Genomic DNA, 51655 nt, shown 5'->3' on the forward strand with positions numbered 1-51655 from the left:
CGATGCTGCGCACCCAGTTTACCACCCCGTCTGGCCCCGTGCCCGTGGCTGCCGCGTCTGCTGCGGATGCTGTGCCGTCCGCCCCGTCCGGGGTGGGCAGTGTCGGCGGTGGCCGCCGCGGGCGATCGGCCAGGGACGTGGTCGACCTTGACGGGTTGTCGTGGTCGGCGACTGGCTGGTTCGGTTGCCCGGTTCCGGCGGATGGGGCAACGGCGATGGCGGTCAGCGAGCGGTTCCGCGCCGACGGTGCGTGCTGGCAGGCCTGCCTGGTCCCGCCGGACGGCGGGGTGGGCCGGCGGTGGACGCTGGTCCTGGTTGCCGACATCGTCGGCCTGGGCTGGCCCGACAACCGGTTCAGCACCGACAATGACGCCGACTGGGGCCTGTTCGACGAAATGTTCGGACCCTGGCAGTGGCGGCGGTTCGTCGCCGTGGACACCCCGGCGGCTTCCGCGGCCGCAGCATCGGTCGTGCTGCCGGGCCTGCTGCAGAGACCGGCTAGTGGGGCGAGGGGGACCGTGGCATGACCGGATCGTCCGAGCGGGGCCGGGTGGGCCGGTGGTTGGCCGAGCACAGCCGTGGTTGCGCTGCCGGTGTGCTGACCGTGGCGGTGGCCGGTGGTGGTGTCGCGGTGTGGTCCCAGGCCACCGACCGGCCGGCGGTGGCGACCGCCGAGGTCGCGGAGAACTCCCGGCGGATCGTGCACACCGATGTTGTGGATTTCTACCGGCAGGTCTGTCGCGCGGTTGCGCCGGTGGTCGATGGTCCTGACCGGGTCTCTCGGGTGGTGGAGGACACCATCGGCGAGCCGGTGGACTCCGCTTGGACGCGACGGGCCGGGGTGGTCGCCGAGATCGCCGGGACCACTCGTGCTGCGGTGGATGGTCTGCGCGGTATCGACGCCCCGTCTGGGGTGCCGAGCCCGGAGACTCCGCGGGGGGTTGATTTCGCCCCGGGAGTGGGTGTGGCTGCTGACCGGGTGGCGGACGCGGCCGGGACGCTGGATGCCGCCGCCGGTCCGGGGCCGGGTGATGCCGACCAGGCTCGCCTGTCCGAGACCACTGGCCGGTGGCAGAACCAGGTCGGCCACGTCGCCGGTGAGGCATCGGCAGCGCTGGCGGATCTGTTCGGTGCCGACCCGGTGCCCAACAGTCCAACGATGGACCGGATCCGCGCATCGGCCGAGTGTGCGAGCCTGCTGGATGACCACGGCGTTGCCGACGGGACGGTCTCTGACCCGGCGGTGGAGTTGTGGGGCCTGGTTGATGCTGCGGTCGATGGCCCGGGCAGTGTCACTGAGGCGTTGGATGGTTTCAGTGACCTGGATGGTCAGGGCCAGCAGGACGTGGGCCAGGCCGGGGCGGCGGTGGCCGACCGGTTCGAGCGTGTGGCCGATGCCGCGCGGCGACACGCCGGGGCGGTTGCCCGGTGGGACCGGTCTCGGCCGGGAACCCCGGTGGGGTATCCGGCGGCGGCCGACCGGTGGACCGCGGACCTGTCCGGGGTCGCTGGGCGGGCCGAGGAGGCTGGGCGCTCCTGGCGGCAGGTGGGGGCCTCCGGGGATGTGGCCGGATGGAACGGCCTGGTCGATGGCCTATCCGGGCAGGTCAGTGACCTTGGTGACGAGCTGTCCCGGGCCAGGGTCCGGTTTGGCCGGGACGCTTCCGTGCCGAATCAGGCGACGGCTGAGGCGATTGATGCGGCCCGCGGCAGCGACGGCGACGGGGCCGGGGGTGGGTGACACCGATGGGCTAGCCACCGACCGTGTCGGCGGTTCCGGCTGTGGATCGAGACACCAGCACACCAACCAGTACCAAGCATCAGTGATCGACAACGAAGAAGGACGTGGAACCATGAAGCGTTTGACCAGAATCTCCGCCGCCGTCGCAGTGGCGGTCACCTCGGCAGTCGGGGTGGCCGGGGTTGCCTCGGCGGCACCGGCCCAGCCGGGAACGACCGATGACACCGTGACCACGACGGGGAACACTCCGACGACTCAGCCGGGAACAACCAGCCCGGCCCCTGTTCCGGATACCGCGCCGGCGGCCACCGGTGGCGGGCCGGCCTCCCAGCCGGGTACGACCACCGCGCCGACTGACACGGAGCCGGCCCAGACGGAGCCGGCGACCGCCGAGCCTGCCTACACGGACACCACTGCTGTGACCGCCGAGCCGTCCCAGACCGCACCTGCGTATGTCGAGCCCGCCTACGTGGAGCCGGTATCCACCGATCAGGGTGAGACCGGGCCGGTGGGGGAGATGCCGGCGGAGATGCTGCCGGACTACGGCGTCACCGACGGTGGCGATACCGGTGCCGGTGATCCCGCCCCGGACCAGCCGGCTGAGCAGCCTTCCTCGCCTGTCGAGGCTGACGCCCCGCAGGCCCCGGCGGCACCTGTGTCTCCGGAAGTTCCGGAAGCTCCGTCTGCGTCGGTGCTGGGTTCGGGGTCCGGTCGGGTGACCACCCCGGCTGGTGGTGGGCAGGTGTCCTGGACCACGGTGCCGTACCGCACTCGGATCACGGCCGCGGCGACCGGACCGTCCGGGCGTCCTGCAGCCGCGACCGAGGTCGAGGTCGGTACCTGGCACGACGGCGGCGTCGACTACCGGGTTGACGGCACGGATGGCTTCCTCGCGGCACCGGCAGCGTGGCGGCCGGCCATCGATGCGGCCGTGCACACCGGTGAGACGGTCCGCGGTCTGGTCCCGCGGCGTGGTGACTGGCGTGTTGGCGACGACCGGACCGGTGCCGGGTTCGGTGCTGAGGCGCACTGGACCACCGACTGACCGACCAGCAGGCCCCACGGGGTCGGCTGGACAGGAGAAAGAAAGCGATCTGGAGAGGGACGCGATGGACTGGACGAACCTGTCGGGACAACCTCGACGCGACAACGAGTCTGATGGCAGTCAGCCGCAGCTTCGGCCTGTGTCTGGTCCGGTTCGGGATTGGACGACTGATGGCGCTGACCCGTTGCAGGGCGCTCCCGGCTCGACGACGACTGAGTGCCCGGACGGCGGCGTCGACTGGACCGTGGCATCCGATTCAGATGATGGCGATGAGTTCGTCGATGACCTTCGGGATCGAGATGCACGCCAGGCGGGACTGAGATCTGGCCGTGGCGGACGAGATTTCGCTCCAGGTCGCTTGTCAGGGATCGTCACGACGAAGAGAGTCGTGGCGGCCGTCGTGGTCGTCGGTGCTGCGGCGGCGGTCGCTGCCGGAGTGTGGGCCAGTGGCTTGACTAGGGACATCGACCCGGTTGCTGCGGCGCCGGATACGCCGGCGGTCTGGGCTCCGAAGCCGTCTCCAGCCCCGATGACGACCGCGAGGCCCCGGCCTGCGACGGATCCAGATTCCCGGAAGACCGTCGTGGCCGGCGGGTGCCACCGGTCGGAGGACCAGGGGGTCGCCGAGCCGGGGCAGAAAAACCTCCGGTCGGCGATCGTCTCGTTCGAGACCGAGTACTTCGCCAACAATCCGTCGGCGATTCCTGATCTTCTCGACGACTCGTCGTCGATGCTGCTGCCGAAGCCCGATCGTGCGGGCTTGGGCGACAAGGCGGGTGACCCCGAGGCGGTCAAGGCAGCGGCGGTGGACCACTGGCGCGACGTTTTGCGCCAGATCCCCGCCGGATCGACCTGGTGCCTGACGATGTCGCCGCAGTCTTTGAACCGCGTCGAGGCGAGCCTGGAAGTCACCGGCGCTGGCAAGACAACAACGTACCGGCAGGTCATCGACGGGGTTCGCGGCGGCGACGGCAAGTGGCGGATCAAGGAGATCACTGCCGCACCCGATGGCTAGAGCGCCGGCCGCGACGTCCATTTCGACACCTCACCTCACAGTGCACAAGGAGCGTTACCCTCGCCATGACTCATCTTCGACCCCCTGCCCGGACCGCCACCGCGGTCGCTGCTGCTGTCGTTGCCGCGTCGGTGATCGGAACCTGTGGTGTTCCGGTCGCTGCAGCTGATCCAGCATCGGCGGCGGCGACAGCCCGCCGGGATCCCTCGTCCCCCGACACCTCCAGCGGTGACCAGGCTGGAACGTGCCCGGCCCTGCACCTGGTGTTCGTCAACGGAACCCTCGACTCGAATCCGAATTCTGATCCGAATACCGACCAGGGGTTCTTCGCCCACGTCTTCGACAGAATCAACCACCAGGCCAATGAGGGTCTTATCCGGGACCGGTCCGGTGGCCTCGCCTCCGAGATCTCTTCTGCCAGTGCCTCTGAGAGTGCCGCGGCTGTGCCGGTGACGTCGTCGCCGGTCACGCAGACCTCCACTGCGGAGCCGACCGCTGATCCAACCTCGGATCCGACGTCAACTGAATCTTCTGCCTCGGCATCGTCCGGGCCGGGATCCGAGCTGGGATCCGGGCCGGGGGCTAGAACGCCTCGGGTGTCTAGGTCGTATGTGAACTATCCGGCGACGGCCGGGGGCGCGTTTTTCCCCGGCCTGCCACAGGCCAATCCCGGTGACACGACGTCGTACGTCGACTCGATGAACATCGGTGTCGACCGTGCTGTAGCCCAGATCCGCCAGGTGGCCCACCGGTGCCCTGACACCGCGATCGGGCTGATGGGGTATTCGCAGGGCGGCGAGGTGATCTCGAACGTGACGAAGATGATCGGCGCCGGCCGTGGCCCGATCCCGGCTGATCGCCTGGTCTTGTCGTCCCTGTTTGCGACTCCGACGAGGACCGCGGCAACCCCGACTCAGGTCGATGGGCACGACTCGGTCGGCTCGGGAGACGTCAAGGAGGCCACCGAGGGCCTTAGTGCGTACCCGACGCCGGATGGCGGCGGGATCAGCCAGGACAAGACAGGCATCGACGGCTACGGCGCGGTGTCTGACCGGGTCGTGTCCTGGTGCCTCAACGGTGACATGGTCTGCGGGCTACCTGTCGACTCCACCACCGCCCGAGCGCTGGTGGGCATGGCCGAGGCCACGGACCTGACTGATCCGGTGGGGACTCTGGGCCGCCTCGCCGACGGGCTGGGACAGGCCATGGCGGTCAGCGACGTCAACCGAGTGTCTGCGTCTGACGTGGATTTCGGACCGGGTGGATTCACCCTGGACGATTCTTCTTCGACCGCATCGCTGACGTCATCTGGATCGGCCCAGGAGGTGACGTCGACTCCGGCCTCGGCTTCGTCTTCAGCGTCCAGCTCCCATGCACCGTCGTCCGGCAGGCTTGGCTCTCGGACCGGGTCGGGTGGTTCGGCAGCCGGTGATCCGTTGGGGGACGCCGGTGCGATGATCGGCCGGTTCATCTCCTCGGCGAAGTCGACGAGCGCGCAGCTTGACCACCCGGGAGGCTCGGCGGGTTCGTCCGGCTCAGCGTCTGGAGGGCTTCCGGGTCTTTCTGGTCGGGGTGGGGCCGGTGATGCGATTGGCCTTGCCGGCGATGCGATCGGAGACACGATCTCTGGTGTTGAGAAGGGTGTTGGCGGGCAGGGCAACGTGGCCGCCGGCACGACCATCGAGGATCGTCTGGTACCGGCGATGGCGGACCTGGGAGGCATGGCGCTGGGCGCGGCGGTGACGACGGCGAAGAAGACGCTGTCTCCGGCCAACCTTGCGGCCATCGGTGCTGCCGGAGCTACCGGTGGCGTGTCAGCCGCCGGGGCGGTGGCGATGGCCAAGTTCTCTGAGGCGGGTCTCGACCTGATCAAGCCTGAGAATGCGTCGGTGTTCACCCGGAAGGCGATGAGTTCGCTTCAGCAGGCGGGTCTGGGCGCGGCGGACGTCGCCAAGCTGGCGGTGGAGCTGTCCCGGTGGAAGTCGATGAACGAGCACCTGGGCTACGATGCGCGGCCGGTCATGGCTGACGGTCGAACGGCAGTCGATGCCAGCGTCGACTGGGCCGTTGCCGCAGCCGAAGACGCCGGCGGGTTCACTGCTAAGGACCTCACCGCTGGTTCGAGACGGGATCGTCGATCCGGTGCGCTGGGCGAGTCCGCCGCCAGGAGCGACTTTGACACCGAAGCAGCCGGCCGGGCGCTGTCTGGAATCTCGGTCCACACCTCGGCGGCGTCGACGCTTACGTCGACCACGGCGTCGGCGACGAGCGCTTCTGCGGCTGGTGTGTCGGGGACGAGCTCGCACAGTGCCGCCGAGGCGACTGCGCAGACGGCGGAACCGTCCGAGCAGACCTCCACGATCGGAGGTGATCGCTGATGGCCGCAGCATCTTCTGCGGTGCCGGTGGCACCGGTGGGATCGGGGGATCGGCCAGCACCGACAAATGGCGGGCTCGTCCGGTCCGATGGACCGGGTTCCCTGGCCCCGGTGGTCAACCCACCGACGGGGTCAGGGCTGCTACCTGTCGCCGAGAATGCGCTGAGGCCAGCTGGCGGCGACCGGCATTTGGGGTGGTTTGTGGGCGTCCACGGAGGCGCAGGGGCGACGACCTGTGCGTCAATCATGGCTCCGTTCGCCGACGCCGGCCAGGTGATCCCGGCTGCCGACGATCCTGCGATCTGCATTCTGGTCGCCAACCCGCACCGGGCGGGACTGCGGGCGGCCCACAGGGCTGTCCTGCAGTTCGGCACGGGGGCGGCTGGGGCGGCCACGCTGGCTGGGGTGGTGCTGGTGTCGGATTGCCCTGGCAGGGTGCCGAAGGCGCTGGCCGGAGACATGGCAAGGCTGGTCGAGGCGGCTCCGGGAGGCAACGTGTGGACCATTCCGCACATCCCGGCGTGGCGGACGGTGGTCCCGGACGACCTTCCTGCGGCGTGGGAGCCATCGATGGGAGGGGACCTGACAGCCGGCGGTGCCAGGCGGCGGGGCCGCCGGTCGCGGGTCGATCCGTTGCGTGAGCTTCCCGACGAGGTCACGCACGTTGCCGAGGAGATCTTCACACGCTGCAAAAGCCTGTTCACCCGAATCAACCAGGCGGGGTGAGGTGGCCGTGGTGTGCAGCAGACGCGGCCGAGGGCCGCCGCCGGGATTGTGGGCCCTTGTTCATCATTCGTCCGGCACTCCGTTGACCCCTGACATTGACTTCCTGAAAGGACCTTTTGACCCATGGTCGACCAGCTCATCCTCGCCTCGTCGCAGGCCCCTGAGACCATCATTCATCTCGCCCAGGCCGTGCCCGGTTCCGGAGGGACCATGGAGGCCCCGCCCGGCCTGGGACCGGTGTTCGACCGCATCATCGGCGGGGCGAAGTACATCGGCATCTTCATCACCATCATCGCGGTCATCGCGGCGTTCGCCGGGGCGGCGATCTCGCGTCAGCGTGGCAACTCCGAGGAGGCCACCGAGCGGTTCCTGACGATCTCCCTGGCCATCGCCGGCATCGTTGGTGCAGTGACGTTGGTCAGCTGGATCCTCGACGCGGCGATGAGCGGTTAGGACGGATCCCATGGACGACACCGCCACCGCGACCGTCGCGGCAGGCCCGCCCCAGCACCCGTGGACGGGCACGCCGAGCGAGGTCACCGGATTCCTCGATCTGATGGTCAGCTGGGGGATGTACCTGGGGCTGTTCATCGCCGTGTGCGCCACGATCATCCTGTTTTCGATGATGGCCATCGACCGCAACCGCGGCGAGGCCGGCATCGCCACCTCCGAGCAGGCCCGGTGGACCAAGTGGGCCATCGGAATCGGGATGGTGTGCGCCGCCCCGAAGATCGTGACCTGGCTGGTGCAGTCGTTCCCCATCTGATCCGGTCGATTCCCCCTTTTTTTCTCGTGGAGTGGGCGACCGCCATGTTCTTGCAGAAACACCGACAGCGCATAAGGAGAGTTTTCGCCCGTGTCGATCACAGTTGATGTCACAGTCCCCGGCCGGCGTGCCGTGGCCGGGGTGGTCGCCGTCGTGACGGCCGCGGCGGCGGTGTCGTCGTGTTCATCCGATGATGCCGCCGGCGGCAGCCAGGTGGACCTGACAAGCCCACCGGCACCGGTGTCCTGGTCGTCGATGTCGGGGGTGAAGGTGCCCGGAGGCGACCAGGGTCCGCGACAGACCTCACCGGTGCGGCGGGGATACGAGCACTCTCCCCAGGGCGCGGTGCTGGCGGCCGTCAACGGCCAAGCCCTGATGTCGCTGGCACCGAACGAGGACACCCAGGAGGTGGCCGACTTCGTCCTGGCCCCGGGTCCGGGCCGGGATCAATGGGTCCAGGCCCGTGCGCTGGCGAACATCTCCGGGTCGGTCGACCAGGAGACCGCCCCGCGGTTCACCGGGTTCAAGGTAGCCGACTACGACGAGCAGTCGGCGCAGGTGATCGTTGCGGCCCAATACCGGCAGCCGGAGACCTGGACGGGGGTGTACCCGGTCCAGCTGAAATGGATTAATGATGATTGGCGGGTCGTCAATCCGACCCGCGAGGCCGGGGTACACGTCACCCCGGTGGACAACACCGACGGGTTCACCGACCTGTCTGCCGACAACCAAGGACATCACGGCTAAGTGCCGTGAGACCAACCTAGTTCAAGGAGCTTTGCGCATGAGTGATGCATACCCCCAGCCCCGCCGCCGGCGATCGCGGTGGTGGATTCCGGCGATCGCGGTCGTCGTCGTCATTGCCGTCGCCGCGGCCATGGTGTGGCTGTCGTCGCGCGGCCACAAAGACGGGGAGACGTCTGCACCGCAGGCGAGCCAGCAGACGTCGACGCCGGCAAGCCAGCCCGGCATGGCCACCACCGGCGGCGGTGGCAACGTGAACTCTGACTTCTGGGGTCGGCGCGTGGTGGTCCCGTCGAATCCCGACGGGGACGTGCTGGAGCAGCATCCGGTCGATCCGGCCAATGCGTGCGACAAGTCGAGCTATGCGCGCGTGCCCGGTGACCTCCAGGCGCAGCGGACGCACACCATGTCCACGCTGTGGAGCTCGACCGATGGACCAACCGGGATCACCGAGTCGATTCCCAGCGGGTACAGCCACACCCCGCAGGGTGCAGCTCTTGCAGGATGGAACTACTTCTCCCTGTTTAATGTTGGTGGGGAAATTGGGTATTCATCAGCTCGGAACTTCTTCGGGTTCTCTGAAGAAGAGAAGAGGGAGCTTGAATCAATTCCTGGAGGTCCAGATAAGGAAATCACACGCGACAGGACGAAGATGGTCGCTCCGGCTGCCGTGAAGTACCTCAGCTGCCACGACGACCAGGTTGTCGTCCAGTACTTCCTTCCTGTCCCGGACATGAATACCGGTGAGGCGGATCGACCGAGGTACGCCCTTCTCCAGCTGCCGGTGAAGTGGGTTGGCGGCCACTGGGAACTCAACATGGACAAGAACACGAACACAGGCGGAAACATGGTCGACTCCATCGATGGTGAGGCGGTCCAATGGGACTACTAAACAGGTTGTCTGTGCTGGTCGTCACTGTCGTTGTGCTGCTTGTGGGTTCGGGGACGGCCTCGGCGGAGCCGCAGCAGAACGACTTCCAGAAGGACTTCGCCCAGTGCAAGGAGGAGCACGGCGGACCCGCCATCTTATGGAAGGGTGCAGACGACTGGATATTCGACAAGCTCCCCGAACCAGTCAGGGGAGGATTGGACAACGTCAACTGCACCATCCAGGGCGCGAGTGATCATCCCGGGGATGCGTTATCGACGGCGGCGGGAAACGCGGCGTCGAAGTTCTGGGGTGACCCGGTCGGCAAGTTCGCCAAGTCCGTCATCGAGGGCAATGAGCAGGCCCTGCAGATGGTGATGACGTTCTGGATGGACTTCGACATGGGCAAGGCCATGGTCGAGTCTAATTCGACCGGCGTGGTGAACATCATGTGGGTGATCGTGCTGGGGGCGATGGTGGTCAACTTGATCATCGTCGGGTCCCGGATGGTGTGGCTGCGCCGCCAGGGTGTCGCCGACGGCCTCGAGGAAGTCGGCGGGATGTTCTGGAATGCTGCGCTGTACTCGATTGTTCTTCCTGCTGGAATCTTCTCTGCGGTGGGTGCGACGGATGTGCTCAGTCATGCGATTCTGGAGAACTTCGGCGCGTCGGACTCCAAGTCGTTCCTGGACGGGGTCAACCTCGGCGACGACCAGGCGGGCCCTGTGGTGATGCTGTTCATCGCCGGGTTGGCGTTCGCCGGATCGGCGGTGCAGTTTCTGGCGATGGTCGCCCGGGTGCTGATCCTTCCGGTGCTGATCGGCCTGATGCCGTTGTTCGCGGGGATCTCGGCGACCGACTGGGGCCGACAGGCGCTGGCGTCGGCGCGCAACTGGTTGATCGCACTGGTGCTGTACAAGCCTGTGGCGGCACTGTTCTACTGCGTGGCGTTCTGGGTCCACGACAACGTTGAGGGCGACGGCATCGTGTGGACTGCGGTGCGCGGCTTGGCGGTCGGTTTGGCGGGCTTTTCGATCCTGTCGCTGGTCAAGGTCATCATCCCTGGCATGGCGTCGATGGGGGGAGCGAACTCCGCGGCGATGGGTGGGGCTCTCGGTGGGGTGACCGGCGCTGTTGCGGCCGGGGCGATCAGCGGCATGGGTGGTGTTGCCGGCATGGCCGGCAAGGCAGCCACCGGTGCAGGAAAGTCGGCGACCGGGGGAGGGGCTGCCAGGACCGGATCCGCCGCGTCCCGTTCGGCGACCGGTGCCGGCCGATCCGGCGTCGGTGGAGGCGGCGGTGCGTCGTCGGCGTCGCCGGCGGGGATGCCGGCCGGGGCATCGGGGGCGTCCGCGACCACCGGTTCCGGTGGTGTTGGTGTCGCCGCCTCGCCAGCCGGTGCCGGTGCCTCGGGGGCCGGTCACGCTCATGCCGGGTCCACCGGAGGCAGTGCTGCTGTTGGCGGTGGGGGGCTGGGGGCCGGCTCCGGCGGTGGTGCGGGTGCGCCGGCGGGGTCCGGTGCGGTGGCGACGTCGGCCAATCATGCGGCAGGTGAGTCTGCGTCACCGGGGTCTGGATCGGCCGGAGGCGGTGGTGCCGCAGGACACGTGTCTGGTGGAACTGGTGGTGCTGGTCGGGTCCGTGGCGCGGCGGGAACGGCGATGGCCCGTGTCGGCCAGGGTGGGGCGACGGTCGCTCGGGGGGCTGCGGCCGCGTCGCGTATTGCCCGTGCTGCAGGGCGGACCGCGGGAGCGGTGTCGCAGCACACCGGGATGCTGTTCGACGACAGCATCGGTTCGTCCGGTCATCCGGGTCAGATCAGAAGGTAGGTGGGTTGGAGTGGAAGCAGCGGAAATCAGGACGTACACGCTGGGTCGGCCGCCGGCCACGACTGGTCTGGGCGGGATCTCGATGAAGACAACGGTCATGATCGCCGTGACGTTCGTGTCGGTGATCGGCACGTTCGTGTTGCTCGGACCGTTGGTGGCACTGGTGGTTGCGTTGTGTGGGGCGGGGTTGATCGCGGTGGTGGCGGTGCCTGTTCGAGGCCGGTCGATGGCGGCAGTGATGCAGTTGTCGTGGCAGGCGCGCAGACGAACCCGGCGGGGGGAGGGGTTGTACGTCTCGGGCCCGGACTCGAAGGTGCCGGGAGGTAGGTTTGCCGCGCCCGGTCCGCTGGCCAGGATTGAGCTGGTCGAGTCGGTTGATTCGGCGGGCAACGCCTATGCGATCGCTGTGGATCGGCCGAACAACCGGGCGACGGTGTTCTTCGACTGCCAGTTGACCGGTGATGTCGACCGCACGATCGCCGAGCGGGACCAGAACACCGCCGACTACGGACGGTTCATGGCGGGGTTGAGCTTGTCGGGCGATGTTGTCAGCGACGTGACGGTGATCTCGCACCGTCCGGCCACGGGACAGTTGGCCGAGCAGGAGGTTTCGGCCCAGCTTGACCCCAATTCTCCTGAGCTGGCCCGGAGGATCCAGGCGGAGGCTGCCGCCGAGTTGTCGACTGCCGGTGCGGAGCTGGAGTGCCACAAGGCGATCACGTTTGCGATCGATCGGACCGAGAAGCTCGACGACAGCTTCATCGACAACCTGAACTACCTGATCCCGAACATCTACCCCGAGCTGGCCTGGGCCGGGATCATCGCTGCCCCGATGGACTATGAGGCGGTGGTGTCGAGGGTGCACAGCTTCTACGATCCGTCGACCGAGCCGTTGTTCGAGTCGCTGCGGGTCGAAGGGCGCAGCCACGGCCTGTCCTGGCACGACGTTGGTCCTGGGTACGCGGATGCGTCGGATTCGGTGTACTGCCACGAGAACTGCCGGTCGATGACCTGGGAGATGGTCGAGGCCCCGGCGTCGACGTTCGAGGACCGGGTGCTGCGTCCGCTGGCGCAGCCGAACGTCAACATTCCGCGTGGCCGGTTGGCGTTGATCTACTTCCCGATCAGCTCCGAGCGGGGATCGAAGATCGTTGAGCGGGAGCACAAGGATGCCCTGGTTGGAATGAACAGTTCCAAGTCGATCACCAAGACATCTGCGACGATTCGCGCCGAGGAAACTGACCAGGCCCGCCGCGAGGTCGGCCGTGGGGCACAGATGGGGCTGTACTCGCTGATGTACACCGCCACGCTCGGGCCGGACGATGACGCTCGGCGTGTGTCCAGCGCGGTGCGGCAGGCGGCCAGCCAGGCGTCGATTCGGCTGGAACCGTACAAGGGCATGCACGATGCGGGATTCGCCATCACCGCCGGGATCGGTGTGACCTCCAGCGGGTTGAACACCGTGGCACGGACCCTGCGGTGAGCGGCAGGCACAGACGAGACAAAGACACGCGATAGAGACACGAAAGAGCAGGCATGGCACAGAAAACCGGTCAAGCAGCGGTGACAGGACGCGGCGGTGCTGGAGTACCGCGGGGTCGACGGAGTGGTTCGTGGCCGATGCGGCTGCTCGATTGGATCTCCGGATCCGGTTCAGGACGGTCGTCGCCCCGGCCGGAGCTGGGACAGACCAGGTTGGTCGAGGAGCGAGACGTCCGGGGGTTCGATACCGGCATGTTCCTGGATCATGGTCGCCGGCAGGGCACGGTGAACCTGTCGTTGCCCCAGTTCGACCCGGAGCAGGAGGCGGGTTCGCCGCTGGTCGACGAGTCCTCGTGGCGGGAGTGGGAGGACCAGATCAGCCGGGTCGAGCAGATGGTATGCACCGCCACGATCGACGAAGCCGGGGCCGGTGCAGCGGCCCCGAGGATTGCGACGACCTTCAGGGCGGTCGGCAAAGCCGAGCGTCGCGACATGGGCCGGTTGGCCACCGAGGTCTCACTGCGGATCCCCCAGCTCTACGACCATGCCGAAGCCCTGGGCCTGTCGGCCAGGCCGATGACGGCTGATGCGGCGGGGACAGCCGTGGCCCGGGCGTTGACGGGGGTGCAGATCCCGTTCGGCCGAATCAACGAGGTTGGCTGGGACGTGTTCAACGAGGAGGTCGTGCTCGACGTTCCCGCTGTCCGCGCGATCAGCGGGGCCGGGCCTGTCGATTCGGACGGTGACCACGACCGGGGCCGTGATCTGCGTCGGTGCGTGGCGTTCGTCGCCGACATCTCCGATGACCAGGTTGCCGGTGTGGTCGATCAGATCATGGCGGACTGGTCGAATCTGGGCCAGGCGGCCGGGTCGGGGTTGTTGCGTCGGACCAGGATGTTTCGCCCGTACGTGCTGCCCGACGGCGTCGGTGAGGGTCTGGCCACGGGTCAGGGGCGCCGGTGGGCGGTGCTGACGGTGGTGGGCAATGAGGCCGCGGATGTGGCGTTGCGGGCTGCGGTGGATCTGGCTCCGGAGGTCGGTCTGAAGGTCCGACGGTGCCGGGGGCGAATGGCCACCGGCGTGCTGTCGGGTCTGGGGGTCGGGGTGTGTGGATGGCAGCACATTGCCGCGGCCGACCGGATTACTGGTCCCACGGCAATTCGGCAGACGCCGGCGGACAATGGAAGGACGAAGGCATGGGAATGATTCCGAAGTGGCTCAAGGGCCGGTCGCGCGCCAGTGACGACGATCGGTTCCGGGTGCTCTACGCAGCGATTCTGGATGGAACGGCTGAGGCACCGCGGTGGCACGAGACCGACGGGATGGCCTTCGCGCGGTGGAAGTCGCGCAACCGGGATGTCACGGATCGGATGGATCGGATCAAGCGGGCCGAGGCCGGTATTGCCCCGGTGGCGTTCGAGGAAACGTTTTCGGCTGCCTCACGACGTGGCTATGCCGCCCCCGGCGGCGGATACGCCCGGGCGGTGGGAGAGGCGCGGCGGTACCAGACCGCAACGAGCCTGAACGCGGGATTCCAGCCCAACGTGGTCGGGGCTCCGGCCCCGATGATCGGCGCACCTTTGGGGCGTCACGTCGTCACCGGTGTCGATGTCGGATTCGATGCGCTGAGCTGGTTTGCCGAGGGGATCATCTCGAATCCGTCGGCTTTCGTGATGAGTCTTCCTGGTCTGGGGAAGTCGACGTTTATCCGGAAGATCCTGATGAACCATGTCGCCCAGGGGCACGTGCCGATCATCGCCGGGGATATTAAGCGCGAGTACGTCGGCTTCGCCGAGCAGGTCGGGGGCCAGGTGATCACCCTGGCTCCGGGGAAGGGGCGGATCAACCCGCTCGATGCCGGGGCGTTGGGCGGGATCGTGCCGATCCTGGAGGACAATCGGGATCGGCTGGCTGCCGAGGGGAAGCTCGGTGTCATTGACGAGGTCAAGGACAAGGTCCGCCACCGGCAGGTGACCATGGTTGCCTCGCTGCTGTCGCTGGGTCGGTCGGGCCCGGTCAAGGACTACGAGACGACGTTGATCTCGTGTGCGCTGCGTGAGATGTACGCCTCGGAAGATTCGGGGTTCGACTGGGCGAGTCCGCCGCTGGTGGCGGATCTGATTGATCACCTCGACCGCGGCACTCCGGAGTTGTGGCGCATCGCTCGGGCGAGGACCGAGGCCGAGTGGTTCGCCCGGGTCGATGAGCTGATCCTGTCGCTGAATTCCCTGCTCGACGGTGCGACCGGTCAGATCTTCAACGGGCACACCACTGATCCGATCAGCGTGGACTCGACGGCGGTGGTCATGGACGTCTCCAGCGTCGACCGGGGCGATGCTGCGATGAAGGCTGCCGTGATCCTGTCGGCCTGGTCGGCGGCATTCGGTGCGGTCGAGGCCGCGCACACGCTGGCCGATGTGGGGCTGCGTCGGCAGAAGTACTTCGCGTTGACGTTGGACGAGATGTGGCAGACCCTCGGTGCAGCCCCGGGGCTGGTGGCCCGTGTCGACGAGATCAGCCGACTCAACCGTACGGATGGCACGGCGCTGTACGAGATCACGCACACCAGCGAGGACCTGGAGGCGTTGCCGACCGAGGAGGACAGGAAGAAAGCCAAAGGCTTTATCGCCCGGGCCGGGGCGGTGGTCTGCGGTGGGTTGCCGATGGAGGAGATCCATCTTCTGCAGAACACGCTGCGGTTTACCTCTGCCGAGGCGGACAGGGTGGTGTCCTGGTCGCGGGGTGCGACACCGAAGCGATCAAGGGGTGGTGGCCGCAAGGCGCCACCGCCTGGTCGGGGCCGGTTCATGATCAAGCCGAGCAAGGACGGTGCACCGGGTATCCCGCTGCAGACGGTGCTGCACTTCACCGAGGTCGAGCTGGACCTGCACAACACCAACAAGCGGTTCGATGATCTGTACGCCGCCGCCGAACGATCCCCGGTGGGAGCGTGAACCATGGGTTTTGTCGCTGAGTACAGTCCCACGGTCCGTGCCGACGCGGTCGATCTGCTCCTCGATGGGCTCAGGAAGGGCCTGTCGATCGTCGACGCGGCCGCGGTGGTCCATGACGTCCACGGTGTATCCCGGCAGAGGTTGACCCAGTGGGCGCGTGCGGACGGTCACGTCCTGCGGCCGACCTACGCCGCCATGGAGGCGGCCCAGGCAGAGATCAGGAAGCTGCGCCGACAAATCGACGTGCTGTCGGGACGGGAGGACTAGCCGGTGAAGGCGCGCGTGGTGAGCATCGGGCTGGTGGTGTGCCTGGTGGTGGTTTTCATCATTGTCCTCATCGGTGCCGGTGACGAAGACAACCAGTGCACGGCCCCGGGTACAGGCGGGTCAGCGGTGGTTGACGGTGACTTCGCGTACCCGGCAGAAAAAGACAAGGTCACCATGTCCAGCCCGTTCGGGCCGCGCGACGGTGGGTTCCACAAGGGCCAGGACCTGGCCGGCCCGCTGGGCACGAAGATTTTCGCCTTCGCCGACGGTGAGGTCGTTGCCGCGGCCGACCAGGGGGTCAGTGGCTTCGGCGGGTGGGTGGTCATCGACCACACCATTGCTGGCCAGCCGCGGTCGACGGTGTACGGGCACATGAATCCCGGCGGGGTGCACGTGCATGTCGGCGATCACGTGACCCGCGGCCAGCACATCGCCGATATTGGCAATGCTGGTGAGTCGAGTGGCCCGCACCTGCACTTCGAGATCACTCGGGGTCTGCGCCTGGCTGGTGGCCAGCAGGAGGACCCGGGCCCGTGGCTGGCCAAAATCGGCAACGGCGGCGGTGGCGAGGCCCCGGCATCTGGTGGTGCGGCGACCGCACCGGGTGCGGATGTGCCGGTTGCCGCGTCCGGGCGATCGCTGGATGCCCGGCAGTTGGACAACGTCCGGGCGATCATCGCCGCAGGCAAGGGCCGGGGCGCGTCGCCGAATGTGATCAAGGCGGCGTTGATGGCCGCCTCGCAGGAGTCGAGCTACCGGATGCTGGCGTCTCGGGCGGTGCCGGAGTCGCTGAACTATCCCAACGACGGTGTCGCCCCGGGTGATGGGATGAGTGTGGGCCTGTTCCAGATTCAGGTGCCGATGAACATGCCGGTCGCCGACGGAATGAACAGGGATAAGCAGATCAGCTGGTTCTTTGATACCGCATCCGAGTTGTCGGACCCGGGCAAGGAGGCGTGGGAGATCGCGGCGGATACCGAACGACCCCGGGAGGACCTGCGCGGCGAGTACAAGCAGTGGGCCGCGGATGCTGACGCGCTGCTAGCCAGCGAGGGCAACATCGCACCGACCGGCGGCAACGATTGTCCACCCGGGGGTGGTTCTGGGGGCATCCCGGCCAGTGCCAGCGAGTTCGCGAAGAAGGCGATTGAGGCCGCCCGCCGGCAGAAAGGCCAGGACTACGTCTGGGGCGGCGGTGACGCCAATGGCCCGACCGGTGGTGGTTTCGACTGCTCCGGCCTGACCTTGTACGCCTACGCCCAGGCCTCGGGGGGTGCGGTGGTGATGCCGCACTTCACCGGCTCGGATTCCAATCCTGGCCAGCTGCATGATCCGCGGTTGGTTGATGTCCCCCTGGATGCGATTGAGCCAGGCGACCTGCTGTTTTTCGGATCACTATCGGATACCCACCACGTCGGCATTGCCATTGATAAGACCACGATGATTCATGCGCCGGATTTCGGCCAGCAGGTCAAGGAAGAACCACTGAGCCATTTCAGTGACCTGGTCGCGGCCAGGCGGATCAAGGAGGAGAAGTGAACATGAACACGGTGACGACCCCGGCACGGGGTGTGGGTGCCGGCCGGCGGATGGTCGCCGCGGGCCTGGCCGTGGCGCTGGGATGCGCGGGATGCTCGACCGGGGGCAACCAGGCTGAGCCGGCGGGGCCGGCTGAGCAGCATCCGGGGCAGGCGTCGACCAGTAAGGCTGCCGGGACCGGTCAGGACGGCCCAGACCCGGCAGACAGCGACAGCACAGCGGAGACGTCGGTGGTGCAGGTCGGCTCGGGCGACGGATTGGCTGACCGGTCGTATGTGCCGCTCGACCGGTCGGTTTTTTCTGACGGTATTGACGAGAAGGATCCGGCCAGTGTGCTGACCCAGGGGCTGGCCGCATCGTTTGCCTGGCGTCCTGTTGACGATGGCACGCAGTTTGAGGCGTTCCGCCGGGCGCATTCGGTGTGGAACAACACGTACTTGGCTGACAACGAGACCAGGTTGACGACACTGGTTCCCATGTCGTGGTCGGCGTGGATCGACTGGTCCGACCGGGGCGTGCGGTTTACCCCGCAGGTGACGATTCTGGGCGATCAGCACCCGCGGGATACCGACACGGATTTCTCCAGGGTGGTCAAGATCGATCAGGTTGCCGTCGGCGGGGGCCGGCCGGATACCCGTGAGTTGTCGCTGGTGGCCACGGTGCGGGTGCACAAAACGGATCTGGGGTGGCGGCTGGACAACCTCAACGTCATCGACAACCTGCCAGGAGATAGCTGATGGGCCGCCAGTCGAGACTGCGGGGTTTGTCGCCAGCGTTGGCCGTGGCGGTGGTGCTGGTGCTGTCCGGCTGCGGGTCCAACTCGTCGGACGTGCCTGCCGGCTCGGACGAGACCGCGGTGATCGATCCGGTCGCGTTCGACCCGGCACCTGCGGCGATGAGTGTGTTGACCACGCTGCTGAGCTGGACCCCGGCGGCCCAGTCCGGTCCGCTGGACATTCCGGTCGATGCAGCCGACCGCCTGCTGGCCGGCGGTTTGCGCGACCAGGCCACCCACCCCCGGACGGCGTCCGGGGTGCTGGCGAAGCCTGCCGGGTGGGACGGGTGGGCTGCCGCGGGTGCGCAGGTCCGGGCGATCGTGCCGACCGCGACGGTGCGCGATGATCCGGTCGACGATTCTGCTCGCTTGGTCGATGCGACCGTGGAGCAGACGCTGGCCTACCCGGACGGGTCCCGATCGGACCTGGCCCGGATGCGTGTGACGGTGCACCTGGTCAGCGTGGATGGGCGGTGGGCCGCCGACGGGATCACACCGGCGGGCCCGGCGGGGCCGTCCGTCTCCGGTGGGGTGCGGCCGTGACCTCCGGGGCGGCCGCCGCCGCGGCGGCGGTGGCTGTGGCAACCGTCCCGGCGGCCCACCAGGTGCCGGTGGTGCAGGCGTGCCCACCGCAATCGTCATCGCCTCTGCACCGGCCCGGGAGGTGCCGCCTATGAGCGCCACGCCCCGTGACGGGCCGGCCGGGTCACCGGCAGACCGGATAGCACGCCAGAACACAGCGAACAAAGGACAGACACATGAGCACGACGAGCACGACCAGAACGAAGACCAACGACGCGGACAGCGCCCGGTTCAATGAGATCGAGGGGCTGGTCACCGCGCCGGAGAACAAGGCACGCCTGCAGGCCGCCGCCACCTCAGCCGAGGTGCGGACGATTGCCGGTGAGCTGGGAATCGATGCCTCGGATGGCAGCCGGGACATGGGCAAGTTCATCTTCAAGCTGAAAGTGATCGGGGTAGACCTGCCCGCCATGGCCAAAGCCGAGGCCGCGGCTCGTCGTGCCGAGGCGGCACAAGCTGGTGAGGCGCTGGCCTGCCGGGCCGGTGGGTTGCCGGTGGTGCGGTTGTGGTCGGCGGCGGTGGAGTCCGGCGAGGAGGACGAGTCCACCGGCGCGTTCGCCATCGTCGACGCCGAGGGTGCGGCGGTGTGGTACGGGTCGTTCCACCCCCGCTTCGAGAAGATCCGCACCGCCGGTGACCTGGTGTCGGCCGAGCAGTCGGCGGCGGACAAGGCGGTCTACGCCACCTACCGGGCCAGGATGGCCGCCGGGGTCGACGAGGTCGCGCTGTGGCTGACAGTCACGTGCCCGGACCTGGATGTGGCTGCGCTACGGGCAGCCGGTGGCCGGCTGGGCGTGGCGGTGGATGTCACTGTCGATGAGGCGGACCTGTCGGCGGTGGAGATGGCCGAGATGCCGGGATGGCGGGCGATCAAGGACGTCTCGGACGCGGAGCTGGCCCGCCTGGTCGACACCGACAGGGATGCCGATGCTGGGGCCGGCGACGAGCATGCCGACGACGCCGGAACGGGGGAGTAGGCCGTGGCCGTTCGCGAGAGAGGACGTCACAGTGCAGCGGCGGATCCGAGGCTGTGGGTCCTCGGTGGCCTAGCATCGCTGTGGGGTATTGGTGTGCTGGTCTGCTCTACCCTGGGAGAGTCGGATGACCCGGCGTCCTGGCCGGTCGGGGTCTGGTCGGGGCAGGTGAGCGTGGCAGTTCCGATCATCACGGTCGTGCTGGTGGCCGCCATGGCAGCAGCAGGGGTGTGGTTGTGGCGGCGAATCTCCGGTGGGACGGCCGCGACGCTCAAGCCCTACCGCGTGGCCGCCGGTGAGATGGTCGACCCGCGGAGGCTGGAGCAGATCACCGAGAACAAGGCCACCTGCTCGCGCGACCACCTGGTGCCCGCTTTAAAGGGCACGTCCGGGCCGGTGGGTATCAAGTTGGGCACGACGCTGCGGCGGAACATGCCGGTCTACCTCGACTGGGAGTCGACGCTGCTGGTGGTGGCCGGCCCGAGGATGGGCAAGACCCAGGCGATCGCCCTTCCAGCGATCGCTACTGCCCCTGGGGCGGTGATCGCGACGTCGAACAAGCCAGACATCTACGCACTGTCCCACCAGTACCGTCGCACCCGGGGACGAGTGTGGTGCTTCGACCCGCAGGACGTGGCCGCCGGGGTGACGAACTTCTGGTGGAATCCGCTGGGACGGGTCCGCGAGCTGGTCGACGCCGAGCGCCTGGCCGGGTGGCTGACCAGCGCGATCGGTAAGTCCGACACGGCCAACCAGACCAACAAGTACTTCGACGACGAGGGCGAGCGGGTGCTGGCGTACCTGATCATGGCCGCCGCCGTCGGCGGTGGGGACCTGGTGCACGTGTTCGAGTGGCTGCAGGACTTCCACGACCAGACGCCGGTGACGCTGCTGCGGGACGCCGGATTGTCCAGCACCGCGGACAGCCTGACGGCGGTGCAGACGATGGAGTACCGCCAGCGCGACGGCATCGTCGGCTTCGCCCGCCAGCCGGTCGCACTGCTCAACCACCGCCGGTTCGCCCAGCTGGTCACCCCGCCGCAGCGGGTGCGGTTCGTCCGCGACGACGACGGGCTGCTGCTGCGGGAGCCGACCGAGGGGCTGCACGACCGGGAGCTGGCCGAGTTCGTCCCGGCGGAGTTCCCCGACTCGACCGATACGCTGTACGCGCTATCAAGGGACACCGGACGGTCGGCCGCGGGGCTGCTGACCGCGTTGACTGCCGAGGTGCTGGAGGAGGCCGTCGACCACGGTGCCCGCCACGGCGGCCGGCTGCCGGTGCCGATGGTTGCAGTCCTCGACGAGGTCGCCAACATCTGCCGGATGGCCGAGCTGCCCCGCCAGGTCAGCCACTTCGGGTCCCGGGGGGTGATCACGATCACGATCCTGCAGTCGCCGGGGCAAGCCCGCGGCGTGTGGGGCGCCGAGGGCTGGGACGCGCTGCGGTCGTCGTCGGCGGCGAAGCTGTACGGCGGCAACGTCTCGGACGAGGCGTACCTGCGGGACCTGTCGGCGGCGGTGGGCCACCACAGCGTGGCCTACGGGTCGCGGTCGACGTCGTCGTCGGGGGTGTCGCATTCGACGAACGTGCATCGTGAGCCGATCCTGGAGTCCGATGACCTGGAGGCCCTGCCGAAGCAGCTCGCGCTGCTGCAGACCCCGGGCAACCGGCCGGTGCTGGTCAGAAAGGACTTCATCTTCAACAACCGGGAGCTCAACCGCAGGATGCGGGACGACACCACCAGCGGTGAGGAGGCGAAGTGACCGGCGACGAGACCCCGGCCGACGACACGGACCTGGACGCTGACCTGGATGCGGTGATGGACGACCTGGACTTCGCGGCCGGGACCGCCGACGACACGAAAGAACATCGGGCGGACGGCGGCGGAGAGCCCCTGCGGCCGGCAGGGCCGGACGAGGCCACGGATGAGGAGGTAGACGGTCCGGCTCCGGTGTACACCGACGCCTACGAGTTCGCGGTGGATTTCCTCGGCTCCACGGTCAGCCGGCTGATCTCGGCCCAGGCGGGGGTGGGCCTGCGGTGGGACCGGCAGTGGTGGCGCTACCCCGAGGTGCGGTTCCGGATGGAGCTGATGTGGCGGACCTGGGAGGTTGCCAACGCCGACCCGGACCCGGCCGCGATGGAGTCGTGGACGCGGGTGGTCATGGACCACCACTTGGCGGTGATCCTGTCGGAGACCGGGCCGATGCGCGGCCACGGACCGCAAGAGACCATCGGAGCGGAGTACCCGCCGGCCCACCCGAGGCGTGATGCAGACGAGCGGGACCGCGACGACAGCGACAGATCCCGGACGATCGCCCCTGACGACAGTCATGAGAACGGGCACATACAGTGAGCTACGTCGCGATATGTTGGCTAGGTACCGTCACTGTCATACAACGTGTAGTGAGTCATGCACTGTATTGACTCACTACAGTGACTGGATGTACATTTTGGTTAGAGCGTCCGTCATCTTCTCCTCACCGATGACCATCGCTCATGGGAAAGCGGCCGACCATACCGCGAAGAGTCGGCCGACCGCTTTGGCCTAGAGCTCCAGCAGCCAGTCGAAACCATCACGGACACAGTCCGCGATCACTTTGGCTACCGCGTGCTCCAGAATCCGCTGCAGGACGCTGCCACGTCCTCGGCGGATTCGTCCTTTTACAGGACGTTTTCGGTGCACACTCACAGGCCTCACCTCCCTCCATGACAGAGTAGGGTCAGGTTGCGTGCCTTGACGCGGGCCCTGGGCCTGGTCCGTCACGCGGTGCGGCCATCATGGGACACCGCGGGAGGCAACCAATTAGCTTATACAATGGTGCACGTCCTGCACCAGAGGTTAGACGCCGAGTCCGGTGCCGGTGACCGGGCCGGAGTCCATCCCGAAACCATCCGCGGACTGCTCAGGTCCGTGGGTTCCGCCGGCGGCGACGTGTACCAGCGCCTCGTCGATGGAGTAGGGGAACAGCCCGTCGGGCAGTTCGGCCGGGGCCACCTCGTCGGCGGACACCGTCTCAGGGATCGCCCCGCCGACCGGTGGCTCGAGGTCAGCCGAGCCAGCCGGAACCGCGTCTGCCGCACCGGCATCCACCTCCGGGGCGGGGGCACCGTCAGTATCCCCGGACCCCACGAGACCAGCCCCGTTGGTGGCTCCGGTGTAGACCATCACGCCGACCGTCACCGCCGCCAGGGAGGGGACAACCGCATCAGACGCGGTCGCCGGGTCCTGCCTGACCTCGGCATCGCGCAGTCCCTGCTGGTAGGCGTCGTCGCGTTCGCGGTCCAGGTCGGCGACGGTCAATCCACAGCGTCGGTGTAGCTCGTCGTCGGCGCGGACAGCGGCCTCGGGGCGGGTGTCGCGGGTGGCGTCGGCGATAGCCCACCGCACCGCCAGCGACGCAGACTCACGCGTGCGGGTCTCGACCCCGGCGGTGGCCCGGGCCAGCCGGTCGGCGCGCAGCCTGGCCCACCGGCCGGGATTGGTGTACCTGCCCCGGGTAGCGGTGAGGTAGGCCAGCTGCCGGCGGGCCTGGGCGATAAGTGCCCTGACCTCGTTAGCCTGGTTTGTGGTCATAGTTCTGGTCCTTCCTGGGTCCTGGTCGGTAATGCTGGCCCGGTCCCTGCAGCGGGGGTGAACCTGTCCGGACGTGGCCGTCGGGACTCGGAACCCGTCGAAGCGGTGTCAGTGGCCGAGTCGGTGGTGTCCGCGTGGGCCTGGACCCCGGCGATGACTCCGCGCAGCACGTCAATCGGAGTATCGGACGGTACATCATCACGGGTGCCTGCAGGTCTGCCTGACGACCCGGCGGTCTTCTCGACGGCAGCTCGGGCTCGGGCGGCGCGCTCAGCACGACGCCGCCGGGACCGAATCCTGTCCTGGTTGACCGCCGCCGGCTGCCCCGGCCGAGGACCAACACCCTCACCGGCCTGACCATCCTGGCCGTCGTGGCCACCAGTGGATATCTGAGACCCGGCCAGGTCCTCGGCAGGCCCATCACTATTGACCGGATCGACCGGTGTCGACGAGGTGGGAGAGTCGCCCCGACCCTCGTCCACGGCGTCGTCCGCCGCGGCAGACTCCACCACACCAGCAGCGGCACGCCGTTCGGCAATCTCGTCACGCAACCTGGCGATCAACTCCCGCCGACGCTCCCGGCTGGCCGGGGCATGGTTGACCAGCAACCCCTCGGCAACGTGCCGGCGCTCCGTCCACAGCTGCTTCTCCGCCCGACGACGTGCCGCACGGGCCTGCTCAACGGCGATGTGCTCCTCATCAACCCGGGCGGCGTGATCCAGCCGCGCCTGCCACTGCGCGTCATTGGCCGCCAACGAGGAGACCGCCAACCACTCCCGCTCCGGCGGCAGGCTACGGGTCACCTCGGACAGCCGCCACCGGGCCGCCTGCTCACCCGCCCGGGCCTGCTCGAGTGCCCGCCGGGCAGTAGCGATCTTTTCATCACGGTGACGGGTGAACCTCCCGGCCGCCACCGCCTGGCCCAGCCTGTCCTCGGCCGCGGCGACCTCCGCTGCGGCAGCATCCCGGTCACGCTGCAAAGCCACTGCCCGGTTGATCCTGCCGGCGGTGGCCACCGTGTCGTTCCACTCCGCCTCGACCCGACTGACCGCCGGCCGGGACAGCGCATCCTGCAGCCCCTTATCCGGATCCACCGCCGCATACGACACCCCAGAGGCCGAGACACCGTCGATCCGCCGCAAAGCGGCATCGCACTCGGCAATGTACGCCCGGATCTGCGACGGGGCGAAACCAACCATCGGCGACTCGCCGCCGAGCCGGTGGTGTTCGGTGGCGACCCGGACCAGTGCCGGGACGATCCGCCCGGCGGCCTGATCGCCGGCCAGTGTTCCACCCAACGCCTGGTCCAGCCTGTCGTGCAGCTGCTCCCGGCGCTTCTCGTCCTGTCCGGCGGCCTCCGCGGCCGCACCCACACCGGCCCCAGCACCGGTATTGGCATCGATGCCGCCGAGCAGCTCGGCCGGGTCCGCCCCGGTGGCCTCGGCCACCGCAGCGATCCTGCGCACCGCCGTAGACCACGCAGCGTGGTACTCCCGCCGGTCGGGCAGATGCTCGCCGACCAGGCCCGTCCACCCCGGTTGCTGCTCGACAGCACGGTCGCCGGCGGCGTGCAGGCCGTCCTGCACCACCCGGTAGACCTTCCGGCAGAACCGGTCGGTCTCACCGTCGATCACCCCGTCGCGCAACGGTCCGGTGGCCTGCAGCGGCGGGCACGCCCCAACCGCCCACGACAGATCCTCGTCACCATCGCCGGTGTCAGCCCCGGCGCCGGACCGGGCCGCGGAGTGCCGGTCGACCAACTCCATGCGCACCATAAACGCCAGCGACCCCCGCTGGTCGGGCTCGGCACTATCCCACCGGTGCTTCGCCGCCGCCACCGACTCGACCAGCAGCCGGTCGGTGTCCGCCTCGACAGCATCCAGCGCAGAGACCACCCGCGCCAGCCGCACGGTCTGCGGATCCGCCGCCAGCAGCCCCTCGGCCTCTGCCAGCGACGCCGCGTCCCTGGCGTCGTCCTTCCGCCGCTCCTGCTCGACCCCGGCAGCCTCGGCGGTCGCTGCCCGGGCGGCGGCCAACACCACCTGAACACCAGTCGACTCGACCAGGTCCCGGTAGGCCAACCGCACCGACTCCGGATCATCGCCGACCGCCGCATTCGCCAGCGCCGCCCGGGCAGTAACATCCGACCCATCACGGGCGACGATCGTCTCCAGCACCTGCCTGGCCGACGGAGCAACCAGCTCACCAATGTGGTTGATTCCGGTGTGGCGGTCCAGATCCGGAACCACATCATCGGGCACCCACACCCGGTTGCACTCCCGCCCGCGGGTCATCGCCACATACAACGACTGCCTAGACATCCCCGGTGCAGCCACCACGAACGCGTCATCGACAGTCATCCCCTGCGCCCGGTGCACCGTCGTGGCATACCCCAGCTCCACCTCGTCGGCGACGTAGCCGGCCGGCAGCACCACCAGCTCACCCGATGCGGCCCGCACCGTCAGCGACCCGTCCGCCCCAACCGCCGCGACGGTCCACACTTCCCCGTTCTTCACCGACTTCCCGCCGTGGTGACCGTACCGGATCAGCCGGTTGTTGCGCCGGGTGACCACCACGTCCCCGACAGCCGCGCGGTTGCCGTCGGACAAACCGACCTCGCCGGCCAACGGGTTGACCGTCCCGTCGTCGATGAACGCCCTCCGGGCCAGGACGTTGAGCGCATCGACCGTGCCCCGGTCCGCGGCGATCATCACCGACGTCCGGCCCGCGGCCGTTGAGTCCCGCCAGGCGTCGAACACCTCGCCCGGAAGCTGCTCACGCAACCCCGACCGCACCCGGCCCCGGGCGGTGTACCAGTCCAACACCGATACCTCGCCGGCGCGCAGCCGCAGGCTGGCGTCGGCCTCCGCTGGATCGGAAAACCGGTGAACCTCCGACAGCACCGGCGCATCGGTCGCCTCCGCCAACTCGCCAAGCATCCCGCCGGCCTCAACCGCAGCCAGCTGCTGCGGGTCACCGACCAGCCGAACGAACGCCCCCGCCTCCGAAGCTCGCCGCACCGTCTCAGCCAGGTTCACCGTCGACGCCATCCCCGCCTCGTCGACCACGACCACATCCCCGGGCCCGAGCGACGCCAGCTCCTCCGGGACCCGCCGGGCACGGGTGTAGGTGTCGATCGTGAACGCCTCAACCCCCAGCGACTCACCCAACACCTCCGCCGCCCGGGCCGACGGAGCCAACCCCACCACCCGAGGCGAACGGGTCCCCCCACGGCCGTCGGGTACTACTGGACCGGCCTCCCACGCCCGGGCGAACACGTCCATCGCCGTGGTCTTGCCCGTCCCCGCCGGGCCCACCCCGACCGCCAGCTGCGCCGGAGAGCACAAAAGATGCTCGACAAACGCCTGCTTGTCCGCCGACAGGCCGAACCCACCACCGGCCTCCAATTCGGCAACCCGGGCGCGCATCTGCCCGACCGCATTGTCGTTGACCCGCCAAGTCACCGCCGCCTCCGACAGCGCATCCTCGGCGTCCAACACCTCCTGGCTGGTGTAGCGGGTCGACCCGGCGGCGACGTACACGCTCGTCCCATCGGCCCGGCACATCGACGCCGGAGCATCGGCCAGCACACCAGCGGCCCGGTCGACGGTGACGCACCGGCCGGTAACGATCCGGGTCACCAGCCGGGCCTCGACCTCCGCCCGGTGGTCGGGCGAGTCGAACGAGAACCGCTGCAGCTGCCGGCTGACCTCCGAGTCGACCTGGAACCGCGTCCACGTCGGACGGTCCGACGACAGGGCACACACCGCCGCATCGACAACACCATCCTCGTCTGCCGCCTCGACCGATCCCCACCGGCACCGCCGCACCCGACCGGCACCACCGCCCGGACCCGACCCCGGGCCTCCACCGGCCCCCGTGTCGGGACCGTCCTCGGGGCCAGCCTCGGGTCCGGATAACACTGCCGCCAGCACCGACGCCCGGTCGAACTCGTCGGACATGCCATCGGCCCGAGCACGCCAATCGGCGTTGAGCGCCTCCAGCGACAGAGCCGGAGTCTTCGGCCCCCGGGTCTCCAGGTTCGCCTGCTCCATCAACCGGATCTGCGCCACCTTGCCCGGCTCCCGGCCGTACCGCCGGCGGTACTCCTCGACCAGCTCCCGTCCCCGGGCCAGCACCGAGTCCCGCCGCGAGAACCCGGCGATCATCTCGTCGGGAACCCCGGCGACCTCCCACACCGGCCGTGCCCCCCGCGAGGTCACCCGTGCCTCGAACCGCACCGGCAGGTACGCCTCGACCAGCTCGGTGACCCGCTGGTTGTAGTGCTCGCTGGCCGTCACCGCCGCCCGGTGCAGCACCTGACCATCCACCGTCCGATAGACGCCATCAGAACAATGAACCCGGTTGAACAGCGCGCAATGGGTGTGCAGGTTCGGGTCCCCGGCACGGTTGTCCCAGTGCACGAACCGCGCCACCGTCGCCCCGTCGCAGTCGATCTTCCTGACTCCGTCGGTGCCCGCTCGGGTGAACAGTGCATGGTCCTCGATCCACTGCAACGAGTCGTCCACCGCCTCCGAGTGTGCCCGCATGATCGCCTGCCGGGTCTCTTCGTCGCCGATGCCCCAAAGCACCGAGATCGACTTCGCCGGGGTGAAGACCATGTCGTATCCGGCCACCGGATACCGAGCCTGACGCTTCTGCTCGGCGATGAACCGCCGCACCTGCGTCGAGTCCACCCCCGCCTCAGCATCTACCCGAACCTCACCGTCTGCGCCGCCTGTCACGCCACCATCCGACCCGGGAGAGAGGTCCCCATCGGCGGTCTCTTTGGCGACCTGTTCGGCGAGGATCCGTCGCGCCACGATTTGTTCGATGCCCTCCCGCTCCTCCGGACCCGGCACCTTCCCGTGCACCTTCGTGAAGTCCTCGATCTGCGACCGGCACTCCGCCAGGAACCGGATGTCCCGGTTGTAGTCGTACGGCCTGCGCCCCAACCGCACCCGTGCCAACGCCTGCTCACCCGAAATCCCATCAGCGACCAGGTCCGCCAGCCGGTCGTCCGCATCCGGGTGCAGGAACTCGCCGTACGCCGCACGCATCTGCGCTTCGGTCACCTCACCGGAAACCCCTAGCTGGGCAGCCCCACGACCCCACCACACTCCCGGCGGCACCCCCTCGGCGGTGTAGTAGTCCGCCATCAGCTCACCGCGCCGCCGCGGCTGATCGCCCGTGGCCACCTGCCGGGTCAGGTACGAGTACCCGTCCCCGGCATGCAGCACCTTCAGGCTCATCATGGCACCAGATCCTAGCAGCACCCCACACCACGTCCGGGAAACCTAGGGTAACCATGCAAGAGGTGTGTCGTTCCTGGCCGCGAACGCGGCCAGGCGCGGCGCAGCCGCGCAGGTCAACGGTAGCTATGCTGACGGTGACAGGCAGGGTCGGCCGATGCAGGTCGGCCGGCGTCAGCCTGGGCAGCGGGGGTGATGTGGGGTGGTTGCGTCAGAGCTGTGTCGGTGGGGAAGCGGTGGATATGATCTGTGGCATGGCTAACCAGAAGAAGAAGTCCGCCGCCCTCGCCCGGGCCCGCGAGGCGATCCTCGCCAAGCAGCAGGCCACCATCGCCGCCCTGGCCGACTACGAAATGCTCGACCCCGACACCACCCGCCAGGGAATCAACGCCGCCCGCGACGAGACCATCGCCGCAGCCGAAGCCACCCACCGCCGGGCCATCGCCGACCTGGACGACAAGCTCGCCGACATTGTCGTCCGCCTCCGCGACGCCGCCACCGCCGCCGAGGTCACCCAGCTGACCGGGCTGAGCGCCCGCCGCCAGAAGGACTACCTCACCCGCGCGGCCACCAACACCGCCAACAACGACCACGGCAGCGCCACCGACAGCATCAACGATGCTAACTCCCGAGACAACGTCCACCGCAGCGTCGAGATGATCAACGACGACGGTGCGGCCGAAACAGTGGGCCACGAGTAGCTCAGCCGCGGTCGCCGGACCCACCGGCCGGGACGCCGCACGGACCCGAGAAAGGACCACCGATGTGAACCAGCCACCGTCATCGATCCAGCACCGGCACCACACCGACTCCCGCAGCCACGACCACCCTGGCCACCACTGCCGGCCCCGCGCCTGTGGAGGCGTGCGGTGACCGACATCGACGTGCCCTTGCCCGGACTGGCCAACCTTCGCCGCACCCGACCATCCACGGTGCGGATTACCACTGCGGCACGTCGGTCGTTCTGGCGGCGGGTCCGCGTCACCGACTCAGGTTGCTGGATCTGGACCGGAGCCGTCGCCAGTGACGGCTACGGCCGGATCACCTGGACCCACCACGGCGTGCCCCGAACGTTGAGCACCCACCGGTTCGCCCTGACCCTCGCACTGGGAACCATCCCCGCCGGCATCGTCGCCGCCCATGGCTGCGATCACCCCCTGTGCGTGCGCTTTGGTGCCGGTCACGTCCACCCTTCGACGCAGTCAGCTAACCTGCATCACGCCATCGATGCCGGACGCCACGACAACGTCAACCTCGTCGTCGATTCCACCCGCCGCCGGCAACAATCCTTGACCACCCGAGCCATGTTGCTCGGCCGGTGCGAACCGCAGGCCAACTCCAATTCCGAGCAACCTGAACAGTCGATGCTGTTCTGATCCGTCGGGGCCGGAGGATAGACGTCGCCGTGACGTTCGACGACCGGTGGTACAGGTCTAGGCGGGTGGGTTGTTGTTGGATCCGATGCCGATGCGGAACCCGTGGTAGCCGTCGTCGGTGACACCGGGTACCTCCGGTGCGTAGGTCACACCGTGTTCGGTGTTGTCGACCTTCTCGCCGAGAATGCCGAGCATCGTGCCGAAGAAGAACACGATGTTGAAGCACACGATCCATCCGACCATGCCAAAGACAATCCACATCAATCGTCCGATGATTCCCCGGCCCATCGCTAACGCCCGGAAGGCGATGATGGCCACGCCGATCCACCACACCGCCGACCAGAACCCACCGTCACCCATCGCGTCGGTAATCGGCCCGTGGTGGACTGCTCCAGCGGCCACGGCGTGCACCTGCCCTGCCGCGGCGTGTGCCACATCGTTGTGTAGTGATTGTCCGGCAATGGTTCCCGTGATCATCGTTGAGCATCCTTCGCACTGTCTGTGCACAGTCCCCGCACCGAAGCAGGTCGAGTCTGTCTGATCAGTACCGGGAACAACCCATCCGCCCGCCGGGCCTCCACACGGTCCGGGGCGATGGTGCATCCGGCCCGGCTCAACAGGCCCGCCCCGCCGACGTCACACATGTTCGGCACCAGCAACGATGCCGTCGGGGCCGGGGATACTGGTCGAGTTCCTCGGCGCAGCGGTGAATCGCGTACGACATCAACCAACAACGGCCGCAGCACTCGACGAATCCACACCCCGGCCGGCACCCTCGTCATTGTTGTCGCGGCCGTCAGGCCACCCGGCGTCCCGCACCACCGGTGGCAATGGCCTCCACGACCTGCTCCCAGCTCCGCCCGGTGGCGCGAACAATATCCCTAATCGGCATACCAAGCTGCGCCACCCGGGCGATCTCAGCGTCGGTGGCATCCCCGGACACCGTCAGACGCGGCAGACCCACACCCACAGCAACGAGCACCTGTTTGGTGTAGGCAATGTCTGCCTCCCCGGCATCAATCATCGCAGGCGTCAGCCTCACCTGATCACGCTCACTGATGACCACGCACGCCTGATCCACCAACCGCTTTGCTGCCGCCCCGTCCAGGTCGAACACCGACCATGCGCACGCAACAACACCATCAACCGCACTAGCGGCCAGCACATCAACCTGCTCATCACTCATCGACTCGATCCACCGCACAGCGTCAGCAGCAGAACCAAAAACCGGGATACTCATCGCTCGTCTTCCCTTCTCGTGTTGCCATCTCATCGGTACACCATAAGTATACCACGAAAGGTTGTGGACGCAACGTTTTATTGAGACTTTTTCTTGTCATTTACCCCCCTCTTTCCGTAGTGATCGTGAGGTTATCTGTGCAGGTGAGCGGTCATTTATACTGGCTGGTGGTGCCACTGCAGACGGTGCGGTTCATGGTCTTCATTGACCGCTTCGCGATGGTGCAAGAACACGTCGGGTACAGGTGGGTCTTGTTAGGCAAGGTGATGGTCGCCCCGGCAGGGGCGGGCATCGCCGCGGCAGCGAAGATCGTTACCTGCATCCCCCAAGCCCACCGTGCCGCCCCTCACCCACTTCGACAACACCCCCACCTTCTCCCGAGCCCCCTCCCGGGTACCCTGACATGCCAGCCAGAGTGCTTTGCAGGACCGCTCTAGGCCACCTGATGGAGAAACCGCGAGACTCACACCAGGGCGTCAAGCTACGGCATCTGCCGCATCATCATCAGCGGTTTTCCGGTCAGCGTAGAGCCTGGCAACCCGTTGGTGACTCAACCCTAGGACCGCACCGATATCCCGATAACTCTGGCCCGCAGACTTCATCTGAGCGACAACATCAGCCACCGTATTCTGAGCATCCCGCTGCGCCCGACGAGCCTGCAACTTCGCTTCCTTGATCGCCGCGATCCCGTCCCGAATGTCCTCAGGCCACACAACGGTCACCTCCCCGCCACGAGGCGACGATCCGGTCATAATCGCGATGAGGTCCACCACAGTCGGTTCAACGTCGCGTAGGTGGGCTGCGTAGGTCACGCGACCCAACGCCGGAACCTCGATCATCCACCCGGGCCCGTCCGCTGTAACATGAACTATGTAGCCAGCCGTCGGCCCCGCATCAACATCATCAGTAGGGGAGCTCACCGTGTCCACCATCTCTTTCCCAGATACTCTTCCGTCTCACGGTAGATCGCTTCTGCCGTACGCTCCGGAATCTCACGGTGACGAGGTACAGGCACCAGCCCGCTTCCTCCGAGACGAACAATCGTGTGCCGACCACCTTCAGACTCCCGGTAGTCAACACCGACCCGCCTCGCCTGGCGCCGAATGTCCCGTAGAAGATCCCGTCGCTTCGTCATAACTATAGTCTACCGGACATAGACTGTCAATGTCTACCCCAAATGGACTTGGGTTGACTGTTAGGGAACGGCGTTATGGAATAGCGCTCCACCTATCATCCTGTTCGTTTGATGGGCACGAGGAACGACCCATCCGCCCGGCGGATCTCCTCCCGATCCGGGTCGACGACGTAGCCCGCCCGGTTCAGCATGCGGGTCCAGCCGACATCCCGCCGGTTCGGCATCCGGGCAGGCCGAATCTCAGCGACAACATCAATAGACTCCCCACCGGTCCACAGCGCCAGGCCAATCCAGTCCGGCTTGCGTTTCGTTGGCACCACCACCCAGTCCGCCACGGGGATAAACCGCGGCCTCCTGCCCGACCGGGTGGTCACCACCTGCTCGGCCTTGGCCTGCGACACCGCACCATCCACGAACGGCCGGCCACCATTGATCTCACCTGCCAGGTAGTCGAGGTAGTGCCGGACCGCTGCCCGGTACAGCTCAGTCATCGACGTCTCCGCGGCGACCTCACCCAACCGTGTGCGGGCAGCCTCCAACTCATGGTGCAACCCGACTGGAAGCCTGATCCTGCTGACCACCGACGCCTGCTCAAACTGATCCTGCCTGCTCATGCCGCATACCCTCCTGCGATCGTTGTGTCTGCATCCTTACGCCGCTGGTTGCGGGCGGTGATCCCCGCGACAGCGGCAAACATCTCAGCAAGCTCACCGCGGGCCTGCACACGCCTGTCCTGGTCGGCCTGCCCACCACCTGGCAGGCCGGGGATAAACCCGTCACGGCGAGCCTTCGCCCAACGCTGTGCGGCCCCCACCTCGGCCAGAATGTCGAATAGGTCGGCTTCCGGTGCACTCTGACCCACCTGGGACAGGTAGGTCGTCGCTGCGGTGAACTGACGCCGGTACGACCGGCCCAGCACCTCATCTGCCCAGTACACCACCGCCGCTGGCACCCCACCCAGGCCGGCAAGATCAGCGACCATCACCTCACACGCCCCACCGGCAGGCCAGGTCACATCCACCCCCTCCGGGTGCTGGCCAACCCACCGGGCAACCTGTTCAGCATTGACCACCTGCCCTTCACTGGCCAGGGTGCGCATCACACCAAACAGAGCACCCGAGTACGGACTGAAGAAATCCTTCGGGTGCAGATAATCCAACACGTAAGCCACATCACCTACGGGAACATCATCGGTCCACAGCAGGCAGGACAGCAGCATCGCCTCGGCATCCACACCAGCCGGCGTCTCCGGGCCCGGAGCCGTCGGCTCATCACACGCCAACGAGTCGAGGTGGCCATTAACCGTGTTTTCCATCATGCCTCTAGTATACCACTACCAGTCGCGGGCGCGACCTTTGTCGCTATCTTTTCCTTGTTATTTTTCCCTCCCTCTCCGTGGCTGCATGTGATGTATTTTCCCAGGTCTGGTGCTGCATGTTGTGATTGGTTGTGCCACGTGCGGTCGGTGCGGTTCCTCCAGTCGTGGACCACCCCGTGTGAGTGCAAGAACACGTCGAGTACAGGTGGGCCCTTTAGGCGAGGCCGCCGCGAAGCGGTGGCCGCGGCAGCACGCGTTGCTCACCGTCAGCACAGGGAACGGCGCCGGTTTCCACACTCCAGAAGTTGCAGGTGTTGCACCCATTTGCACATCGTGCTAATGTCAGTCCATGAGGTTTAACCGAGCCAGTTTGGAGGCATTCCACACCCACGGCACCCCACCGAAGTACATCCCACCAGAACTTCGGGCTACCGTTCGACGCAAACTGATCATGATCGACAGCTCACACAACATCAACGATCTCCGTACCCCTCCAGGAAACCGTCTAGAACGCCTCAAAGGGGACATGAGAGACTATCACTCAATCCGCGTCAACAGTCAGTACCGCATTGTCTTCCGATGGACAGAGAGAGGAGCAGAAGATGTTGACTTCATCGACTACCACTGACCCGGACGTCGTCGGCGTTCCGCACCCGGGAGAGATCCTCAAGTTGGAATTCCTTGATCCGTTGGGGATCAGTCAGTACCAGCTGGCGAAGGATCTCGACGTTCGACCATCACAGATTTCACGAATCGTCACCGGACAGATTGCCATCAGCGCGGCAATGGCCGTCCGCCTCGCGGCACGGTTCGGAAACTCTGCACAGTTCTGGTTCGGTATCAGCAACGCATGGGAACTGTGGAACGCCCGGCAACACACCGACACCAGCGCCATCCCTTCGCCGCATCTAGGCACCGGTTACGCCAGCTAGCCGACTCCCAGCCAGTAGTTGGTGATTCGTTGCTCGTCCCAGGCATACGTGATCGTGGCGAGGATATCCCGGCGTCTAAACCCGGTCATCGCGACAATCTTACGGATCGGCGTGCCGGTCCCGGCAGCATAGGCGATCTCCGCATCGGGGTTGCGATCACCACGCAGCACCCGCGGGGCGCGCAGCACCAATCGGCCAGCTTCGATGAGCACGTGGTGGACGTCACCACTTTTGCACCGTCCGGCATCGATAACCTCAGCATCGATATCAAAGCCACGACCGGCTGACATCCGCTCACACACCCTGCCGACCAGGCACTGCGCGGCAAAGGAGTGCACATCATAGATATCCGATACAGCACTGGTGATACCACCGACAGCGCTGGCAACAAACGCCGCAGCCTCAGCGTCAGTCATCGCCGTCACCCACGCCAGCGCATCCTTGGTCGTGGTGACCTGAGGCACCATATTCATACCCACTCACGCTGTTTCTTTTTCACGTCCACACCGTCTTCATCGTCTTCTCGGTCACCCCAGACTAACGCGCCCATCTGCAGCAGACAGCAGGACACACCTGATGTGAACCGTGTACACCCCTTCTGACCTGCTCAAACAAAGCGCCGATAAGTTATATTATGACACTATAACTATGCGTGGAGACTCGCCCGTCGACACATACAGTCGCCATACCCATCCGTCGGCCCAACTCACCGCCGGCAGGCGACCACCGGCGAACCTCACCGACCCCAACCCGCCCAGAGCGCCACCGAAAGCTTCACCGCGTCAATACCCGAAAGTATATAGATTAATAGACGTCCTGCTCTTGACTTAATCGGTAAGTCACCTAAAGTTAAGTGACCAGAATCCTCTTCGCTGACTGCTGGCCCTCGACACGCCACCAGTCCAGAAAGGACCTCGCCACCGATGAACACCCGCCTCCCCCGACGGCTCGCAGCCGCCACACTGGCACTGGCCATTCCACTGAGCGGCACCGTCGTCGCGCAAGCCGAACCCATGCAGTCTGATTCCGGTGTTGCTTCCGGAAACACCGCACAACCAAGCGGTTCCAACGCGTCCGGAAGCTACCGAGTGCATTCTCACCAGAGCGAACTGACCCCCGAACAGCTCAAGAAGGCATATTCCGAGCTCAACGACTCCGACCTGCCCCGGAGGTCCGTCACCGAAAACGGTCACCGCATGGTCGTCTTCACCCTGCCTTCGGCAGGGGAACTGGCGCTTCCCGACTTCGATGCCCCGCAGCCGTACGTCAATGGCGGGAGGAATGGATTTTCGGGGTTCTGGCTGGAGTTCACCCCTCGTGAACAGGATCTCCTCATCAGTGGCGGTGGGTTCGCGCTCGGCGCCGGCATCTGTGCTATTCCCGCGGTCGGCCAAGCGGCGTGCATCGTGATCGGTGCCATCATCACCGCAGCATCGTGGGCCGTATCGAGCTACGGCAAGTGCGACTCGCGGTTGCACATCGACTTCGGCTGGGACGGGAAGGCACGCGGAGTGAGGTGCATTTAGATGATCATCGATGTCAAGGCCCTGGTTCCGTTCTTCATGGGAGCTTTTTTCTCCCTTCTTTTAGCATCCCGGTACGGTTCCCTGTCACTGGGTGTGGCACTCTTCATGGGAGTTACCGTGGTATGCCTGGTGCTCAACCGGTTCTTACGCTCCAGGAACCGATCATCCGCCCAGCAACAGCCGCAGCGTTGAATTTCCCCGGCTTTAGCCCCCCAGGGGAACCTGGAAGGGGGGCACAACCCTCCCCTGCCCTGTGTCTCCCGTGTCGGGTGAGGAGGCAATGCCGGTAGCGTCGATGGCCACGGTGTTGAAGTCGGCGACCGCCCGGTACAGCCGTTCGTTGAGTACCGCCGGCGGCAGGCATCCCGGGCCCAACCGGGCACCCAGGACCACCACCGGAGCACCGGCGGCTGCCCAGGCGTGGGCAGTGTGGTCCGACAGCAGGGCAGGGTCGGCAACCACCGACGACACCACCCGGGCGAGCTCGTCGGATGAGGTGGCGCCGGGCACGCCACCGGCAGCAGCCACGGCAAGTACGGTACTGATCAGGAAACTGGGCATATCGTCTCCGTCGTGAGGAAGTGCACCGAAAAAGGGGTGGTGCCCGGGGGTCAGGCACCGATGCTCCGTTCGGTGGTGGCCCGGCGTGCGCGGCGGGTGGCCAACTCGTCGCCGGCGACTCCCCCACTGTTGGTTGCTGCGGCACTGTCATGCTTGGGGTGGTGGCTGGGGAACCGGGTGATCGTGGCCGACAAGTCGGCAACCAGGCCGGGGACGGCGAGGCCGAACACGCCCTGCCCGCCGGACAGAAGGTCTGTGACCTCGTCGACGCTCCTACACTGGTACACAGTGGTGCCATCGCAAAACAACGTCGTCCCAGCCACATCCTCGATGCCAAGGTCGGCGAGGGTCGCCAGGGCTCGTCGGACGGCCTTGAGTGACAAACCGGCTCCCAGCAGGTTGGCGATGATCTTGATGATCAGGATGTCGCGGAAGCTGTAGAGCCGCTGGGTCCCGTAACCCGCCGCGGGGGTGACCGAGGCAGTGACCAGGCCGGTGCGGGTCCAATAATCCAACTGCCGGTAGGTCACACCGGTGATCTGGCAGACCACCGTGCCCCGGTAGCCGACCGCACCGGCGCCATCACGCTCATCGACCAGATCGAACAACCCGTCCTGCACACCAACTCCTCCCCCACCGGGTGGTGCGGTGGTGCAGGTGGCTTCCATCGGTTGTGTGGCAGTCATGGTGGTGAATGTTCCCTTCTTACCCAAAGGATGAGCAGTCGTGTCACGGCCCGGCGGCAATGGGATCACTGCTCAAGCGGGCCGTGGGCGGTGTAGTTCCAGGCTAGTGGCCTGGCCGGGTGCTGCGGAACTTTTCTCTCCCCCTTTAGGGACGCAGACGGCCACCACTCCCCCACTCCTCGATCTGTCTGGTGGGTCGTCGTAGACGCCCCGCCTGCCCTGGCCTCTTTGCCGGGCCCAGACACCCGCGGCCACCGGTGTCAGGTACCACCGATCCTGGAAGGCAAGGTTGCCGCTCCGCGGCAACCGCGGCAGCACATTGTTAACTTCACAACTAGCCAACTGTACATCTAGTTGCTATTGCATCACTCATCGCCGGCAACAAAGCCGGTCAGTAGACCTCAGCAGCCACGCATGAGACTTGATAGCAGACAAGCACAAACGTCGTGTTGTTAACATGGAGACTAGATGCCTTTTTGTCTAGTTGTCACGTAGGTAGGAGTCTACGGCGGCATTTAGGACCTCCTGGATGGAGGTTCCTTCTCTCGCGGTCTTTTCTTTGAAGGCGCGTTTCTTACCCTCTTCGATGCGGAAGCCGACGACAACACGGTCGTCCTTGGCTTTGGGTAGCAGCTTGTCGGCGTCGACGCGGCTGCGATTGTTCTCCTCTGAAAGGGGCTGGGCAGCAGTCCGGCGAAAGGCGTTAGTCTTGGTGTTACGCATCGGCCAGAACCTCTTCAATCTCGTCGAGTACGTCGTCGAAGCCGTTGAGCTTGTCTGGTACGACACCGTTGGCGTGAACGATATGTTCACGGTGGGTGATGATGGTGTCGAACCGGGGGATCGGTTCCGTGTCGTCGGCTGGTGAGTCGATGTCCGCGAGTACCTGTTCCAGTGCCTTGGTGCGCAGACGTGCGTCATTGACCAGGATGACACCCTTGCCTTCGGGGAGCGACCGGTAGGTCATCTTCGTCCGCGCGTAGTCATCGGGGGAGGGACGACACGGAAGGATGACCATGTCGGCTAGGTCAGCTGCGATCGCAAAGATCCTGGGATCCCCTGGGGGGCAGTCGACTATCGTCGGGCTGTCTCCGTCTCTGACCTGCTTGAGCCTGTATTCGGTCAGGTTTTCAACGCTCCACAGGGGCCTGTCCTGGTTTTCAGCGTCTGCCGTAGCCACGGCGAGATCATGCCATCGCGTGGCTGACCCCTGAGGGTCCATGTCAATGACCCTTGCCCTGGTCCCTCGCTGAGCAAACGCCTCCGCAAGGTAGATGGTGGTCGTTGTCTTCCCTACACCGCCTTTGGTGTTGGCGACCGTGATGATCATGGTTATCACGCTCCTTCATCAAGGTTGCAAGATGACGTGTTAACAACAACACTAGCAGTCTTTATTTCATGTCTGCAAGTTGCGTCGTCTTTTTCCTGCCGGAGTGGTCTTGATGTGGCTAGGCTAGTCAACTAGCTATCAAGATAGCTAGTTGTGTTGATGACGTGGTTTTCCCGCCGGTGCCAGCCGCCCGGTCTTCCCTGCAATGGAGGCCGGGGGCGTGTCCGGGGTGTTTATGGTTGCTGTTCTTCCGGGAGGAGGCTGTCTGCTCCGTGTGTGGTCCAGGCTCGTTGGGCGCGTGTGTGGTGTTTGAGGTAGTGGGTGAGGTCGGGTCGGTTCATGTGGGGGAGTTGTTGTTGGTGTCGGGTGGTGCGGGTCAGTTCGTGTGTGATGGCGGTGTGGAGGTCGCCGGTGGTGACTTTCGCTGCGCGTCGCAGCAGGTTTGCTCGTTGGGTGAGGAGATGTGCGAGTTCGGTGCGCAGGTCGTCGGTGCTGGTGGGGCCGGGTCGCCGGTGGCTGGTGGTTCGGGTGGTCATGAGGTGGGGTCTCCTTTCGTCGTTGTGGGTGGTAGTCGGGTGTGGTCGGTGAGCTGGTAGTTAGCCGATGGGTGTCCAGTGGTGTCGTGTGCCGTTCCAGGTGACGCCGAAGGCGTCGGCGGTGCGGGTCCAGGTGGGGAGTTGTTCTGGGTTGGTGAAGTCGAGGCGGGTGAACACGCTGGTCAGCCATCCGGTGGGGTTGTGGGGCAATTCTGCTCGGTGGCGGGGTAGGCCGAGGGCGATGTGTCCGGTTGTTTGGCTGGTGGCGGCGTGGGCGATGGCGCGCATGACGTCGCGGGTGGTGGCCCAACAGGGGGTGTGGGTGTCGATGAGGCGGGCGAGGTGGGGGAGTCTGGCCTGGTTTTTTTCGGGTCCGACGAGGCGTGCGTAGGGGCCGTTGGCTGCGCCGCAGCCGTTGACAACACGGGTGAGGTCGTCGGCGATGCGCCAGGCGCGCAGGCTGGGAGCGGTTTTGGGTGCCTTCGCGGGGGCGTTTTGTTGGGTCTGTGCCCCGCCGGAGGCGGGTGTTAGGTCGCCGCGCGTAGCGCGGTGGTCAGGTTCGGTGTGTCCGGTGGGGGTGAGGTGGTGTTCGCGCGCGCGTGCGCGCGCGTGAGCAACCCGATGACTACCTAGAGAACAAGACAAACCGTAACCACAGGTGTAGGTGGAAGATTTTCCGTTTCTGCTGGTGGCGGCGGGTGTGGTGGTGTGGCCGGAATCCGGGGCGATGGCGGGGTCTGTCGGGGTGCCGGTCTCGGGGGGCTTCGGGGCGGTGTGGTCGTGGTTGTCGCGCGTGGCCAGCCGGTCGGTCAGGCCGTGCGCCCAGGCGGGGCGAGTAGCTGGTGCCGGGCTGGTGGGGCGGAGGTGGTTGGGCAGGGTGGCGTCGACGACGTTGCCGGCGGCTTTCTGGACGTGTCCGTGCCAGGCGTGGGCGGCGAATCGTTCGACGGTGTGCAGGTGTCGTCCGCGGGCGTGGATGATCAGCAGGCCGGCTGTGGCGAGGATGGTGGTGATGGCCCGCAGGTAGCGTGCGCCGGTGGCGGGGGTGATGGTCGCGCCGTGGCGTTCGATGGCGCGGGTGACGATGGTTGCGGTGGCGGCGGTTCCGTTGTGGCCTGCCGGGTCGAGGTAGTCGGCGCGGGCGCGGATGAGCGCTTCGGTGGTGGCTGCGCTGGCTTGGAGGTGTTTGTGGGTGCGTGCGGTGTTGCATGCGGCGGTTGCGCAGGTGATCCAGTGGTCGCGTCCGGCCCAGGTTCCGCGGGGCGTGTCGGGGTCGATGGGCAGTGACCAGGAGCCGGGGGCGGTTTGGGTGCGGTTGAGGTGGTTGGCGGCGGTGATCAGGTCTTGGCGTGCGGTGGTGATCTCGTCGGCGAGTTGGGTGGCGTAGTGGTCGAGTTGTTCTTTGGCGGTGTGGAAGTCGTCGGGCAGGTCCAGGACGGTGCGCCAGGCGGCGAGTTGGCCGCGCCTGCTGGTGGCGGTGTTGGCCATGCGTGCGGCGTTGTGGATCCGGGCCAGGTGACCTGCGGTGAGGTTGGCAGCGTCGAGGTCTACCGGAGGGGTTTCCCCGGTCTGGGACGTTGGGGCGGTGCAGGCGGTGGTGCCCCCGGCCGCGGCGGTGGTGGCGGTGTCGGTGGGGTCGAAAAGGTGCAAGGCGGCGGTGAGAAGCTCGGCGGCGATGCGGGGTGTAGCAGGCCGCGGCAGCCAGCCGTGCCGCCGCCGCGAGGGTCGCTGTGGAACGCTGCGCGTCGGGAGCTGGGGTACGCCGGTGGTGGGGCGGGCAGCCGTGCTGGTCGCCGTGTCTGCTTGGTCGGGGTCAGCCGTCCTGGCGGTGGCGTCCGATTTTGTGCCGGCTGCTCTGGTTGTCGTTGCGCGGTCGTCGCCGCTGTGTCGACGGGCGTGGCCTGACCGCGCGGGCCTGCCGTCGTTGCCGGGCTTGTTGGCGGTTTTGTCAGCGTGGGCGCGGGCGATGGCTGCGCGTCGAATCGCCGTGCGTGACCGCCGCGGCGGGGCGGCATGCCCGTCTCGTGGGGTGTGTTCGGATGCTCCGAGGTCGGTCTGACCTGCGGGTATATATGCAAAACCCAGGTTACTGGTCGTGCCGCTTGCATTCGGCGGCAGGGTGCAGTTAACCTGGGAAGCGTCGATACGCAACGACGTTCCCTTTCTTTAGGGGGATGATCAGACAATCGGAAGAAGCGGTAACTTCTTCCCTTCCCACTTCTAAAAGGCTCCGGACTAGTCACCCGGGGTCTTTTTTCATGTCTTCGCTCCTGGTCGCTGTGCGGTGCTGCCGGTCAAGGCAGCGAGTGCGTGCGGGTCCTGGGGGCGGCCGCCCGGGTACTGGGCGGCTAGCACGTCATGAATGACCATCCACTATGGATTTGTCTGGTGCGCGCCCGCCTCGCGGCGGATGGTGGGCTCTGCGTGTCCGGCCCTGGTAGTGGTGTCCCCTGAGGAAGGGGTGGGGGTGCGCGGCCCTCACCTGGGGGAGCGGTGCGAGGGGTTGCTCCTGGTGGATCACCTCCGTGTAGTTACATGAACGTCAATCATCTATCCTGCCATACTGTTGAGGAGACGAGAAGGCGACAGGCTGCGATGACCGCAGGTTCTCCACGTCTCCGCAGTCCAGCAGATAGGATCTCATACGATGCTACAAGATACTACCGTCCGGCGAAGGAAGAGGCAACGGCTTCGTTGTCGAGAGGGCGTCCGGGACGTGTTCATTGCGTCGTCGCCGGCGGCTGTGCACTGCGTCGATGATCTCGTCCCGGCCGCGGAGATGGTGGCGGGCTGTAGCATAACGGTGGTTGACGTGGACGATTTGGGTGAGTTCGTGCAGGGGTATACCTCCCGTGCCCCGTCCGGCTCCGCGGTGGTTGAGCTCTCAAGAGTATGTGCGTGCCGGGACTTCACTCTTGCTCACGAGCTTGGCCATCTGGTGCTGGGGCACCGGATGGGGCCGTGTACATATGACAATGGGTTAGGGGTGCTGCAAGGAATCTACAAGCACTCGCATGAAGAAATGCAGGAGCGGGAGGCCGATCTTTTTGCTCGGAACATGATGTGGATGCTGGAGCACGGAGCCGGAGCAACGACCGAGAGTCACTGGCGCTGGCTGTATCAGATAGCCGGTGATGGAGCGTTTCTGTGAATCCTGTCGTCATTGTTCTTCTTTCAGTATTGTTGCCTTCTTTTCTTCTGCACATAGTTCTCGCCTTGAAATCGAAGGTGAAACTGCACTACGGCTTGGCTGGTGGATCGGCGGCGCTGACTCTATATACGGTGCTGAACCTGGAACCGATAGAGCTTGCCCTAGGGAAGGTGTCGGCGAACCTGTCGAGCCTGATGAAGGACTTGCTTATCCTGTTCTTTGTGGCATCGATTTCGTGGTCTTGGTCGACGCTGCACTCTCGATTTCATCAGCGCCGGATTATGGCGGTGGTGCTGGCGGTCCTCGTCCCGTTGGCTGTCCTGCGGTCCATCGTCTGGACGAGGGCTGCAGTGGGGTTCTCGTCATTGACGGGGTATGATTTTGATGTTTTCGTCTTTCATCGCAGTGACTATGCGATGGTGGAAGTTATATCTGCCCTGGTGTTACTGTTTTGCTCAGCGAATCAGTTTCTACTGCTGCGACATCAGGTTAGTCAGGTTATCGCGACGCGCACTGCTTGCGTGGTCATGATGGTATCAATGCTTTTCCTCGCCCTATGGTCGGTCTCGTTGATGTGCTCGGTCACGAAAATCTGGGTGACCGGCACTCAGCTCGGTCCGAACTTTCACGTGGCGCGCAGCGGAACATCTGTGATCGGATCAGTGGCTTATGGCCTGGGGTGCCTGTTGTTCCCGCTGCAGGCCTGGATCGACCGGCGGCGATGGCGTCGGGCGAGTGAGCTGATCTGCGAGCTTCTCCGTGATGAGCTGGATAGGATCAACTCTCTGCCGGGAGGTTTCTCGCAGGACGAGGTTCTTGACGCTATCGTGCTCCGAGGACGCGACCGGGGTGTGGAGTTTCTATACGGCGACCGAGGGTCAGAAGAAGACCTGGCTGAGCTCCTGTCCTGTGGGACGACAACGTTGATGATGCCTCATATTTCCCAGCGGCGTGCGGTGCGGACGTGGATCATGGGTGCCGGTAGGCTCCTGAAACATGCGCACGGAAAAAATCGTTAGTGAAGTCGGTGCCCCCTGGGTTGGTAACGTGGTGGGCTTTGCTGTCATCGGAGCGGCATCGGCGGCACCGTGGCAGGGAGCACTCGTAGGCATGCTGACCGGGCCGGTGCCGATGATCGCGATTCTGTGGATGGTCCGGCGTGGATCGGTCGTCGACCATCACGCCAGTAGGCTGGATCAGCGCAATGTTGTGTTCGCTGTATTGTTGGCCTGCACGGCGGCCGGGGGAACGGTTCTTTCTGGCGAGGGGGCTAGGACTGGATTGTGGCTGCTGTGGGTCGCCGCGCTATATGCGCTGGTGATGTTGTGGGCCGTGACGGCGCTGGCCCGGTTCAAAATTTCCGTTCATGTCGCAGTGTGGACGACGCACGTGATCGTGCTGGCGATGGTCATCTCACCCTGGTGGGGGTTGTCGGCAATGGTAGTTCCCATCGTCGCTTGGGCGAGGGTGAAGGTAGGTGCCCACACACGGTCGGAGGTGATTGCTGGAGCGGTGTGCGGGCTGATGTCGGTGGGAGCGGCTGCGGTGGCGTTGAGTGGGGTCTAGTGTCTGTGCCGCTTGCGGTCGGCGATCTTTCGGGCGGCGTACAGATGGTCGCTGTCCATCTGCCGGCGGAATGCGAGCAACGCCTGCTCGTACCTGCTCCAGGTCTCCGGGTTGGTTGTGTGGAAGAAATCCAGCTCGACACCAAAGAAATCGGCGAGGGCTGCGACGGACTGGAAAGCTGGCTTCTCGGTCTGCCCGGTGGCGATGTTCTTGATGGTCGTCGGGGAGATCGGCGTGCCGGACTTCTTCAGAGCTGTGGCGACCTCACTGGCCGTGTATGGTCCGCGGTTGCCGGGATAAACGGTGTCGAAGAGGAGGGCCAGCCGTTCGGAAAGTGTGGGTGTCTTCATAGGACTGTCCTGGAGTGATGTATCGCCGGCGACGGTTCCTCTGAGGCTGATTGCCTCAGCTGTCGGTAAAAGGGGAGAGCTTTTCAGTGTTTCGGGAGTTGTGTGCCGCCTGATCGATGATAGCAACCGGCAGTCCGTACAGGCTGGCGAGGCGCTCGGAATGCGCTGAAGATATGGGGGTGTCGCCACGCTCGATCGCGCTGTAACCCGGAAGCGATAGCCCCATCCAGTCGGCTGTTTGTGGCCGTGACAGTCCCCGTGCGATGCGAAGGGACTTGAGGGTCGGGTTGACAGATGGAGGGATGACCTCGGAGAGGGGGGAATCGATGATACGCATGCAGTCTCCCAAGGTCTCCAGTGTGGGCGTCCTTGTGCCGCGTTCCCAGGCTGAGATCGTTGAGACGCCGATTTTGGCTGCTCGTGCAAGCTGAGGGCGGGACAGCCCCGCGGCGATCCGCAGCTCGCGGAAGCGCCTCGGGTTGAAGTTCTCAATGGTTGTCCTGCTCACCCGGCACACCATAGGGGCAACCTTTCTCTGAGCTGGGGGAACACTCCGCGATAATCATAAGGTAGCTGGAGTCGTAAACGGCAAGCAAATGGTAGCATCAAACAGTGGCGCGTTGCTTCGTTCTGGTGTACGGTTAATGCATGCATGAAGGAGGTGTTCAGGTGCAGCAGGTCAGGGCGGTGGACATGGGGCCGTGGGATGACGTCGAAGTGTCGGCTCCTCGCCACATGCTGGATGACAGGCATGCGAGGGTCGGTGCTGACCTGGACGTTCCGCATGGCTCCGATGTCTTCGAGCCTGCCAATGCTCCTGGTCTTTTGCTGGTTCAGCCGCCGGAGTCGGTGACGACGATCGGTGTCAGCGTCCTGGCGTGGCCGGGGTCGGCCGGGTGGGAGGACCTTTGCGGTCGGATGGCCTGCAGTCTGGCGGCGGATATCCGCCCGGTGCAGGACACCGGCGGTGCCGCAGAGGAGGCCCCGGCGGCGGTGGTTGACACGTTCGGCCCGTTTGGTCCTGAGTTGCATGTTCATGCCGGTGATCGCCGGGAGACGGTGTTCCTCGGTGCCTCTGGTTACCGGTGGCTGGTGCGAGCGACGGTCAAGAGTGTGGATGTCACTGCCGCTGATCTCGAGGCCGCGTACCAGATCCTGGCGTCGATGGTGGTCTACCGGGGTGGGGCGGCGATGCCGCCGGGACGGTCACTGTCGATGGCTTGTGTTGTTGATCTTGCCCACCGTGAGCAGGTGCTGGCCCGGGAGTCTGAGGATGAGATTGCTCGGCGGATCTGGCAGCAGGCCAGCTGCGGGAAGGTGGCCTGACATGAACTATGTGATGTCCGGGTGGCCGGGGCGTGATCCGCCTCGGGGTGGGAGTGAGGGGCCTGCCCCGATGGTGGATCGCGCTCCGGTGAGGGGCCCTGCCGGGCCAGGCAAGGGGCGGTGGTTTGGTTCCGTTTTCCACCGCACCTTGCCTGCGGGTGTCGGACTGCTGCGGGTCCGCCGGCAGGGCCACCACCCCCCGGGGTGTGGCTGGGTGTCGATGTGATCTGCGACATCGCATCGACGGCCACTGTCCCCCGGGGTGTGCGGTGGCGGCCCCACCGGCCCGGCGGGCGTGGTGGCGTACACGCGAGACGCCACCACACCGCCGCCGGGGGTGGTGGAAGCCCCCGTGCCTAGCACGGTTCTCCTCTTCCACATCAGTGAACACATGCACATATGCACACACGAGAAGAAGGAAAGAAGACTTCCATGACCAATCTTACCTTCCGGTCTCGGCCGGATGTGTCCCGGCGTCGCCGGGCCTGGATCCTTGCCGGCGTGGGTGCCGCCGGCGTCGGTGTGGCTGGCCTGTCGGCAGGCACGGCCGGTGCTGATCCGGTCACGGATCAGGCTGTGGTGCCGGGTCCTACCGGGGTGGCAGATCCGCTGGCCGCTGCGGCGGCCACGGCTGGGCAGATCGCCGACACCGTCGGTGACATGGCTCGGGCGGCGGGCATTCCAGTGCCGGGCCCGATCACCCCGGATGCCCCGGGTGGTCAGGCGGCTCAGGCGGTGCTGCCGACGACGCTGCTGCGCCGCGACGAGTCGGCCGAGACCGCCCCGCAGACCACCTCGGCCCAGCCGGTGGCTGCTGGCGGCCCGGCCGGCGGCGCCGACGATGGTACCTCCGCCCCGCAGTTCGCACCCGGGGCGGTGACCACGGCCCGTGCGGCGGCCGGTGACGCCGACGCAGCCGCGCAGGTGGGCCGCGGGGTGACTAAGGCGATCACCGACCCGTCCGTGATCGGTGACGTCATCTCCGCGATCGACGCGCCGACCGGCTGGGACATCGACCAGACCATCAAGCAGACCTCGCAGGCGATCACGGATGTGGTCACCGGCAAGGCGCTGGCTGACGCCCAGGCGGCCATCGACCGGACTCTGTCCGGCCCGGAGTTCGCCGACTGGGCGAACAACACCGCCAACGCCTTCGCCGCACGCACCGGAAACGGGTGGGAGCGCGCGGCCGATGGTGTGGCTGCAGCAATTGACCACATCACCCGCGACCCGGCCGGTTTCATCGGCCAGGCCGTTGTTGAAGGCGGCGGAGTGGCCCGCCTGGCGACTGACCCGGTCGGTTTTGCCCGGACGGTCGTGGAGAAGGTTGCCGGGCCTGACATCCTGGCCGACATTGATGTCGTCATCGGTGAGTATGTGGTGCCGAGCTTGATCGACGCGGTCCGGGCTGCGGCCCCGGCGGCACTGATCCCGGCCGCGGCGTTCCTGCCCGGTTTTGTGGCCGGCACTGGTCTGGCTGCCCCGTGGACGTCTGGTCTGGGTGCGGCTGCTGGCGCGCTGAATCCCCTGGCGCACCTGGTGGGTCTGGCGACCAGCCTGCTGGGTGCCCCCCTGGGTGCGCTGGCTACGGGTCTGCCCGGTTTCCTTGCTAGTGCGTTGATGACGCTGCCGATCGCGCTGATGGCTCCGCTGCTGGGCGCTGCCGCTGGCTCCGCGCTGGCGCTAGCGGGGTGGGCCAGCCTGGTTTACGGCGCGTGGGCGGCCACGCTGATCCCGGTGGGTGTGGCTGCGATCGGTCTGGGTGGGCTGGCCGGCGTTCTTGCCGGAGGGGCGCTGATGGCGATCAGTGGGCTGAATCCGATCATGGTCCCGGCCGCCATCGCCGGCGGGGTGCTGACCTTCCTGTTCGTTGCCACGATGATCGTTGGCGGTTACACCCTCGCCACCGTCCTGATCCCGACTATCATTTACCTGCTTGGGGTGATCCCGGTGCTCCTGGCTGGGGCGGGTGTGGGGTTCCTGGCCGGTCTGATCCCGGGGCTGGCCGCTCCGCTGCTCGGTATTCCCGCGATCACCGGTCTGTCGGCGATTCCGGGGGCGATTCTCGGCGGTATCGGCGGCTATCTCCTCGGTGATCTGGCCACCCGGGCGATCAGCGCTGCTGTTGGTGCTGGTCTGGGCGGGCTGGCTGCCCCGCTGGTCGGTGGCATCCCCGGCGGGCTGCTCACCGCCGCACTGTCGCTGCCGGCGACGATCCTGGCCGCTCTCGCGCTGGCGGGGATGAGTCTGAACAACTCGCGGCTGAACATGTCCGGTCGGGTCCGGGACGCCATCGACGACATCACCCGGGCGCTGACCGAGGGGTGGAACCGGTCAAAGACCAAGCGCGTCCTTGATGCGCTGATGGGCAACTGGTCCAACACCGACACCGGCCGGGACATCGCCGCAGCACAGAACGCCTGGTGGCGTATCGGACAGATGCTGGGGGGACGCATCCACGCGATCATCGACCCGAACGCCGTCATTCGGGATGCTGCCACCGGTGGCGGCATCGGCGCGATCCTCGGTTCGCTGCTGGGCGGGCTGATCGGTGGGCTGGCGGGGCTGTTCAACCCGGCTAACCTGCTCGGCGCCATCCCCGGGTTCCTCGGCGGGGCCGGGCTGGGTGCCCCGATCGGTGGTCTGCTGGGGCTGATCCCGCCGCTGCTTGCCGGCCCGCTGGCTGGTCTTGCCAGCCTGCCGCTGACGTTCCTGCCCAACCTGCTGGCTGTCCTGGCCACTGAGGGTGCTCTGATGCTCCCGGCGATCCTGGCCGCGGCCGCGGTCGCGCTTGTCCCGCCGGCCGTTCTGGCCACAGGGGCGTGGATCATCGGCTCGCTGGCGGTCAGTGCACCGCTGTGGATTCCGCTGACCATCGCAGCCACCGCCTGCACACTGGTGGCGTTCGCACTGTCGAACCTGGCGATCGGGGTGATCTTCCCGCCGGCGCTGGCGCTGCTGCCGTTCGCCCTGCCGATCGGCACGGTGGGCACGGTGCTCGCCCTGGTCAACCTGGCGGTCATCGCCGGGGCCCTGGGTCTGGGCCTGGTGACGATCTGGCCGGCGACGTTCCTGCTGACCGCGCCGCTGTTCGTCTTTCCGGCTCTGGGCGTGCCGGCCGCGCTGCTGGCCAGTGTTCCGCTGGCGCTGCCGATTGCTGCTGGCATGTCGATCGCCGAGGCGATTGTCATCGGCTCTGTGGTGGCGGGTCTGACCGGGCTGCTGACCGTCCCGGCCGGGGTGGTCGCCGGCGGTCTGCTCGGCGGGCTGACCGGTGCGGGCCTGGGGGTGCTGGTCACCGCCCTGGCCGACGGTGTGCTGGGGGCGACGATCGGCGCAGAGCTGGGCAGCCTTCCTGGTGGTGCGGCAGGCGCGCTGGTCGGCGCGCTCATCGGCGCGCTACGCAGCCTGGAAGTCCACATCGACCCGCCGGTGGCTGACCTGCACTTTGGTGCCGGCGTCGGCGACACCCCGGCACCGGCACCCGCGCCGGCTCCTGCCCCGGAGCCTGCCCTGGTGGAGGTGCCGGCGGCGATGCTGCCCGACTACGCCGTCCACGCCGACACCCCGGCAGATGCCCCGGTGGCCGCCGGGGCCCGGGAACTGGTCGGGGTCTGACGCCCCCACCATTCGCGCCGCCCCCGGAGGGGCACCTGGGGGCGGCAGGGTGTCCACCCAACGACGAGACAGATGCACAAGACACGCAAAGGAGAACACACGTATGACCAGCATTGACGCGACGACCACGGGCACGAGGACCGATTCGCGGTTTACCGCAGATGGCTATGTCCGCCACCGTTTCGGCGACGAGTTCGAGGTGGTGCTGCGGATCAGCCAGCGCATCGGCGACGGGGCGACCGCCCCGGTCATTGAGGACTTCGAACAGGTCAAGGCTTTCATCAAGGACAACCTGACTGGTGCGCAGTGGGATGCGGCGAAGAAGAGGTCGCAGACGATTGCCGCCGAGTGGGCGTCGGAGCAGGCGGACCTGGATTCCCATGCCATGGCCGCCGAGTTCGTTCAGAGTATGTCTGCTGCCGCTGAGTCCGCGCGGGCTGATGGTGAGAAGCGCTCGGGTCTGGCCGGGCTGGCCGGTCTGTTCGGTGGTCGGACTGGTGGGAGCGATGGCCTGGCGGGCCTGGACGTGAAGTTCGCTGAGGCGGCTGCGGAGTCCGAGCGCCGTCGCCGGACCGCGCTGGTGGTCGCTGCCGGCCCGGCGGCGGTGCCTGGGCAGGTGTGGGACCAGGTCCTGGTTTTTGCTGGGCTGGGCGGCGACACCGCGGCCGCCACTGCGGCTGAGGGGGAGGTGGCGTGATGATGGGCGCACCAACTGGTGCAGGGGCTGCAGGCTCCGCGGGTGTGGTGCTGCTGGACCGGGCCGAGACGACTCCGGGGATCCGGCCGGTGGTGGCGGATTCTCCGGTGCCGGCTGGTCTGGAGCGGTTTAACCATCTGGAGGTCGGCCGGTCGAAGCTGGACCGGGCCGGCCGGATCGTCGGCCGGCGGGTTGGCCTGTGGATGGTGCTGGCTGCCGGGCTGGCGATGACGGTGACACCGATGGTGTTTGCCGTGCTGCGGCTGGGCGCGACCACGGGTGTGAGTGTGCCGCTGGTTGGTGCGGCGGCGGTGGTCGTCGGGATCATCGCCGCGCTGGCTCGCCGGTCTGCTGCAGGTAGCGCTGGTGGCCGGGCTGGGTGGTCGGGCCCGGTTGCTGTCGGGGTTGGGGTGGCTATCGCTGTGTGGTGCGCGTCGCTGATGATGTGGGCGGTGATGTCGTAATGGCCACGATCAGTACCACGACGGTGGTCGACAACCTTGATGGCACGGTCCTGTCGGGTCTACCGGATGACCAGGTCGCCCGGATTACGTTTGCGGTGGGTCGGCGGAAGTTCCGGCTGGATCTGACTGCTGACAACGCTGAGGTGTTCCACCGGGACATGGAGCGGTGGACCCGTGTGGCCACACCGGTGGCCGGCCGGCGAGGTGTTGGTTCCAGGTGGTCGGATGGGCTGGACCCGGCGACCCGCAAGGTGGTGCGGGCGTGGGCCGCAGCCCACGGCTACACGGTCAATGCCCACGGGATGATTCCTCGGGATGTTGTTAGCGCGTGGCAGGACGCAACCGGCACTTCCGGTGATGATGAGCTGGGCCAGGTGGCGTCATGAGGCGGGCAGTGATGCTGGTGGTTGTGCATATTGCAGCGCAGTCGGTCTATGCGATGCGGGGGGTGGCATCGTGATGCGTATCCGTTGGTGGGGTGTGTCGGTGGTGGTCGGTGCTGCGATGACCATGGCAAGCCTGGTTGGGGTGGCCGCACCGGCGGTGGCGCATCCGGATGCGCCGGCCCCGGCTGGTGGGTCGGAGGTGGTCGTGTTCGGTGATAGTTATGCGGCGAATCCGGACGGGTGGATGAACACCTTGATCAAAAATGGTCTTCCCGCGCCTGCGTATCCGCGGCCGACGGGGTGTCCGCAGGCGCCGGATAACTGGCCGCGTCGGCTGGCAGAGCAGTCCGGAAAGACGGTGTCTGATTATTCGTGTACGGCGCAGACGTCGGCTCAGGCGCGGGTGAAGCTGGATCAGGCTGTGGCTGACCGGGCCATGGGGCCGGGGACGAGGGATGTGGTGGCTGCTGTCGGTTTCAACGACTTCGGGCCGTTTGGTGCAGCTGATGGGGTGAATATCACTGACTTTGCTGCTGTGGAGAACCATTACGTCGAGACGATGCGTGGGTTTGTTGATGCGGTCCGTGCGGTGGCCCCGGCTGCGCGGGTGACGATTGTTGGTACCCCGGCCGTTGGTGCTGTCGGTGGTGGGGTGTGTGTGGTCAATGTCATCCCTGGGCATCCGGGTGGGGTTCCGGTGCCGGTGGAGAACTGGGAGATGGCGACTCAGCGTATGCAGTCCCGGGCCGCGGCAGAGACCGGGGCGGTGTTCCTGGACCTGCGGTCCAGGAGTGCCGGGCACGATACGTGCACCCCGGTAGATGGCCAGCGGTTTGTTTCTGGGGTGGTGGATACGACCAGTCCGGCGTGGCATATGTGGCTCCACCCGACCGATGCCGGTAGCCAGTTTATTGCTGAGCAGGTCGCCGGGGAGGTGGTCTAG

At 66.6% G+C, this 51655-nt stretch carries 52 protein-coding genes; 35 read left to right on the plus strand and 17 right to left on the minus strand.

The features are described 5' to 3' along the window. Nucleotides 1-2: 2 nt before the first annotated feature. From CBOVI_RS10540 to CBOVI_RS10555, 4 genes are all read left to right on the plus strand, one after another. Complete coding sequence (locus tag CBOVI_RS10540; RefSeq protein ID WP_010275438.1) at nucleotides 3-527, plus strand: hypothetical protein; 525 nt, start codon at nucleotides 3-5, stop codon at nucleotides 525-527. Then, a complete protein-coding gene (locus tag CBOVI_RS10545) occupies nucleotides 524-1741 on the plus strand; it encodes a hypothetical protein (RefSeq protein WP_010275434.1) in 1218 nt (405 codons plus the stop codon). The genes CBOVI_RS10540 and CBOVI_RS10545 overlap by 4 nt, the downstream gene beginning before the upstream one ends. 82 nt (nucleotides 1742-1823) lie before the next feature. Beyond that, complete coding sequence (locus CBOVI_RS10550; protein ID WP_139016757.1) at nucleotides 1824-2786, plus strand: hypothetical protein; 963 nt, start codon at nucleotides 1824-1826, stop codon at nucleotides 2784-2786. Nucleotides 2787-3174: 388 nt separating this feature from the next. After that, nucleotides 3175-3801, plus strand: coding sequence for a DUF8176 domain-containing protein (locus CBOVI_RS10555; protein WP_139016756.1), 627 nt, complete (start codon nucleotides 3175-3177; stop codon nucleotides 3799-3801). Between the two features lie 70 nt (nucleotides 3802-3871). Here CBOVI_RS10555 and CBOVI_RS10560 read toward each other — a convergent pair whose 3' ends face one another. Continuing rightward, entirely contained in the window at nucleotides 3872-4270 is a 399-nt protein-coding gene (locus CBOVI_RS10560; RefSeq protein ID WP_157998218.1) for a hypothetical protein, read from the minus strand. 142 nt (nucleotides 4271-4412) lie between these two features. Here CBOVI_RS10560 and CBOVI_RS10565 point away from each other — a divergent pair, with 142 nt between their 5' ends. The 17 genes from CBOVI_RS10565 to CBOVI_RS10645 all read left to right on the plus strand — a co-directional run bounded on the left by CBOVI_RS10565 (nucleotide 4413) and on the right by CBOVI_RS10645 (nucleotide 22041). Further along, nucleotides 4413-6179, plus strand: coding sequence for a cutinase family protein (locus CBOVI_RS10565; RefSeq protein ID WP_010275423.1), 1767 nt, complete (start codon nucleotides 4413-4415; stop codon nucleotides 6177-6179). Beyond that, entirely contained in the window at nucleotides 6179-6904 is a 726-nt protein-coding gene (locus CBOVI_RS10570; RefSeq protein ID WP_308726333.1) for a DUF6668 family protein, read from the plus strand. The genes CBOVI_RS10565 and CBOVI_RS10570 overlap by 1 nt, the downstream gene beginning before the upstream one ends. A 123-nt stretch (nucleotides 6905-7027) precedes the next feature. Further along, entirely contained in the window at nucleotides 7028-7357 is a 330-nt protein-coding gene (locus CBOVI_RS10575) for a hypothetical protein (protein WP_010275414.1), read from the plus strand. Between the two features lie 10 nt (nucleotides 7358-7367). Beyond that, nucleotides 7368-7670, plus strand: coding sequence for a hypothetical protein (locus tag CBOVI_RS10580; protein WP_010275410.1), 303 nt, complete (start codon nucleotides 7368-7370; stop codon nucleotides 7668-7670). A gap of 90 nt (nucleotides 7671-7760) precedes the next feature. After that, nucleotides 7761-8417 carry a DUF8175 domain-containg protein gene (locus CBOVI_RS10585; RefSeq protein ID WP_010275407.1) on the plus strand — a complete coding sequence of 219 codons (657 nt, stop codon included), beginning with the start codon at nucleotides 7761-7763 and terminating at the stop codon, nucleotides 8415-8417. A 37-nt stretch (nucleotides 8418-8454) separates the two neighbouring features. Further along, a complete protein-coding gene (locus CBOVI_RS10590) occupies nucleotides 8455-9306 on the plus strand; it encodes a DUF8175 domain-containg protein (protein ID WP_010275404.1) in 852 nt (283 codons plus the stop codon). A gap of 11 nt (nucleotides 9307-9317) precedes the next feature. Beyond that, entirely contained in the window at nucleotides 9318-11111 is a 1794-nt protein-coding gene (locus CBOVI_RS10595; RefSeq protein WP_010275401.1) for a hypothetical protein, read from the plus strand. Nucleotides 11112-11121: 10 nt separating this feature from the next. Next, the gene (locus CBOVI_RS10600; protein WP_010275398.1) at nucleotides 11122-12594 is read left to right on the plus strand and encodes an SCO6880 family protein; all 1473 of its coding nucleotides are present in this window, start codon (nucleotides 11122-11124) and stop codon (nucleotides 12592-12594) included. A 137-nt stretch (nucleotides 12595-12731) separates the two neighbouring features. Beyond that, a complete protein-coding gene (locus CBOVI_RS10605) occupies nucleotides 12732-13799 on the plus strand; it encodes a hypothetical protein (RefSeq protein WP_010275396.1) in 1068 nt (355 codons plus the stop codon). Further along, on the plus strand, nucleotides 13790-15547 hold the full coding sequence (locus CBOVI_RS10610) for a putative type IV secretion/conjugal transfer ATPase (RefSeq protein WP_232626040.1): 1758 nt from the start codon (nucleotides 13790-13792) through the stop codon (nucleotides 15545-15547). The genes CBOVI_RS10605 and CBOVI_RS10610 overlap by 10 nt, the downstream gene beginning before the upstream one ends. Nucleotides 15548-15550: 3 nt before the next feature. Beyond that, nucleotides 15551-15814 carry a transposase gene (locus CBOVI_RS10615; RefSeq protein WP_010275389.1) on the plus strand — a complete coding sequence of 88 codons (264 nt, stop codon included), beginning with the start codon at nucleotides 15551-15553 and terminating at the stop codon, nucleotides 15812-15814. A 3-nt stretch (nucleotides 15815-15817) separates the two neighbouring features. Further along, a complete protein-coding gene (locus CBOVI_RS10620) occupies nucleotides 15818-17353 on the plus strand; it encodes a peptidoglycan DD-metalloendopeptidase family protein (protein ID WP_010275386.1) in 1536 nt (511 codons plus the stop codon). 2 nt (nucleotides 17354-17355) lie between these two features. Beyond that, the gene (locus CBOVI_RS10625) at nucleotides 17356-18090 is read left to right on the plus strand and encodes a hypothetical protein (protein ID WP_043363561.1); all 735 of its coding nucleotides are present in this window, start codon (nucleotides 17356-17358) and stop codon (nucleotides 18088-18090) included. After that, nucleotides 18090-18671, plus strand: coding sequence for a hypothetical protein (locus tag CBOVI_RS10630; RefSeq protein ID WP_010275378.1), 582 nt, complete (start codon nucleotides 18090-18092; stop codon nucleotides 18669-18671). The genes CBOVI_RS10625 and CBOVI_RS10630 overlap by 1 nt, the downstream gene beginning before the upstream one ends. 215 nt (nucleotides 18672-18886) lie before the next feature. Then, a complete protein-coding gene (locus CBOVI_RS10635) occupies nucleotides 18887-19687 on the plus strand; it encodes a hypothetical protein (RefSeq protein ID WP_010275373.1) in 801 nt (266 codons plus the stop codon). Nucleotides 19688-19858: 171 nt separating this feature from the next. Beyond that, a complete protein-coding gene (locus tag CBOVI_RS10640; RefSeq protein WP_125176232.1) occupies nucleotides 19859-21448 on the plus strand; it encodes a type IV secretory system conjugative DNA transfer family protein in 1590 nt (529 codons plus the stop codon). Then, nucleotides 21445-22041 carry a DUF4913 domain-containing protein gene (locus CBOVI_RS10645; RefSeq protein ID WP_010275365.1) on the plus strand — a complete coding sequence of 199 codons (597 nt, stop codon included), beginning with the start codon at nucleotides 21445-21447 and terminating at the stop codon, nucleotides 22039-22041. Before CBOVI_RS10640 ends, CBOVI_RS10645 begins: the two co-directional genes overlap by 4 nt. 486 nt (nucleotides 22042-22527) lie before the next feature. On the opposite strand, the gene CBOVI_RS10650 is transcribed toward CBOVI_RS10645, so the two are convergent. Next, nucleotides 22528-23262, minus strand: a complete 735-nt coding sequence (locus CBOVI_RS10650; protein ID WP_010275363.1) for a hypothetical protein — start codon at nucleotides 23260-23262, stop codon at nucleotides 22528-22530. Then, nucleotides 23259-28517, minus strand: a complete 5259-nt coding sequence (gene mobF, locus CBOVI_RS10655) for a MobF family relaxase (protein WP_183273756.1) — start codon at nucleotides 28515-28517, stop codon at nucleotides 23259-23261. Before mobF ends, CBOVI_RS10650 begins: the two co-directional genes overlap by 4 nt. A 251-nt stretch (nucleotides 28518-28768) precedes the next feature. Here mobF and CBOVI_RS10660 point away from each other — a divergent pair, with 251 nt between their 5' ends. Together CBOVI_RS10660 and CBOVI_RS10665 are read left to right on the plus strand one after the other, a co-directional pair. Then, entirely contained in the window at nucleotides 28769-29215 is a 447-nt protein-coding gene (locus CBOVI_RS10660; protein WP_010275524.1) for a hypothetical protein, read from the plus strand. 168 nt (nucleotides 29216-29383) lie between these two features. Then, the gene (locus tag CBOVI_RS10665) at nucleotides 29384-29890 is read left to right on the plus strand and encodes a hypothetical protein (protein ID WP_125176237.1); all 507 of its coding nucleotides are present in this window, start codon (nucleotides 29384-29386) and stop codon (nucleotides 29888-29890) included. A gap of 57 nt (nucleotides 29891-29947) precedes the next feature. Here the strand turns inward: CBOVI_RS10665 and CBOVI_RS10670 are convergent, their stop codons facing one another. From CBOVI_RS10670 to CBOVI_RS10690, 5 genes are all read right to left on the minus strand, one after another. Then, a complete protein-coding gene (locus CBOVI_RS10670) occupies nucleotides 29948-30367 on the minus strand; it encodes a hypothetical protein (protein ID WP_125176238.1) in 420 nt (139 codons plus the stop codon). Nucleotides 30368-30686: 319 nt separating this feature from the next. Then, nucleotides 30687-31130, minus strand: coding sequence for a hypothetical protein (locus tag CBOVI_RS10675; protein WP_010275517.1), 444 nt, complete (start codon nucleotides 31128-31130; stop codon nucleotides 30687-30689). Nucleotides 31131-31606: 476 nt separating this feature from the next. After that, nucleotides 31607-32062, minus strand: a complete 456-nt coding sequence (locus CBOVI_RS10680; protein WP_010275512.1) for a hypothetical protein — start codon at nucleotides 32060-32062, stop codon at nucleotides 31607-31609. Between the two features lie 298 nt (nucleotides 32063-32360). Continuing rightward, the gene (locus CBOVI_RS10685) at nucleotides 32361-32879 is read right to left on the minus strand and encodes a hypothetical protein (RefSeq protein ID WP_010275507.1); all 519 of its coding nucleotides are present in this window, start codon (nucleotides 32877-32879) and stop codon (nucleotides 32361-32363) included. Next, a complete protein-coding gene (locus CBOVI_RS10690) occupies nucleotides 32876-33583 on the minus strand; it encodes a DnaB-like helicase N-terminal domain-containing protein (protein ID WP_010275503.1) in 708 nt (235 codons plus the stop codon). The genes CBOVI_RS10685 and CBOVI_RS10690 overlap by 4 nt, the downstream gene beginning before the upstream one ends. A 349-nt stretch (nucleotides 33584-33932) precedes the next feature. Between CBOVI_RS10690 and CBOVI_RS10695 the strand changes: the two genes are divergently transcribed. Then, the gene (locus CBOVI_RS10695) at nucleotides 33933-34211 is read left to right on the plus strand and encodes a type II toxin-antitoxin system RelE/ParE family toxin (protein WP_010275498.1); all 279 of its coding nucleotides are present in this window, start codon (nucleotides 33933-33935) and stop codon (nucleotides 34209-34211) included. Further along, the gene (locus CBOVI_RS10700; RefSeq protein WP_010275494.1) at nucleotides 34186-34515 is read left to right on the plus strand and encodes a HigA family addiction module antitoxin; all 330 of its coding nucleotides are present in this window, start codon (nucleotides 34186-34188) and stop codon (nucleotides 34513-34515) included. The genes CBOVI_RS10695 and CBOVI_RS10700 overlap by 26 nt, the downstream gene beginning before the upstream one ends. Here the strand turns inward: CBOVI_RS10700 and CBOVI_RS10705 are convergent. Then, complete coding sequence (locus tag CBOVI_RS10705; RefSeq protein ID WP_157998223.1) at nucleotides 34512-34994, minus strand: hypothetical protein; 483 nt, start codon at nucleotides 34992-34994, stop codon at nucleotides 34512-34514. The genes CBOVI_RS10700 and CBOVI_RS10705 overlap by 4 nt on opposite strands. 444 nt (nucleotides 34995-35438) lie before the next feature. On the opposite strand from CBOVI_RS10705, the gene CBOVI_RS10710 reads away from it, so the two are divergent. Then, nucleotides 35439-36041 (plus strand): hypothetical protein, encoded by a 603-nt coding sequence (locus CBOVI_RS10710; RefSeq protein ID WP_139016762.1) that lies wholly within the window; start codon nucleotides 35439-35441, stop codon nucleotides 36039-36041. A gap of 204 nt (nucleotides 36042-36245) precedes the next feature. Here CBOVI_RS10710 and CBOVI_RS10715 read toward each other — a convergent pair whose 3' ends face one another. From CBOVI_RS10715 to CBOVI_RS10740, 6 genes are all read right to left on the minus strand, one after another. Further along, the gene (locus tag CBOVI_RS10715; RefSeq protein ID WP_290215484.1) at nucleotides 36246-36569 is read right to left on the minus strand and encodes a hypothetical protein; all 324 of its coding nucleotides are present in this window, start codon (nucleotides 36567-36569) and stop codon (nucleotides 36246-36248) included. A gap of 83 nt (nucleotides 36570-36652) precedes the next feature. Next, the gene (locus CBOVI_RS10720; protein ID WP_139016763.1) at nucleotides 36653-37270 is read right to left on the minus strand and encodes a MerR family transcriptional regulator; all 618 of its coding nucleotides are present in this window, start codon (nucleotides 37268-37270) and stop codon (nucleotides 36653-36655) included. 498 nt (nucleotides 37271-37768) lie between these two features. Further along, entirely contained in the window at nucleotides 37769-38011 is a 243-nt protein-coding gene (locus CBOVI_RS10725) for a plasmid partition protein ParG (protein WP_157998222.1), read from the minus strand. Beyond that, a complete protein-coding gene (locus CBOVI_RS10730; RefSeq protein ID WP_029158102.1) occupies nucleotides 38004-38618 on the minus strand; it encodes a ParA family protein in 615 nt (204 codons plus the stop codon). Before CBOVI_RS10730 ends, CBOVI_RS10725 begins: the two co-directional genes overlap by 8 nt. Before the next feature lie 233 nt (nucleotides 38619-38851). Next, nucleotides 38852-39154, minus strand: coding sequence for a hypothetical protein (locus tag CBOVI_RS10735; RefSeq protein ID WP_139016761.1), 303 nt, complete (start codon nucleotides 39152-39154; stop codon nucleotides 38852-38854). 60 nt (nucleotides 39155-39214) lie between these two features. Next, nucleotides 39215-40804, minus strand: a complete 1590-nt coding sequence (locus CBOVI_RS10740; RefSeq protein WP_010275475.1) for a hypothetical protein — start codon at nucleotides 40802-40804, stop codon at nucleotides 39215-39217. 1066 nt (nucleotides 40805-41870) lie between these two features. On the opposite strand from CBOVI_RS10740, the gene CBOVI_RS10745 reads away from it, so the two are divergent. The 3 genes from CBOVI_RS10745 to CBOVI_RS10755 are packed head-to-tail and all read left to right on the plus strand — an operon-like array spanning nucleotide 41871 to nucleotide 43871. After that, nucleotides 41871-42305, plus strand: a complete 435-nt coding sequence (locus CBOVI_RS10745; protein WP_010275473.1) for an ImmA/IrrE family metallo-endopeptidase — start codon at nucleotides 41871-41873, stop codon at nucleotides 42303-42305. Beyond that, a complete protein-coding gene (locus tag CBOVI_RS10750) occupies nucleotides 42302-43324 on the plus strand; it encodes a hypothetical protein (protein WP_139016760.1) in 1023 nt (340 codons plus the stop codon). Before CBOVI_RS10745 ends, CBOVI_RS10750 begins: the two co-directional genes overlap by 4 nt. Further along, a complete protein-coding gene (locus CBOVI_RS10755) occupies nucleotides 43302-43871 on the plus strand; it encodes a hypothetical protein (RefSeq protein ID WP_125172697.1) in 570 nt (189 codons plus the stop codon). The genes CBOVI_RS10750 and CBOVI_RS10755 overlap by 23 nt, the downstream gene beginning before the upstream one ends. Here the strand turns inward: CBOVI_RS10755 and CBOVI_RS10760 are convergent. Beyond that, nucleotides 43868-44221: a helix-turn-helix domain-containing protein gene (locus CBOVI_RS10760; RefSeq protein ID WP_010275465.1), complete on the minus strand. Its 354-nt coding sequence runs from the start codon at nucleotides 44219-44221 to the stop codon at nucleotides 43868-43870. The two genes, CBOVI_RS10755 and CBOVI_RS10760, sit on opposite strands and share 4 nt — an antisense overlap. A 55-nt stretch (nucleotides 44222-44276) precedes the next feature. Beyond that, nucleotides 44277-44729, minus strand: coding sequence for a helix-turn-helix domain-containing protein (locus CBOVI_RS10765; protein ID WP_157998220.1), 453 nt, complete (start codon nucleotides 44727-44729; stop codon nucleotides 44277-44279). Between the two features lie 161 nt (nucleotides 44730-44890). On the opposite strand from CBOVI_RS10765, the gene CBOVI_RS10770 reads away from it, so the two are divergent. The 6 genes from CBOVI_RS10770 (at nucleotide 44891) to CBOVI_RS10795 (ending at nucleotide 51655) form a co-directional block, all read left to right on the plus strand. Next, complete coding sequence (locus CBOVI_RS10770) at nucleotides 44891-45547, plus strand: DUF3710 domain-containing protein (RefSeq protein WP_010275462.1); 657 nt, start codon at nucleotides 44891-44893, stop codon at nucleotides 45545-45547. A gap of 432 nt (nucleotides 45548-45979) precedes the next feature. After that, entirely contained in the window at nucleotides 45980-49165 is a 3186-nt protein-coding gene (locus CBOVI_RS10775; protein WP_139016759.1) for a hypothetical protein, read from the plus strand. 103 nt (nucleotides 49166-49268) lie between these two features. Then, nucleotides 49269-49862 carry a hypothetical protein gene (locus CBOVI_RS10780; RefSeq protein ID WP_010275453.1) on the plus strand — a complete coding sequence of 198 codons (594 nt, stop codon included), beginning with the start codon at nucleotides 49269-49271 and terminating at the stop codon, nucleotides 49860-49862. Nucleotides 49863-49906: 44 nt separating this feature from the next. Next, nucleotides 49907-50326, plus strand: coding sequence for a hypothetical protein (locus tag CBOVI_RS10785; protein ID WP_010275450.1), 420 nt, complete (start codon nucleotides 49907-49909; stop codon nucleotides 50324-50326). After that, the gene (locus CBOVI_RS10790; protein ID WP_010275446.1) at nucleotides 50326-50712 is read left to right on the plus strand and encodes an Lsr2 dimerization domain-containing protein; all 387 of its coding nucleotides are present in this window, start codon (nucleotides 50326-50328) and stop codon (nucleotides 50710-50712) included. The genes CBOVI_RS10785 and CBOVI_RS10790 overlap by 1 nt, the downstream gene beginning before the upstream one ends. 73 nt (nucleotides 50713-50785) lie before the next feature. Further along, nucleotides 50786-51655, plus strand: coding sequence for a GDSL-type esterase/lipase family protein (locus tag CBOVI_RS10795; protein WP_043363588.1), 870 nt, complete (start codon nucleotides 50786-50788; stop codon nucleotides 51653-51655).

This window comes from Corynebacterium bovis DSM 20582 = CIP 54.80 (assembly GCF_030408615.1).
GTDB classification, from domain to species: domain Bacteria; phylum Actinomycetota; class Actinomycetes; order Mycobacteriales; family Mycobacteriaceae; genus Corynebacterium; species Corynebacterium bovis.

What these genes read in the sequence shown, in the direction of transcription:
- CBOVI_RS10540 (WP_010275438.1), top strand. Translation starts at nt 3, where the DNA reads ATGCTGCGCACCCAGTTTACCACCCCGTCTGGCCCCGTGCCCGTGGCT.
- CBOVI_RS10685 (WP_010275507.1), bottom strand. Translation starts at nt 32,879, where the DNA reads ATGAGCAGGCAGGATCAGTTTGAGCAGGCGTCGGTGGTCAGCAGGATC.
- CBOVI_RS10605 (WP_010275396.1), top strand. Translation starts at nt 12,732, where the DNA reads ATGCGGCTGCTCGATTGGATCTCCGGATCCGGTTCAGGACGGTCGTCG.
- CBOVI_RS10735 (WP_139016761.1), bottom strand. Translation starts at nt 39,154, where the DNA reads ATGACCACCCGAACCACCAGCCACCGGCGACCCGGCCCCACCAGCACC.
- CBOVI_RS10610 (WP_232626040.1), top strand. Translation starts at nt 13,790, where the DNA reads ATGGGAATGATTCCGAAGTGGCTCAAGGGCCGGTCGCGCGCCAGTGAC.
- mobF (WP_183273756.1), bottom strand. Translation starts at nt 28,517, where the DNA reads ATGATGAGCCTGAAGGTGCTGCATGCCGGGGACGGGTACTCGTACCTG.
- CBOVI_RS10680 (WP_010275512.1), bottom strand. Translation starts at nt 32,062, where the DNA reads ATGGTGGACACGGTGAGCTCCCCTACTGATGATGTTGATGCGGGGCCG.
- CBOVI_RS10545 (WP_010275434.1), top strand. Translation starts at nt 524, where the DNA reads ATGACCGGATCGTCCGAGCGGGGCCGGGTGGGCCGGTGGTTGGCCGAG.
- CBOVI_RS10580 (WP_010275410.1), top strand. Translation starts at nt 7,368, where the DNA reads ATGGACGACACCGCCACCGCGACCGTCGCGGCAGGCCCGCCCCAGCAC.
- CBOVI_RS10660 (WP_010275524.1), top strand. Translation starts at nt 28,769, where the DNA reads ATGGCTAACCAGAAGAAGAAGTCCGCCGCCCTCGCCCGGGCCCGCGAG.
- CBOVI_RS10790 (WP_010275446.1), top strand. Translation starts at nt 50,326, where the DNA reads ATGGCCACGATCAGTACCACGACGGTGGTCGACAACCTTGATGGCACG.
- CBOVI_RS10615 (WP_010275389.1), top strand. Translation starts at nt 15,551, where the DNA reads ATGGGTTTTGTCGCTGAGTACAGTCCCACGGTCCGTGCCGACGCGGTC.
- CBOVI_RS10755 (WP_125172697.1), top strand. Translation starts at nt 43,302, where the DNA reads ATGCGCACGGAAAAAATCGTTAGTGAAGTCGGTGCCCCCTGGGTTGGT.
- CBOVI_RS10695 (WP_010275498.1), top strand. Translation starts at nt 33,933, where the DNA reads ATGAGGTTTAACCGAGCCAGTTTGGAGGCATTCCACACCCACGGCACC.
- CBOVI_RS10760 (WP_010275465.1), bottom strand. Translation starts at nt 44,221, where the DNA reads ATGAAGACACCCACACTTTCCGAACGGCTGGCCCTCCTCTTCGACACC.
- CBOVI_RS10625 (WP_043363561.1), top strand. Translation starts at nt 17,356, where the DNA reads ATGAACACGGTGACGACCCCGGCACGGGGTGTGGGTGCCGGCCGGCGG.
- CBOVI_RS10775 (WP_139016759.1), top strand. Translation starts at nt 45,980, where the DNA reads ATGACCAATCTTACCTTCCGGTCTCGGCCGGATGTGTCCCGGCGTCGC.
- CBOVI_RS10570 (WP_308726333.1), top strand. Translation starts at nt 6,179, where the DNA reads ATGGCCGCAGCATCTTCTGCGGTGCCGGTGGCACCGGTGGGATCGGGG.
- CBOVI_RS10675 (WP_010275517.1), bottom strand. Translation starts at nt 31,130, where the DNA reads ATGAGTATCCCGGTTTTTGGTTCTGCTGCTGACGCTGTGCGGTGGATC.
- CBOVI_RS10630 (WP_010275378.1), top strand. Translation starts at nt 18,090, where the DNA reads ATGGGCCGCCAGTCGAGACTGCGGGGTTTGTCGCCAGCGTTGGCCGTG.
- CBOVI_RS10720 (WP_139016763.1), bottom strand. Translation starts at nt 37,270, where the DNA reads ATGGAAGCCACCTGCACCACCGCACCACCCGGTGGGGGAGGAGTTGGT.
- CBOVI_RS10795 (WP_043363588.1), top strand. Translation starts at nt 50,786, where the DNA reads ATGCGTATCCGTTGGTGGGGTGTGTCGGTGGTGGTCGGTGCTGCGATG.
- CBOVI_RS10670 (WP_125176238.1), bottom strand. Translation starts at nt 30,367, where the DNA reads ATGATCACGGGAACCATTGCCGGACAATCACTACACAACGATGTGGCA.
- CBOVI_RS10780 (WP_010275453.1), top strand. Translation starts at nt 49,269, where the DNA reads ATGACCAGCATTGACGCGACGACCACGGGCACGAGGACCGATTCGCGG.
- CBOVI_RS10590 (WP_010275404.1), top strand. Translation starts at nt 8,455, where the DNA reads ATGAGTGATGCATACCCCCAGCCCCGCCGCCGGCGATCGCGGTGGTGG.
- CBOVI_RS10730 (WP_029158102.1), bottom strand. Translation starts at nt 38,618, where the DNA reads ATGATCATCACGGTCGCCAACACCAAAGGCGGTGTAGGGAAGACAACG.
- CBOVI_RS10690 (WP_010275503.1), bottom strand. Translation starts at nt 33,583, where the DNA reads ATGATGGAAAACACGGTTAATGGCCACCTCGACTCGTTGGCGTGTGAT.
- CBOVI_RS10710 (WP_139016762.1), top strand. Translation starts at nt 35,439, where the DNA reads ATGAACACCCGCCTCCCCCGACGGCTCGCAGCCGCCACACTGGCACTG.
- CBOVI_RS10725 (WP_157998222.1), bottom strand. Translation starts at nt 38,011, where the DNA reads ATGCGTAACACCAAGACTAACGCCTTTCGCCGGACTGCTGCCCAGCCC.
- CBOVI_RS10700 (WP_010275494.1), top strand. Translation starts at nt 34,186, where the DNA reads ATGTTGACTTCATCGACTACCACTGACCCGGACGTCGTCGGCGTTCCG.
- CBOVI_RS10650 (WP_010275363.1), bottom strand. Translation starts at nt 23,262, where the DNA reads ATGACCACAAACCAGGCTAACGAGGTCAGGGCACTTATCGCCCAGGCC.
- CBOVI_RS10575 (WP_010275414.1), top strand. Translation starts at nt 7,028, where the DNA reads ATGGTCGACCAGCTCATCCTCGCCTCGTCGCAGGCCCCTGAGACCATC.
- CBOVI_RS10635 (WP_010275373.1), top strand. Translation starts at nt 18,887, where the DNA reads ATGAGCACGACGAGCACGACCAGAACGAAGACCAACGACGCGGACAGC.